Annotated in this window: 48 protein-coding genes and 1 tRNA gene (2 of these 49 running past the window's edge); 19 read left to right on the top strand and 30 right to left on the bottom strand. The window is 59.7% G+C overall.

Annotation, left to right across the window (positions count from 1 at the left end; genetic code table 11):
• From csrA to ACMG4N_RS07945, 8 genes are all read right to left on the bottom strand, one after another.
• Positions 1 to 27: the 5' portion of a carbon storage regulator CsrA gene (csrA, locus tag ACMG4N_RS07980; RefSeq protein ID WP_011589077.1), read on the bottom strand. The gene continues 162 nt to the left of window position 1, outside the view; only the first 27 of its 189 coding nucleotides appear in the window; its start codon is at positions 25 to 27; its stop codon lies beyond the left edge, outside the window.
• Positions 28 to 238: 211 nt separating this feature from the next.
• Positions 239 to 1,465: an aspartate kinase gene (locus ACMG4N_RS07975; RefSeq protein ID WP_297766272.1), complete on the bottom strand. Its 1,227-nt coding sequence runs from the start codon at positions 1,463 to 1,465 to the stop codon at positions 239 to 241.
• 93 nt (positions 1,466 to 1,558) lie between these two features.
• Positions 1,559 to 4,159 carry an alanine--tRNA ligase gene (gene alaS / locus ACMG4N_RS07970; RefSeq protein ID WP_414433259.1) on the bottom strand — a complete coding sequence of 867 codons (2,601 nt, stop codon included), beginning with the start codon at positions 4,157 to 4,159 and terminating at the stop codon, positions 1,559 to 1,561.
• 175 nt (positions 4,160 to 4,334) lie between these two features.
• On the bottom strand, positions 4,335 to 5,102 hold the full coding sequence (locus ACMG4N_RS07965; protein WP_035246462.1) for a sulfite exporter TauE/SafE family protein: 768 nt from the start codon (positions 5,100 to 5,102) through the stop codon (positions 4,335 to 4,337).
• Positions 5,103 to 5,330: 228 nt separating this feature from the next.
• Positions 5,331 to 5,798: a regulatory protein RecX gene (locus tag ACMG4N_RS07960; protein ID WP_414433258.1), complete on the bottom strand. Its 468-nt coding sequence runs from the start codon at positions 5,796 to 5,798 to the stop codon at positions 5,331 to 5,333.
• Positions 5,791 to 6,828: a recombinase RecA gene (gene recA / locus ACMG4N_RS07955; protein WP_297766259.1), complete on the bottom strand. Its 1,038-nt coding sequence runs from the start codon at positions 6,826 to 6,828 to the stop codon at positions 5,791 to 5,793. The genes ACMG4N_RS07960 and recA overlap by 8 nt, the downstream gene beginning before the upstream one ends.
• 271 nt (positions 6,829 to 7,099) lie before the next feature.
• Positions 7,100 to 7,618, bottom strand: a complete 519-nt coding sequence (locus ACMG4N_RS07950; RefSeq protein ID WP_297766256.1) for a CinA family protein — start codon at positions 7,616 to 7,618, stop codon at positions 7,100 to 7,102.
• A gap of 72 nt (positions 7,619 to 7,690) precedes the next feature.
• Entirely contained in the window at positions 7,691 to 9,043 is a 1,353-nt protein-coding gene (locus ACMG4N_RS07945) for a WS/DGAT/MGAT family O-acyltransferase (protein ID WP_297766253.1), read from the bottom strand.
• A gap of 393 nt (positions 9,044 to 9,436) precedes the next feature.
• Between ACMG4N_RS07945 and rnk the strand changes: the two genes are divergently transcribed.
• Together rnk and ACMG4N_RS07935 are read left to right on the top strand one after the other, a co-directional pair.
• Entirely contained in the window at positions 9,437 to 9,817 is a 381-nt protein-coding gene (gene rnk, locus ACMG4N_RS07940) for a nucleoside diphosphate kinase regulator (protein WP_297766250.1), read from the top strand.
• A 72-nt stretch (positions 9,818 to 9,889) separates the two neighbouring features.
• Positions 9,890 to 11,164, top strand: a complete 1,275-nt coding sequence (locus tag ACMG4N_RS07935; RefSeq protein WP_297766248.1) for a bifunctional O-acetylhomoserine aminocarboxypropyltransferase/cysteine synthase — start codon at positions 9,890 to 9,892, stop codon at positions 11,162 to 11,164.
• An 81-nt stretch (positions 11,165 to 11,245) separates the two neighbouring features.
• On the opposite strand, the gene ACMG4N_RS07930 is transcribed toward ACMG4N_RS07935, so the two are convergent.
• Both ACMG4N_RS07930 and ACMG4N_RS07925 read right to left on the bottom strand, forming a co-directional pair.
• Positions 11,246 to 11,719 carry an NYN domain-containing protein gene (locus ACMG4N_RS07930; RefSeq protein ID WP_297766245.1) on the bottom strand — a complete coding sequence of 158 codons (474 nt, stop codon included), beginning with the start codon at positions 11,717 to 11,719 and terminating at the stop codon, positions 11,246 to 11,248.
• Positions 11,720 to 11,854: 135 nt separating this feature from the next.
• Positions 11,855 to 12,760: a LysR family transcriptional regulator gene (locus ACMG4N_RS07925; RefSeq protein ID WP_297766242.1), complete on the bottom strand. Its 906-nt coding sequence runs from the start codon at positions 12,758 to 12,760 to the stop codon at positions 11,855 to 11,857.
• Positions 12,761 to 12,873: 113 nt separating this feature from the next.
• Here ACMG4N_RS07925 and ACMG4N_RS07920 point away from each other — a divergent pair, with 113 nt between their 5' ends.
• The 4 genes from ACMG4N_RS07920 to ACMG4N_RS07905 all read left to right on the top strand — a co-directional run bounded on the left by ACMG4N_RS07920 (position 12,874) and on the right by ACMG4N_RS07905 (position 16,272).
• On the top strand, positions 12,874 to 13,740 hold the full coding sequence (locus ACMG4N_RS07920; RefSeq protein WP_414433257.1) for a pirin family protein: 867 nt from the start codon (positions 12,874 to 12,876) through the stop codon (positions 13,738 to 13,740).
• Positions 13,741 to 13,815: 75 nt separating this feature from the next.
• The gene (gene ycaC / locus ACMG4N_RS07915; RefSeq protein WP_297766237.1) at positions 13,816 to 14,442 is read left to right on the top strand and encodes an isochorismate family cysteine hydrolase YcaC; all 627 of its coding nucleotides are present in this window, start codon (positions 13,816 to 13,818) and stop codon (positions 14,440 to 14,442) included.
• A gap of 68 nt (positions 14,443 to 14,510) precedes the next feature.
• Entirely contained in the window at positions 14,511 to 15,713 is a 1,203-nt protein-coding gene (locus tag ACMG4N_RS07910) for a low temperature requirement protein A (protein WP_297766234.1), read from the top strand.
• Between the two features lie 103 nt (positions 15,714 to 15,816).
• Positions 15,817 to 16,272 carry an AtaL-like protein gene (locus ACMG4N_RS07905; protein ID WP_297766231.1) on the top strand — a complete coding sequence of 152 codons (456 nt, stop codon included), beginning with the start codon at positions 15,817 to 15,819 and terminating at the stop codon, positions 16,270 to 16,272.
• 16 nt (positions 16,273 to 16,288) lie between these two features.
• Here the strand turns inward: ACMG4N_RS07905 and ACMG4N_RS07900 are convergent, their stop codons facing one another.
• Together ACMG4N_RS07900 and ACMG4N_RS07895 are read right to left on the bottom strand one after the other, a co-directional pair.
• Positions 16,289 to 17,104 (bottom strand): SDR family NAD(P)-dependent oxidoreductase, encoded by an 816-nt coding sequence (locus ACMG4N_RS07900; RefSeq protein WP_297766228.1) that lies wholly within the window; start codon positions 17,102 to 17,104, stop codon positions 16,289 to 16,291.
• A 13-nt stretch (positions 17,105 to 17,117) separates the two neighbouring features.
• Entirely contained in the window at positions 17,118 to 17,789 is a 672-nt protein-coding gene (locus ACMG4N_RS07895; protein ID WP_297766226.1) for a hypothetical protein, read from the bottom strand.
• A gap of 151 nt (positions 17,790 to 17,940) precedes the next feature.
• On the opposite strand from ACMG4N_RS07895, the gene ACMG4N_RS07890 reads away from it, so the two are divergent.
• The 3 genes from ACMG4N_RS07890 to fdxA all read left to right on the top strand — a co-directional run bounded on the left by ACMG4N_RS07890 (position 17,941) and on the right by fdxA (position 22,087).
• Positions 17,941 to 18,645, top strand: a complete 705-nt coding sequence (locus tag ACMG4N_RS07890) for a TetR/AcrR family transcriptional regulator (protein ID WP_297766224.1) — start codon at positions 17,941 to 17,943, stop codon at positions 18,643 to 18,645.
• A 220-nt stretch (positions 18,646 to 18,865) separates the two neighbouring features.
• Entirely contained in the window at positions 18,866 to 21,409 is a 2,544-nt protein-coding gene (gene mutS / locus ACMG4N_RS07885) for a DNA mismatch repair protein MutS (protein WP_414433309.1), read from the top strand.
• Between the two features lie 342 nt (positions 21,410 to 21,751).
• Positions 21,752 to 22,087: a ferredoxin FdxA gene (fdxA, locus tag ACMG4N_RS07880; RefSeq protein WP_272961721.1), complete on the top strand. Its 336-nt coding sequence runs from the start codon at positions 21,752 to 21,754 to the stop codon at positions 22,085 to 22,087.
• Between the two features lie 646 nt (positions 22,088 to 22,733).
• Here fdxA and ACMG4N_RS07875 read toward each other — a convergent pair.
• The 4 genes from ACMG4N_RS07875 to arsS form a co-directional block, all read right to left on the bottom strand.
• The gene (locus ACMG4N_RS07875) at positions 22,734 to 23,072 is read right to left on the bottom strand and encodes an Hpt domain-containing protein (RefSeq protein ID WP_297770872.1); all 339 of its coding nucleotides are present in this window, start codon (positions 23,070 to 23,072) and stop codon (positions 22,734 to 22,736) included.
• A 149-nt stretch (positions 23,073 to 23,221) separates the two neighbouring features.
• Entirely contained in the window at positions 23,222 to 23,866 is a 645-nt protein-coding gene (locus tag ACMG4N_RS07870) for a TIGR04282 family arsenosugar biosynthesis glycosyltransferase (protein WP_297770870.1), read from the bottom strand.
• On the bottom strand, positions 23,853 to 24,542 hold the full coding sequence (locus ACMG4N_RS07865) for a TIGR04283 family arsenosugar biosynthesis glycosyltransferase (protein WP_297770867.1): 690 nt from the start codon (positions 24,540 to 24,542) through the stop codon (positions 23,853 to 23,855). The genes ACMG4N_RS07870 and ACMG4N_RS07865 overlap by 14 nt, the downstream gene beginning before the upstream one ends.
• The gene (gene arsS / locus ACMG4N_RS07860; protein ID WP_297770865.1) at positions 24,539 to 25,498 is read right to left on the bottom strand and encodes an arsenosugar biosynthesis radical SAM (seleno)protein ArsS; all 960 of its coding nucleotides are present in this window, start codon (positions 25,496 to 25,498) and stop codon (positions 24,539 to 24,541) included. The genes ACMG4N_RS07865 and arsS overlap by 4 nt, the downstream gene beginning before the upstream one ends.
• A 540-nt stretch (positions 25,499 to 26,038) precedes the next feature.
• Between arsS and ACMG4N_RS07855 the strand changes: the two genes are divergently transcribed.
• The 3 genes from ACMG4N_RS07855 to ACMG4N_RS07845 all read left to right on the top strand — a co-directional run bounded on the left by ACMG4N_RS07855 (position 26,039) and on the right by ACMG4N_RS07845 (position 27,734).
• Positions 26,039 to 26,115, top strand: a tRNA-Arg gene (locus ACMG4N_RS07855).
• Positions 26,116 to 26,226: 111 nt separating this feature from the next.
• Positions 26,227 to 27,435 carry an MFS transporter gene (locus ACMG4N_RS07850; RefSeq protein ID WP_297770806.1) on the top strand — a complete coding sequence of 403 codons (1,209 nt, stop codon included), beginning with the start codon at positions 26,227 to 26,229 and terminating at the stop codon, positions 27,433 to 27,435.
• A 122-nt stretch (positions 27,436 to 27,557) separates the two neighbouring features.
• The gene (locus ACMG4N_RS07845) at positions 27,558 to 27,734 is read left to right on the top strand and encodes a PLDc N-terminal domain-containing protein (RefSeq protein WP_084573421.1); all 177 of its coding nucleotides are present in this window, start codon (positions 27,558 to 27,560) and stop codon (positions 27,732 to 27,734) included.
• Here the strand turns inward: ACMG4N_RS07845 and ACMG4N_RS07840 are convergent.
• Together ACMG4N_RS07840 and ACMG4N_RS07835 are read right to left on the bottom strand one after the other, a co-directional pair.
• Complete coding sequence (locus ACMG4N_RS07840) at positions 27,691 to 28,431, bottom strand: START domain-containing protein (protein ID WP_297770804.1); 741 nt, start codon at positions 28,429 to 28,431, stop codon at positions 27,691 to 27,693. The two genes, ACMG4N_RS07845 and ACMG4N_RS07840, sit on opposite strands and share 44 nt — an antisense overlap.
• A gap of 204 nt (positions 28,432 to 28,635) precedes the next feature.
• Positions 28,636 to 30,081, bottom strand: coding sequence for a phospholipase D-like domain-containing protein (locus tag ACMG4N_RS07835; RefSeq protein ID WP_297770801.1), 1,446 nt, complete (start codon positions 30,079 to 30,081; stop codon positions 28,636 to 28,638).
• A gap of 395 nt (positions 30,082 to 30,476) precedes the next feature.
• On the opposite strand from ACMG4N_RS07835, the gene ACMG4N_RS07830 reads away from it, so the two are divergent.
• Together ACMG4N_RS07830 and ACMG4N_RS07825 are read left to right on the top strand one after the other, a co-directional pair.
• On the top strand, positions 30,477 to 31,835 hold the full coding sequence (locus tag ACMG4N_RS07830) for a KamA family radical SAM protein (RefSeq protein ID WP_414433256.1): 1,359 nt from the start codon (positions 30,477 to 30,479) through the stop codon (positions 31,833 to 31,835).
• Between the two features lie 225 nt (positions 31,836 to 32,060).
• Positions 32,061 to 32,492 carry a DUF3332 family protein gene (locus ACMG4N_RS07825; RefSeq protein WP_414433255.1) on the top strand — a complete coding sequence of 144 codons (432 nt, stop codon included), beginning with the start codon at positions 32,061 to 32,063 and terminating at the stop codon, positions 32,490 to 32,492.
• 52 nt (positions 32,493 to 32,544) lie between these two features.
• Here ACMG4N_RS07825 and ACMG4N_RS07820 read toward each other — a convergent pair whose 3' ends face one another.
• On the bottom strand, positions 32,545 to 33,945 hold the full coding sequence (locus ACMG4N_RS07820) for a PLP-dependent aminotransferase family protein (protein ID WP_414433254.1): 1,401 nt from the start codon (positions 33,943 to 33,945) through the stop codon (positions 32,545 to 32,547).
• 147 nt (positions 33,946 to 34,092) lie between these two features.
• On the opposite strand from ACMG4N_RS07820, the gene ACMG4N_RS07815 reads away from it, so the two are divergent.
• The 4 genes from ACMG4N_RS07815 (at position 34,093) to recD (ending at position 43,700) form a co-directional block, all read left to right on the top strand.
• Positions 34,093 to 34,254 carry a hypothetical protein gene (locus ACMG4N_RS07815; RefSeq protein WP_414433253.1) on the top strand — a complete coding sequence of 54 codons (162 nt, stop codon included), beginning with the start codon at positions 34,093 to 34,095 and terminating at the stop codon, positions 34,252 to 34,254.
• 107 nt (positions 34,255 to 34,361) lie between these two features.
• Complete coding sequence (gene recC / locus ACMG4N_RS07810; protein ID WP_414433252.1) at positions 34,362 to 37,754, top strand: exodeoxyribonuclease V subunit gamma; 3,393 nt, start codon at positions 34,362 to 34,364, stop codon at positions 37,752 to 37,754.
• Positions 37,755 to 37,970: 216 nt separating this feature from the next.
• Positions 37,971 to 41,564: an exodeoxyribonuclease V subunit beta gene (gene recB, locus ACMG4N_RS07805; RefSeq protein WP_414433251.1), complete on the top strand. Its 3,594-nt coding sequence runs from the start codon at positions 37,971 to 37,973 to the stop codon at positions 41,562 to 41,564.
• 198 nt (positions 41,565 to 41,762) lie between these two features.
• A complete protein-coding gene (recD, locus tag ACMG4N_RS07800; RefSeq protein WP_414433250.1) occupies positions 41,763 to 43,700 on the top strand; it encodes an exodeoxyribonuclease V subunit alpha in 1,938 nt (645 codons plus the stop codon).
• A 225-nt stretch (positions 43,701 to 43,925) separates the two neighbouring features.
• On the opposite strand, the gene ACMG4N_RS07795 is transcribed toward recD, so the two are convergent.
• From ACMG4N_RS07795 to ACMG4N_RS07745, 11 genes are all read right to left on the bottom strand, one after another.
• Positions 43,926 to 45,032 carry an OmpA family protein gene (locus tag ACMG4N_RS07795; RefSeq protein WP_414433249.1) on the bottom strand — a complete coding sequence of 369 codons (1,107 nt, stop codon included), beginning with the start codon at positions 45,030 to 45,032 and terminating at the stop codon, positions 43,926 to 43,928.
• Between the two features lie 355 nt (positions 45,033 to 45,387).
• Complete coding sequence (locus ACMG4N_RS07790; RefSeq protein ID WP_273009085.1) at positions 45,388 to 45,711, bottom strand: YdbL family protein; 324 nt, start codon at positions 45,709 to 45,711, stop codon at positions 45,388 to 45,390.
• Between the two features lie 11 nt (positions 45,712 to 45,722).
• Positions 45,723 to 45,911, bottom strand: coding sequence for a YnbE family lipoprotein (locus ACMG4N_RS07785; protein WP_062817528.1), 189 nt, complete (start codon positions 45,909 to 45,911; stop codon positions 45,723 to 45,725).
• Complete coding sequence (locus ACMG4N_RS07780; RefSeq protein WP_414433248.1) at positions 45,908 to 48,517, bottom strand: YdbH domain-containing protein; 2,610 nt, start codon at positions 48,515 to 48,517, stop codon at positions 45,908 to 45,910. The genes ACMG4N_RS07785 and ACMG4N_RS07780 overlap by 4 nt, the downstream gene beginning before the upstream one ends.
• A 182-nt stretch (positions 48,518 to 48,699) precedes the next feature.
• Positions 48,700 to 49,239 (bottom strand): FMN-binding protein, encoded by a 540-nt coding sequence (locus tag ACMG4N_RS07775; RefSeq protein ID WP_414433247.1) that lies wholly within the window; start codon positions 49,237 to 49,239, stop codon positions 48,700 to 48,702.
• Positions 49,239 to 50,882 (bottom strand): lipoprotein insertase outer membrane protein LolB, encoded by a 1,644-nt coding sequence (locus ACMG4N_RS07770; RefSeq protein WP_414433246.1) that lies wholly within the window; start codon positions 50,880 to 50,882, stop codon positions 49,239 to 49,241. Before ACMG4N_RS07770 ends, ACMG4N_RS07775 begins: the two co-directional genes overlap by 1 nt.
• A 145-nt stretch (positions 50,883 to 51,027) precedes the next feature.
• Positions 51,028 to 52,695 (bottom strand): class I adenylate-forming enzyme family protein, encoded by a 1,668-nt coding sequence (locus tag ACMG4N_RS07765; protein WP_414433245.1) that lies wholly within the window; start codon positions 52,693 to 52,695, stop codon positions 51,028 to 51,030.
• On the bottom strand, positions 52,682 to 53,599 hold the full coding sequence (locus ACMG4N_RS07760) for an oxygenase MpaB family protein (RefSeq protein ID WP_414433244.1): 918 nt from the start codon (positions 53,597 to 53,599) through the stop codon (positions 52,682 to 52,684). Before ACMG4N_RS07760 ends, ACMG4N_RS07765 begins: the two co-directional genes overlap by 14 nt.
• Before the next feature lie 132 nt (positions 53,600 to 53,731).
• Positions 53,732 to 54,358, bottom strand: a complete 627-nt coding sequence (locus ACMG4N_RS07755) for a TetR/AcrR family transcriptional regulator (protein WP_035246402.1) — start codon at positions 54,356 to 54,358, stop codon at positions 53,732 to 53,734.
• Positions 54,359 to 54,461: 103 nt separating this feature from the next.
• Complete coding sequence (locus tag ACMG4N_RS07750) at positions 54,462 to 55,586, bottom strand: acyl-CoA dehydrogenase family protein (protein WP_414433243.1); 1,125 nt, start codon at positions 55,584 to 55,586, stop codon at positions 54,462 to 54,464.
• Positions 55,587 to 55,732: 146 nt separating this feature from the next.
• The gene (locus ACMG4N_RS07745) at positions 55,733 to 56,935 is read right to left on the bottom strand and encodes an acyl-CoA dehydrogenase family protein (protein ID WP_414430153.1); all 1,203 of its coding nucleotides are present in this window, start codon (positions 56,933 to 56,935) and stop codon (positions 55,733 to 55,735) included.
• A 180-nt stretch (positions 56,936 to 57,115) separates the two neighbouring features.
• Here ACMG4N_RS07745 and ylqF point away from each other — a divergent pair, with 180 nt between their 5' ends.
• On the top strand, positions 57,116 to 57,671 hold the 5' portion of the coding sequence (gene ylqF / locus ACMG4N_RS07740) for a ribosome biogenesis GTPase YlqF (protein ID WP_414433242.1). Its footprint extends 389 nt past the window's final position; 556 of the gene's 945 nt are visible here — the first part of the coding sequence; its start codon is at positions 57,116 to 57,118; its stop codon lies off the right edge, out of view.

Genomic DNA, 57,671 nt, shown 5'->3' with positions numbered 1-57,671 from the left:
ACCAACTCGACGCGTAAGAATTAACATAATGATCCCTCCTGGGGTCCTTCAATTTCCGTGAGCGCATGCCGTACCTGAGGCTCGCGGGTTGCCGTCCTTGACGACTCCTTGGTGCGGGACCATTTACCCACCCCTGGCACGGGGGCGGTAGTATGCCTGAAGCGTATTCGTAAGTCTCGCCGTGAACAGGGGCGAGACTAACCGGTCGTCGCCCCGTACCTACCTGGCAGTATGTGGATCAGCTTGAAGGCTGATCCAGCTCGAAGGCGGAGTGCAGGGCACGTACCGCCAGCTCCAGGTATTTCTCGGCAATCACTACAGACACCTTGATTTCGGAGGTGGAGATCATCTCGATGTTGACCCCTTCGTTGGCCAGGGTTTCAAACATCTTGGAGGCGACACCAGCATGGGAACGCATACCCACACCCACCAGGGAGACCTTGGCAATCTTGTCATCGCCAATGATTTCCGGGTTACCCAGCTCTTCGGAGGCCTTGCGCAGGGCTTCCTGGGCACGAGCGAAATCGTTGCGGTGCACGGTGAAGGTAAAGTCGGCAGCGCCGTCCTTGCCCACGTTCTGCACGATCATGTCCACTTCGATGTTCTCTGCACTCACCGGGCCGAGGATCTTGTAGGCAATGCCCGGGGTATCCGGGGCGCCACGCACGATGATTTTGGCTTCATCACGGGTAAAGGCAATTCCGGAGATTACCGGCTTTTCCATATCAACCTCGTCGTCGACGGTAATGAGTGTTCCAGGACCATCCTGGAAGCTGGACAAGACACGCAGCGGCACATTGTATTTGCCGGCGAATTCCACTGAGCGGATCTGCAGGACCTTGGAGCCCTGGCTGGCCATTTCCAGCATTTCCTCGAAGGTAATGCTGTCCAGGCGACGGGCGTTATCCACCACACGGGGGTCGGTGGTGTAAACGCCGTCCACGTCGGTATAGATCTGGCACTCGTCGGCCTGCAATGCGGCGGCCAGAGCCACGGCGGTGGTATCGGAGCCGCCACGGCCGAGAGTAGTAATGTTGCCGTCGGCATCCACACCCTGGAACCCGGCCACGACCACAACGCTGCCGCCATTGAGATCGGCGCGCACTTTCTTGTCGTCGATCTCTTCGATACGGGCCTTGGAATGGACACTGTCCGTGCGCAGGGGAATCTGGCTGCCTGTGTAGGAGCGGGCATTGATGCCCTGCTTCTGCAACGCCATGGACAACAGGGCAATGGTGACCTGCTCGCCGGTGGAGACCAGCACATCCATCTCGCGCGGTGAAGGGTTATCGCTGACACCTTTGGCCAGCTCGATCAGGCGATTGGTTTCGCCGCTCATGGCGGACACCACCACGACCACCTGGTCGCCCCGTTTATGGAAGCCTGCCACCTTCTCGGCGACGGCTTGAATGCGGTCGACTGTACCCACTGAGGTACCGCCGTATTTCTGCACTATAAGGGCCATAAAGTCGCTTTATCTGCAAAAAAGAGCGCGTAACCTTAGCAGAAACGCGCCGGGATTTCATGTTGAGGGCGGAACCGCAGTCTTGACCGCAGCTTACGCCCCCTGCTCGGACACCCAGTTTTTCACGCTTTCCAGGGCCGCCGGCAGGGCTGCAGGGTTGTTGCCCCCGCCCTGGGCCATGTCCGGGCGGCCACCGCCGCGACCGTCCACCTGCTCGGCCACATGCTTGAGCAGATCACCGGCCTTGAAGCGGTCGGTGAGATCCTTGGTGACACCCGCCACCAGGGACACTTTGTCACCCTCCACAGCAGACAGCAGGATGATGGCGGAGCCCAGCTTGTCTTTCAGCTTGTCCATGGTCACCCGCAGGGTCTTGCCATCGGCACCGTCCAGCTGGGTCGCCAATACCTTCACGCCGGCGATCTCCTGCACCTCATCGGTGAGGTCGCTGCCGGCACCGCTGGCCAGCTTCTGCTTGAGGCGTTCGATTTCCTTTTCCAGCTCGCGGACTTTCTGTGCCTGGCTGCGCACCCGCTCGGCGGCGTTGTCCGGGGTACTTTTCACCGTGGCGGCGATTTCGCTAAGCGCCCGCTCCTGCTGGCGCATCACGCCCAGGGCATGCTCACCGGTGACCGCTTCGATGCGGCGCACCCCGGCAGCGGCGGACGCTTCCAGGGTAATACGGAACAGACCGATATCACCGGTACGGCTCACGTGGGTGCCGCCACACAGCTCCTTGGAGAAACCCTCGCTGCCCATGCTCAGCACGCGCACCTGATCATCGTATTTCTCGCCAAACAGGGCCATGGCGCCGGCTTCCCGGGCCGCTTCGATATCCATCAATTCCGTGGTCACCGGGGTGTTGGCCAGAATCTGGCGGTTAACCAGAATCTCGATCTGTTCGCGCTGGGCTTCGCTCACCGCTTCGCCATGGGAGAAGTCGAAGCGCAGGTAGTCAGACGCCACCAGAGACCCTTTCTGTTGCACATGGTCACCGAGCACGTTGCGCAGGGCGGCATGCATCAGGTGGGTAGCAGAGTGATTGCGCATGATGGCGCGACGACGCTCCACATCCACATAGGCAGACACTTTCTCGCCCACCTTCAGGCTGCCGCTTTCCACCTTGCCCAGGTGCACATGGGCCGCTTGGCGCTTCTTGGTATCGGCCACCGCGAAACGGTTGTCGCCCTGCACCAGGAAGCCACTGTCGCCCACCTGACCGCCGGACTCCGCATAAAACGGCGTGCTGGCCAGCACAACCATGCCCTCTTCGCCAGCCTGCAGGGCGTCCACCGCTTCACCGTCCTTGAACAGGCCGACGATCTCGTCGTCATCCGCCAGTTTTTCGTAGCCGGAGAACGCGGTCACCGCCTCGATGTTGAGACGGTCGCTGTAATCATTGGCAAAGCTGCCAGCACCACGAGCCCGCTCACGCTGGGCTTGCATGGCTTCTTCAAAACCGGCCATGTCCACCGTCAACTCCCGTTCACGGGCCACATCGGCGGTGAGATCCGGCGGAAAACCATGGGTGTCATAAAGATTGAACAGCACCTCACCGGGCAGTTCCTTGTCATCCAGCTCGGCAATGGCCGCTTCCAGCACCTTCATGCCGGCGGCCAGGGTGCGGCCGAACTGCTCTTCTTCCGCCAGCAACGCCTTCTCGATACGGGCCTGTTCGCGGACCAGCTCCGGATAGGCCTCGCCCATCTGTTCGACCAATGCGCCCACCAGGGTGGAGAAGAACGGCTTGTCCTGACCCAGCTTGTGGCCATGACGCAGGGCACGCCGGATGATGCGACGCAGCACATAGCCACGGCCTTCGTTGGACGGGATCACCCCGTCACAGATCAGGAAGCTGGCGGAACGGATATGGTCAGCGATCACCCGCAGGGATTTCTCTTCCATATCCTGGCAGCCGGTGGCTTTTGCCGCCGCCTGCAGCAGCGCCTGGAACAGGTCGATCTCGTAGTTGGAATGCACGCCCTGCAGCACCGCCGCGATGCGCTCCAGGCCCATGCCGGTATCCACGCTGGGCTTGGGCAGTGGCTTCAGCTCGCCGTCCTGCTGACGGTCGTACTGCATGAACACCAAATTCCAGATCTCGATGTAGCGATCCAGATCCTCGCCCTCGAACCCTGGTGGGCCGCCGGGCACATCTGCCCCGTGATCGTAGAAAATTTCCGAGCTGGGACCACAGGGGCCGGTGTCACCCATCTGCCAGAAGTTGTCTTCGTCCAGGCGGGAGAATCGCTCGGCGCTGACGCCCATTTCCTTCAGCCAGATATCCGCTGCTTCGTCATCGGACACATGCACGGTGACCCACAGCCGCTCTTCCGGCAGCCCCAGGGTGCCGGTGAGAAATTCCCAGGCAAACTTGATGGCTTCACGCTTGAAGTAGTCCCCGAAGCTGAAGTTGCCCAGCATCTCGAAGAAGGTGTGATGTCGCGCCGTGTAACCCACGTTTTCCAGGTCGTTGTGCTTGCCCCCGGCACGCACACAGCGCTGGGAGCTGGTGGCACGGGTGTAATCCCGGGACTCACGGCCCAGAAACACATCCTTGAACTGGTTCATCCCTGCGTTGGTAAACAGCAGGGTGGGGTCGTTATGGGGCACCAGCGAGGAGGATGGCACCTTGGCGTGCCCCTGGCTGGCAAAGTAGTCCAGGAAGGCCTGGCGTAGTTCAGCACTCTTCATAGGAGAAACATTATCGGCTGGCTATCAGAGAGCGCCGAGTATACCGCCCCCAAGGCCCGGTTGCGATGGTTCAGTAAGCTGCGAGCTACTAGCTTCTAGCTTCGAGAACAACCCGAAACAAAAGGCCCTCCTTCTTTAATCTAACAGCCAGAAGCTAGCAGCTCGTAGCTCGTTTCTAGCCCTTGATCGCCGCCGCCAGGCACACCGCCAGCACCATCACCAGCAGAATTCGCTTGAGCACTGTCGGGGAGACCCGGTGAGCGAAGCCCACCCCCAGACGAACACCGAGCAGGGTGCCGGCGGCCACCAGCAGGCCCGGTAGCCAGGCCACCTGGTCGCGGGCCACAAAAATGCCCAGGGCCAGCACAGTAAAGCTGCCGGTAATGGCAAGCTTCAGGGCATTGCCTCGCAGCATGTCATAGCGAAGCTGCCCCACCAGCACGGCGATCAGAACAAAACCCACCCCCGCCTGTACAAAGCCACCGTAGGCACCGCAGAAAAACAGCCCCAGCCAGCCAGCAACAGAATCATTGGGTTGAAGTGGCAGCTCGTCCGCTGCCGGCGACAGTTGATTGGGTTTGAACACCATGATCAGGGCCACCACCACCAGGGTAGTGAGCAGTACCGGCTTGAGAATGGACTCCGGCAGATAGGACGCCGCCAGGGTGCCTACCAGGGTCCCCAGCAGGCAGGGCACCAGAATCGCCGGCAGCGGCTTGAACGGCATGGTGCCGCGCTTGTTGAACTGGCGCACCGCCTCCACGCTTTGTATCAGCACCCCCACGCGCATGGTGCCGTTGGCCAACGCCGCGCTCATACCGCTGAGCATCAGCAGCGGCAGGATCAGCAGCCCCCCGCCACCGGCCAGGGTGTTGATAAAACCCGCCAATACACCGGCACCCAGCATGGCTGCCGCCAACCAGGGATCAGACAGGTATTCCATGAGAAGTCTCACACAAGCCGCAAAAGCGCAGGATACGCTGTGAACCGGATTCGAACCAAGCAGGAAATTTCTGTGGGACTTGCGGCGTACCGAAGAAGCTCTCTCTATGAAGGAAGATCGCTGGAGCCTTGCTGGCAAGACGAATCATCGGGGTAATGCCCCCCTCCGCTTCGCGAACTGAGCGGCAACGGCGAATTAGAGGATACGGATTGTGGGTTGAGGAGCGGACTACAGATCGTCGTCCGGAGGACAGTCCAGTGCAGCAAAACTTTGTTCGGCATCGAAGCCACGCTGTTGCAGGAAACGTAGCTGACGCGCTTTTTCTTTCTGGTCCTTGCCCGGGTACTGGCGAAAGCGCCGGGCACGCACGTCCCGAGCCAGCGCGAACCAGTCCACTTCGGCCTCTGCCAGGGCCTGGGCGATCAGCTCGTTATCCACGCCCTTCAGTTGTAGTTCCTGGCGGATTCGCAGGGCGCCCTGCCCCCGGTCGATGCGCGAACGCACAAAAAAACCGGCAAAGCGCCGGTCATCGATAAAGCCATGCTCCTCACACCAGGCCATCACCGCAGGCAGTGCTGCCTGCTCACCGAGCTTGCGGTACAGCTTGGTTTCCAGCTCCCGGCGGGCATGATCCCGACTCGCCAGCAGGCTGACAGCCCGCTGGCGCAGTTCGGATTCAGTGAGCGGTTCACTCATTGCCGGCTTCGGCTTCCTCTTCCTTGGCAGCGGGTGCCTCAGTGGGATCAGGCAGCAAGCGGGCACGGATTTCCTGCTCGATTTCCTCGGCGATGGCCGGGTTCTCACGCAGGAATTCGCAGGCGTTCTGCTTGCCCTGGCCAATCTTGTCGCCCTTGTAGGCATACCAGGCACCGGATTTGTCCACCAGACCCTGCTGCACACCCAGGTCCAGCACTTCACCCAGCTGATTGATGCCCTGGCCGTACAGAATCTGGAATTCGGCCTGACGGAACGGCGGCGATACCTTGTTCTTCACCACCTTCACGCGGGTTTCGTTACCGGTGACTTCGTCACCCTGCTTCACCGCACCGATACGACGGATATCCAGGCGCACGGAGGAGTAGAACTTGAGGGCGTTACCCCCGGTGGTGGTTTCCGGGTTACCGAACATCACACCGATCTTCATGCGGATCTGGTTGATGAACACCACCAGGGTATTGGCATTTTTCACATTGCCGGTGATCTTGCGCAGCGCCTGGCTCATCAGACGAGCCTGCAGGCCCACATGGGTGTCGCCCATTTCGCCTTCAATTTCCGCCTTGGGCACCAGCGCCGCCACGGAATCGACGATCACCACGTCCACAGCGCCGGAGCGCACCAGCATGTCGGTAATTTCCAGGGCCTGCTCACCGGTATCCGGCTGAGACACGATCAAGTCATCCACGTTGACGCCCAGCTTCTCGGCGTAGTCAGGATCCAGGGCGTGTTCCGCATCCACAAAGGCGCAGGTGGCGCCTTTTTTCTGCGCCTGGGCAATCACGCTGAGGGTGAGGGTGGTTTTACCGGAGGATTCCGGGCCATAGATTTCCACGATACGGCCTTTCGGGAGCCCGCCGATGCCCAGAGCAATATCCAGCCCCAGAGAGCCGGTGGAAATGGACGGCATGCGCTCGCGCTTGCGATCGCCCATGCGCATGACAGAACCCTTGCCGAATTGACGCTCAATCTGTGACAGCGCCGCGGACAGCGCCTTACCTTTATCGCTCATGTGACCCCTCTCCGTTAACTGGTGCGTCATTCATTGACGGCGACCGTATTGTGCCTTGCCAGATCTGACCTTTTAGTCAGCACTGACAATATGGACAGTATTATGAGCAGCTATGGCGGCTCATTGCAACCCCGGCAGCCCGGGGCTAATTGCAGGCTGATACGCGGTTAACGTCATCAGTGCGGTAAGCGGTTGATTTTTAATGCTTCCTCCCTTGCTAACAGCATCAACAACGCATGGCAAGGGAGGCGTGAAAGGCATAAACCGGCTTTCAATAGCCGGTGGATGGGAACGATTGTGGCGACTTCAGGCGCGCATTCAAGCCCCGAATGGCTTCCAGGATGGTCTGCTGACGGACGGCATCCCGATCACCCTGAAACTGGAAACAGTGCGCGTCGGCATGACCACTCGAGTGACCCCAGGCTATCCAGACCGTGCCCACGGGCTTGTCCGGGGTACCGCCTTGCGGGCCAGCGATGCCGGTCACGGCCATACTCACCTGCCCGCGGGAATGGCGAACGGCACCGAGCGCCATCTCCAGCGCCGTCTCTTCACTGACCGCACCGGTGCGTTCCAGAGTCGCTGCCTGCACCCCCAGCATGTCCTGCTTGGCGTCATTGGAATAGCTCACAAAGCCCCGCTCGAACCAGCGGGAGGAGCCGGCAAGGGCCGTCAGCATCTGGGCAATGCCGCCGCCGGTACAGGATTCAGCGGTAACCACCATCAGCGATTGCTGGATCAGCTGTTCGGCCAATTGCTGCACGGCCTGGGCGATGTCGTCGTGATGCACTGTGTCTCCGGGAATATCCTCTCAGGGAGCCTGCAAGATACCACTGCCACACAGCACCGCCCAACAAACCGGTTATTCCAGCTCGGCCAGCGAGGCCTCGAAATAGTCCAGGAAACGTTGAATATGCGGCAAGGTAACGCGGCAACCAATAACGCCGAATTCCAGGCTGTCCTTGTAACTCACCACAGTGATATTCAGCGCATAGCCATGCAGTACCAGCGACACCGGGTAGGACGCCAGCAACTCCGCGCCGTTGAAATACAAGGTCTCTTTGGGCCCTGGCACATTGGAGATAACCAGATTGAACATGGGGCTGACCCGCCCGGACAAGCCGGTCACCTGCCCCAACGAAAGCGGCATATTGGTCATCACCGTATAGGCGTCGATATCCGACTTCGGCATCTCGCCAAGACGGGTTTTCACCGCCTGCATGGATTCCTGAATGGCGACCAGCCGTCCCAACGGGCTGGCAATGTGGGTGGCCAGGCTCACCTGTACCGTGGTGATGGCATTGCCACCGCCTTCCGCCTGATCCGCACTGCGCAGGGACACGGGCACCTGGGCCACCAGCGGTTCCGCAGGGAGCGCATCCAGTGATTCCAGATAACGGCGCAAGGCGCCGCCGCACATGGCCAGAAAAATATCGTTGACGGTGCCGTTGTGTTGTTTCGCTGCTGCCTTGATCCGCGACAGGGACCAGGACTGGGCGGCAAACCGGCGAGCACCGGTGACGCGGCAGTTGAGCTGGGTCTTGGGAGCACGATAGATCGTTTTTACGTTACTTTCTTTGGGCAGGCGCAGCAGATCCACCAATTGCCCGGCGCCACGACGCACACTGCCAACGCCATCCAGCACGCCAGCCTTGGCGGCCACGGCCACGTTTTTCTTGCGCGGCTTCTTACGATTATCCCACTCCCCGGACCAGGGTGCGGGTAAACGCTCATCGGCACTGCTGGCCATCCGCGACTGCATCAGATGCATGCCCGCCATGCCATCCACCATGGAATGATGCAACTTGGTGTAAAGGGCGAAGCGGTTGCCCTCCAGCCCTTCGATCAGATAGCTCTCCCATAGAGGACGACTCGGGTCCAACCGCTGAGCATGCAGACGGGAGACCAACGCCAGCAATTCACGCACCCGCCCCGGGCGCGGCAACGCTGAATGGCGTACGTGGTAATCGATATCAAAATTCTTGTCATCCACCCAGGCTGCATCCAGCCGACCTGGCAAGCGGGACTGGATCTTCTGGCTGAAGGGCCGGCACACACCGTCCACTTCCACCATGTAGCGGTAAACGCTTTCCATATAATCGCTGGGGGCATCCTCCGGCACCGCAAACAGGGCCAGCCCGCCCACGTGCATGGGAGTTTCCCGGGTTTCCATCATCAACCAGCCGGAATCCATAATGGATAATTTTCGCGCCATCCCGATCTCCTTGTTGTTATACGCCACAGGCAAGGTTCATCCTGCGGGAGAAATCTGCCAATAGCCAAATCATCCATATTCAAGACAAAACAGCATTATGAGATTCGTTGCTTTTGGTTATTGGCCAGGGCACAGCCGTTTTCTTATTCGACGCCAACCATCCCGGCACTTTGAGATCACTGGACAAAATATCCGGCTCTGCTAATCTCGCATCATGAACCCGGTTCGCACAGTAATTAATGTCTCCGACGGCCCAGCCCCGTCCCGCACAGCCAGCGCTTTCGCCCAGGTTGCGAGCATCCCTGCCTTTCTCTCCTGACGCCGAACACCCGACGGAAACCGGGGGTTCGGCGCCCCCGGCAAACACACCCTTAACACCGTCAGGAGAACACCATGAATACGCTACCCCCAATCACCGTCAGCACCACTGACCGTGATCGCCTTTTTGCCGTGCTGGATAACTTCAAAGGGGAGTCGGACCAGATCGATTATCTTTACGATGAGTTGGCCCGTGCCCATATTGTTGAGGCTGATGCCATGACGGACGATGTAGTGACGCTGGGTAGCCGCCTGCGTTTTCGTAACGAGGCCACCGGCAAGGAACACGAACGGGTACTGACTCTGCCCCACGAAGCACAGTCAGTCAGCGACGCCATATCCATTCTCACCCCTGCCGGAGCGGCGCTGCTGGGCCTGAAGGTGGGTGACAACATTCAGTGGCCGCTTCAGGGGCATTTTCTGCGCTTGCGTTTGCTGACTGTGAGCCGCAGATAAACCCGGATAAGCCTTCAACAGTTTGATACTCTCTGAAACTGATTCACCTATACAACAACACAAGGACCGCTCATGAAGATGGAAACCCTTGCCGTGCGTGCCGGCTTTCACGTGGACCCCACCACCAAGGCGGTGGTAACACCGATCTACCAGACCACGTCCTATGCCTTCGACAATACCCAGCATGGTGCGGATCTGTTTGACCTGAAGGTGCCCGGGAATATTTATACCCGCATCATGAACCCCACCAATGCAGTGCTCGAAGAGCGGGTCGCAGCCATGGAAGGGGGCGTGGGTGCCCTGGCCGTCGCCTCCGGCATGGCCGCCATCGAATACGCGCTGGAAACCATTACCGAAGTGGGCGACAACATCGTCACTACCAGCAAACTCTACGGTGGCACCTACAACTTCTTTGCCCACAGTCTGCCGCGCCGTGGCATTGAAGCCCGCTTTGTCAGCCATGATGATTTTACTGCCCTTGCCGCCGCCATTGACGACAACACCAAGGCCGTCTTCTGTGAGTCCGTTGGCAACCCCGCCGGCAACATCGTCGACATTGCCCGCCTGGCCGAGGTGGCGCACCAGGCCGGCGTGCCACTGATCGTCGACAATACCGTCGCCACGCCCTACCTGTGGCGGCCTATCGAGCATGGCGCGGATATCGTGGTCCACTCGCTGACCAAATACATGGGCGGACACGGCAACTCCGTGGCCGGGGTGATTGTGGATTCCGGGAAATTCCCCTGGACCAAACACAAGGAGCGCTTCCGGGTGCTGAATGAACCGGATCCGTCCTACCACGGTGTGGTCTATACCGAAGCCCTGGGCGAAGCCGCCTTCATCGGCCGTGCCCGGGTGGCGCCATTACGCAACACCGGCGCGGCCCTGAGCCCGTTCAACACCTTCCTGGTCCTGCAAGGGATTGAAACCCTGCCGCTGCGCATGGACCGCCACTGTGAAAACGCCCAGAAAGTCGCCGAGTTCCTGCGCGACCATCCCCAGGTCAACTGGGTGAACTACGCAGGCCTGCCGGAAAGCCCGGATCACGAACTGGCGAAGCGATATATGAACGGCCGCGCGTCCGGCATTCTCAGTTTCGGTATTGAGGGCGGTCAGGAAGCCGGTGCCCGTTTCATTGATGCCCTGGAACTGATCCTGCGGTTGGTGAATATTGGCGATGCCCGCTCCCTGGCCTGCCACCCCGCCTCCACCACCCACCGTCAGCTGGATGACAAGGAACTGGCCAACGCCGGCGTCAGCCGCGAGATGGTGCGCCTGTCCATCGGCATCGAGCACATTGACGATATCCTGGCAGACATCAGCCAGGCCCTGGACGCGGCACGCTGAGACGTTTGCGCGAGAGCAGGACAATGCCCTGCTCTCGCCCCTCAACCTGTTTTCTTGCCCCGCTTGCTGAACAATCCGTCCCTACAACAACTGGGCGTTCCCAATCGGGTGGTACACCGAGGCGCTATCAATCAGGGACCGGGCGGTCAGTGATTCGACCCCATAGACCTCCGTTCGCACGCCAGGGTCTACGTTGATGCGCTCCAGCAGCACATCAAAATCACCATCACCGGATAGCAACACCACGGTGTCCACCTGCGGCGCCAGGGTCATCACATCCACGGCGATACCCACATCCCAGTCGCCCTTGCTGGAACCATCGCTGCGCTGAATATAGGGCTTCAACTTTACCGTGAAACCGATGTACTTGAGGGCATCCTGGAATTTTGTCTGCCCGTCATCGCCGCGGTGGGTGGCATAGGCGATGGCATGAACAATATCGCCCTGCTCAGACAGCTGTTTCCACAGACCGCGATAATTGAACTGTCGGCCAAATGCCTGGCGGGTGGTGTAGTAAATATTTTGAACGTCGGCGAAAACCGCGATGCGGGGCATAAGATTGTTCCGGGTTGCTGTTTTTGGATACAAGCAGGTTTTTCAGAGCGCACCAGACTGATCAATCCGCACCGTATAACCCGTTAATTGAATCACGCTCCATTCATGCATAGCTGGTTTTTTCAGACAAGGTCACTACTCCTCGTCGAAAGAGGCATAATATTTCTCCAGCTCTTCAATCAAGGTTCGCACTGCCGGCAACAAGCCCCGGCGACAGGGATAAACCACATGGATGATATCCCGATGGGGCTGCCACTCAGGAAGCAGCCTGACCAGTTCACCCCGGTCAAGCTGATCCTGAACCGCCAGGATCGGTAACTGGACCGCGCCAACCCCTGCCAGTGCCACACGCCGCAGGGCGATCATATCGTCGGTTACCAGTTTGGGCTGATGATTGATGGTTGCCTTGCTGTTTTCCGGACCATTGAGAACCCAGCGGTGTTCGGACTGCGCGCTGCTAAGACTGATGCTGGGCCAGTCATGAAGATCTGCCGGTGACGCGGGTATGCCATATTTGTCTATCAGCGCAGGGCTGGCAACCAATGCCAGGCCACGATCCGAAAGCACCTTCAACTCCAGATCCTTGGCCTGCAACGGCGGCGGACGCACGCGAATGGCAACATCGATCCCTTCATTCAGCACGTCGACCCGGCGATTGGTTGCCTCAAGGTAAACAGTGATCTTCGGGTAGCGCGCCATCAGATCCGAGAGAAAGTCACCGATATGCACATGTAGCAGTGTTATCGGGCAGGTCATTCGAATCACCCCGCGAGGCTCGGACTGGACGCTGTCGATTGCCTCCTGGGCGGCTTCCGCTTCCACCAGCATGGCCTTGCAGTGGTCGTAGTAGGTTTCACCAATCTCCGTGATGGAAAACCGCCGGGTCGAACGGTTTATCAGCCGCACCCCGAGACGCTCTTCCAGGGCCGCCACGCGACGACTGAGCTTGGACTTCGGCACACCTGTCGCCCGACTGGCCGGGGCAAACCCACCGTGTGCGACAGACTGGGCGAAGTAGTAAAGATCGTTAAGATTTTGCATAAGCGGCTATCACCGTCTCATTTATGGAACGCTATAAGGCTTTTTTGCCTACTACACAAAGCAATGTTCCATAAATACTATCCAATAAACACTCCTCAGATAAGCGGATAGCAATGAAACACGTCCTTGGCATTTACTCCGCCCCCAACCCCCACTGGGTGGGTGACGGCTTTCCGGTGCGCTCCCTGTTTTCCTACGACAGTCACGGCAAGCAGCTAAGTCCGTTTCTGTTGCTGGACTATGCCGGCCCGGCGCACTTCCCGCCTGCCAGCAAGCCAAGAGGGGTCGGCCAGCACCCCCATCGCGGTTTCGAGACAGTCACCATTGTCTACAAGGGCGAGGTTGCCCATCAGGATTCCAGCGGCGGCGGCGGTCTTATCGGGCCCGGTGATGTTCAGTGGATGACTGCCGGCGCAGGCATCGTCCACGAAGAGTTTCATTCCGCAGGCTTCACCCAATCCGGCGGCGAGCTGGAAATGGTTCAGCTCTGGGTGAATCTTCCCGCCCGCGACAAGATGACTCCCCCGCGCTATCAGGCCATCACCGACCAGGATATTCCCGCCATACCACTGGCTAACCAGGCCGGCACACTCCGGGTCATTGCCGGGGACTTTGAAAATCACCGCGGACCGGCACAGACATTCACCCCCATGCATGTCTGGGACATCGCCCTGGCAGTTAACGGCATTTGTGAATTGGAAGTGCCGGAAGACTGGCATACCGCCGTGGTCGTCCTCAATGGAACCGTACAGCTCAATAGCAACACGGTGATGCGTGATGCACAGATGGCCGTGCTGGGCCCCAAAGGCCAGCACCTCTGCCTGGAAGCCAACGGTGAAGCCCGGGTGCTGCTGCTAAGCGGCGAGCCAATTGACGAGCCCATCGTCGGCTATGGCCCCTTCGTCATGAACAGTCAGCAAGAAATCAGAGAGGCCATCAGCGACTTTCAACGCGGCACCTTTGGAAGAATTGATAACTGAGAGTTTCTCGCCACAGCTATGGCGAAATAACCGGGGGCGCTACTACGCACCCTTCATTTACCAAGGAGACAAATCATGGGTAAGCAATACAACCGCCTTCGCAAAGATGACGCTGCCGTTCTGCTGGTCGACCACCAGGCCGGCCTGCTGTCACTGGTGCGCGATATTGATCCGGACAAGTTCAAGAACAACGTGCTGGCACTAGCGGACCTGGCCAAGTACTTCAACCTGCCAACCATTCTCACCACCAGCTTTGAAGATGGCCCCAACGGCCCACTGGTACCGGAGCTGAAGGAAATTTTCCCCGATGCCCCCTACATCGCCCGCCCGGGTCAGATCAACGCCTGGGACAACGAAGACTTCGTCAACGCCGTTAAAGCAACCGGCAAGAAACAGCTGATCATTGCTGGTGTTGTGACCGAGGTTTGTGTGGCCTTCCCGGCACTGTCAGCCCTGGAAGAAGACTTTGAAGTCTTTATCGTGACCGATGCGTCCGGCACCTTTAACCCGATGACCCGCGATGCGGCCTGGACCCGCATGACCGACGCCGGCGCACAGCTGATGACCTGGTTCGGTACTGCCTGCGAGCTGCACCGTGACTGGCGCAATGATATCGAAGGGCTCGGCAGCCTGTTCTCAAACCACATTCCCGATTACCGCAACCTGATGACCAGCTACTTTACTCTCACTGAAGGCAAGTAATAGCCTTATGGGGCTTCACCCTGTGAAGCCCCATTTTCCTTTTGTTTGACTGATCTGATGAGAAAGACATGCCTCAATCCGCACTGACCAACTTGTTCAGAGTCAAAGGGGGACACAACGAACACAAGGTGTCTTTCTCGGAACTCTTCTTCGACCTTGTTTTCGTTTACGCCATCACGCAAACCGCTCATCTTCTCATTAACCACTTCACACCCTATGGTGCATTCCAGTCACTTCTCATCCTGATGGCGGTGTGGTGGGCATGGGTATTTACCACCTGGGTCACCAACTGGCTGGATCCGGAAACGGTACCTGTCAGGCTAATGCTTTTTGCGTTAATGCTACTGGCAATGGTGGCCTCCATTGCCATTCCGAAAGCATTTGGCGAGCACGGGCTATTATTTGCCTGCGCCTACATCACTCTGCAATTGGGCCGCACTATCTTTATGTGCCTGAGCAGCCGAAAAGCCGCCCCGCAGTTACATAATGATTTCCTGCGAATGACCCTGTGGTTTGCCCTTGCCGCCATTTTCTGGATCATCGGCGCCGTTCAGGAGGGAGAGACACGCACACTCTGGTGGGCGTTGGCACTGACGGTTGAGTATCTGTCGGCATCACTCTCCTTTTATGTGCCCGGTATGGGCCGATCCGACAGCCGCAAATGGAATATTTCCGGAGCCCACATGGCTGAACGATGTGGCCTGCTGATCATTATCGCCCTGGGTGAGTCGTTGCTTGTGACAGGGAATACCTTTTCTCATACCGACTGGAGTGTTGCCACAACCACCGCCTTTATTTCTGCCTTTATCGCCACCGTTGCCATGTGGTGGATCTACTTCAGTCTTAGCGCGGAAAGAGCCAGCCACCGTATCACCAACAGCGAAACATCCGGACACATGGGAAGGCTGGTCTATACCTATGTGCATTTTCTGATTATCGCCAGCATTGTCATCGTCGCTGCCGCCGATGAATTCATCCTTGCCCATGCAACAGGCCATATTGGCACTGCCACACTGGTTGCTGCCATTGGCGGCCCTGCCCTCTATCTGGTGGCCAACATTCTGTTCAAAACACTGATATTCAATAGCCACCCTTTATCCCACTATGTTGGCCTTAGCCTTCTCGCCGCCCTGATCCCACTTTCCTCCTTCATCTCCCCCGTCATACTGGCCATACTGACCACATCAGTCCTGGTACTGGTCGCCACGTGGGAGACGGTCGTCGTGATACGTAATGAGTCGAATAGCGATGATGCCGAGCGTGCGAATTAGAGCCACTGCATGGTTCTACACTTTCTACCAGGAGCTCTCATCATCAGCCCCTGCATTTTGCAGTGATTTCATGGCGACCTCATGCATATAAAGAGGAACAACAATGCAGTTTGAACACATAATCCAGGTCAATGACCCTGCAGAAAATGACCTGCCGATCTTGTCCAGAGCACAGCTTTGGCAGGGGCTGGTACTAAGAGCCAAAGAACCAAACCTTTTCCTGGTCGGCCTCGACACCTATCGCATTGTGGAAGACAACGATAACTACATGAGGCGCTGTCTTGAGCTACCAGGATTGACCGTTAACGACGAAGTATGGCTGACGCCAGAAGAACGGATTGAGTACAAAATCACACCGACACAAAGCACTCCCGGCGGCACCCTGGAAATGCTGATTGAGGAACCGGAGCCCCACGCTCTGTTTGTCCGCTTCAAATACTGCTCCCTGTATCTCAACGATATGGATGACGCACTGCCCTACGACCTTTTTGCCCAACAGGCCTATGTGGCAACGGATATCGAGACGATCGCCATCATCCGCAATCTGTCTCTCAATTAGTCTGGTTTTCTGCCGATCAGGAGCGAGACACCCGTTCCTGATATTTTCGGGTCTGCGCATTATCCGGAGCGATGCGCTCCTGTGCCCCTACCATTCGCTTGATCCAGTTACCCAGCCGTTCCGGCAGGGCCTGCTCGATGGTGCCAATGGGAAACAGCCATTTCGGCATTGTCACTTCCGGCTCACCATGAAGGCACGACGCAATGACTTCTTCGGCGATCTCGGACGGCATGGCCTTGGGAATACCACGGATATTCATGCCAGCGGTCAAATCCGTATCGACTGCGGACGGCATCAGGGTAGTGATCGACACGCCGGAACCGGCAATCTCTGCACGCACCGCCCGTGACAGGCTGGCCACCGCGAACTTGCTCGCCGTGTAAACGGCAGCTCCTGAGCAGGTCATCTTCCCCGCCATGGACGCCACATTGACAATGTGCCCATAACCCCGCTGCTGCATTTCCGGCAGCACAAGACGCATGCCGTTGATCACACCGCCCGTATTGATGGCCATTTCCCGGTGCAGTGATGCCAGGTCCAGATCGACAAACGCACCGGTACGCATGATTCCGGCGTTGTTCACCAGCAAATCCACCGGCCCCATTTCACGCGCCACATTCAGAAAATTTTCAAACGAATCGGCATCGGCTACATCCAGTTTTACCGCCCTGACACCGGTCAGAGACAACGCCACGGCTTGTGCCGCCTTCAGGTCAATGTCGCCGATAACCACGCGGGCCCCTTGATCGACCAGCGCCCTGACGGTGGCTTCACCTATCCCCCTGCCGCCGCCGGTGACACAGGCAACAGCACCCTTCAATGTGATAGACATAGATCGATGCTCCCTAGCCCACGAAAGGGTAACGAAGGGCGAAGTACCCCACGATGTCCCAACCATGCTTTGCTCTGAACACCACCCGGCCCAGAAAAACATCCGGCACGATTTCCACAATCTCGTCACGGACTTTCGGCAGAATCAGCGGGTTTTTAAAGGACGGTTCATCATACGTAATTGCACGGACCTGCAGATGGGGAGGCACCGGCGAGGTGTCTATGCAGTGGTGAAAATCGAACCCGAGTAACTCCTTGCCCTGCTTTTGCAACTTGTAGTGTGGCATGGCAATGCGGGCGGGAATGGCGGTCGAAGCGCTAACCCGGTTGTAACCGGTGCCGGTTGTCGGGTTGAAGGTTTTTCCTGTCCAGCCGATACGCCCCAGAAGCTGTCCCAGCCTGACCGCTCGGTCCAGCGTGCGCATCATGAACGAGCCGTGCAGATTCATCACCATACCCTCGGTATCACCATCCGGTGCTGGCGCCTCTCCTTTGCCCTGGGCAAACAGCAGGGGCAAGCGATAAAACTGTGACTCGTCCTGCAACTCCCTGAGCAACCCCCAGGCGGCCTTTTTCGCTGCATCGGGATGACTTCTGGCCTGGGCTCTCAACTGTGTAAGACGTTGCTCGTCTGACAGCGGCGCCGGCACCGTGGATGCCTGTTTGAGCGTAGCGTGAGCTTGCATGTTGACTCCTCGAATCGGGTTGGTGGCTACAAATCATTCTTGGTACAACACTGTACCAAGAATAGAATCAGTGCAGCCAACAGGTCAAGACTGGCTTGCCCGATTTTCTTGCTGTTACCATAACCCCCTGATCAAACAGGAAATTTAGCCAATGACCCACCCCACGCGACCTTTTCAGGGCCAATCAGCGGAATCCCGCGTCCAGACTCGGCGCCAACAACTGCTGAGTCAGGCCTATGAAATCATCGCCACTGAGGGCGGGAGAAAACTCTCCATCCACAAGCTCTGCGCTCAGGCCGGGTTGAACAAACGCTACTTTTACGAAAGCTTCGACAGCCTTGATGCCATGGCCGCCGCGTTGATAGACGACCTGGCAGAGGAACTGATCGCAACCGGTCAGCACGCGGCGCTGACAGGCTGGCAGGAGGGCATGGACACCGCCACACTGGCCCGCCATGTGCTGGATCGCTGTATCGGCTGGATGGTGGACGAGCCTGCCCGAACCCGGTTGCTGTTTTCCTCGGCATCAGAGAATCCCCAGGCTCTTGAGCAACGCAAGATAGTGATCCGGAAAATGGCACAGGTGCTGTCCGCCTTCAGTATCCAGTACCACCAGGCGGGACAACCCCTGCCGATTGCTCATGTGGGCTCTGCCCTGCTGATTGGTGGCACCATCGAAGCAGTGATGACATGGCTCGACGACGATGTCGCCGTGAGCCGAGAGGAATTTGTCGAGGATATTGCCTGTTTCTGGGTTGCCGTTGGGGACAGCGCCGTTTCCCTTGCACGCAGCCGAGGGATTACGCCGACCTCAACGACAACTAACCCCGGCAGGGAGTCTAGCGACAGCGACTGACTCACTGATCACTTTGCTCATGGCGTACACGCCTTCACGGCCGCTACGCCTGCATGCTTGCCAAAATATTCTCGCAGCCGCCCTCAGCCAACAGACCAGGCAGCAGCGCACCCATGCCCCGATGATTCCTGCTGCCAATCCCTATATCATGCCTGCTTTCATCTGAGTCACTGATACCCCCGGAGGAAGCGTGAGCGCGGACTTGAGCCAACATACGCCGATGATGCAGCAATACCTGGCGATTAAGGCCGAACACCCGGACCAGCTGGTGTTCTACCGCATGGGGGATTTCTACGAGTTGTTCTTCGGCGATGCCCAGAAGGCCGCCCGCCTGCTGGATATCACCCTGACCCAGCGCGGTCAGAGCGCCGGCAAGCCGATTCCCATGGCGGGGATCCCCTACCATGCGGCGGAGAACTACCTGGCCAGGCTGGTGAAGCTGGGCGAATCCGTGGCGATTGCCGAGCAGATTGGTGACCCGGCGCTGGCCAAGGGGCCGGTGGAACGCAAGGTGGTTCGCATCGTCACCCCCGGCACGGTCAGTGACGAGGCATTGCTGGAAGAGCGACGCGACAATCTGCTGTGTGCCGTTTTCGACAACAACAACCAGTACGGTTGCGCCAGCCTGGATCTGGCCGCCGGACGCTTTGTGGTCACCCAGGTGGAAGGCGCCGAGCAATTGCAGGCGCTGCTGGAGCGCTGGTCACCGGCAGAGTTGTTGCTGAGCGAAGAGCATGGTTTGCCAGGCCGTTGGGCCGAGCGGCCAGGTACTCGCAAGCGCCCTGGTTGGGAGTTTGATGAGGACGCCGCTCGCCGTCAGCTGTGCCAGCAGTTTCAGGTGCAGGATCTGGCCGGTTTTGGCGAGCCGTCGTCGGTGGCAGTCGCCGCTGCCGGCGCCCTGCTGGGGTATGCCAAGGAAACCCAGCGCGGCGAGCTGCCCCATATTACCTCGCTGGCGGTGGAAAGCTTTGACGATGCGGTGGCCATGGATGCAGCCACCCGCCGTAACCTGGAGCTGACCGAAACCCTGGATGGCCAGGAACAGAACACCCTGGCCTGGGTGCTGGACAGCACCGAAACCGCCATGGGCGCGCGCCTGCTCAAACGCTGGGTGCACCAGCCCTTGCGTAACCGCACCACCCTCACCCAGCGCCAGGACCAGATCGACGCCCTGCGCCAGGGCTGGTGCTTCGAGTCCGCCCGCGATGTGCTCAATGACATCGGCGACATGGAACGAATTCTCGGCCGGGTGGCCTTGCGCTCCGCTCGCCCCCGCGACCTGACCCGCCTGCACGCCAGTCTCAAGGCCCTGCCGCCTTTGATCGGCACCCTGCCCGGCGCCGACTGTTTTTACGAACTGATCGAGCGTATCGGCCAATTCCCGAATCAGGTGGAATTACTGGGCACTGCAGTGATCGACAACCCGCCCATGCTGATCCGCGACGGCGGCGTGATTGCGCCGGGCTATAGCGAAGAGCTGGACGAGCTGCGCTCCATCAGCGAAAACGCCGGCGCCATTCTGGTGGACATCGAAACCCGGGAACGCGAACGCACTCAGCTTTCCACGTTGCGGGTGAAGTACAACCGGGTACATGGCTATTACATCGAGCTGTCACGGCGGGAATCCGACCAAGCGCCGGCGGATTATCAGCGCCGCCAGACCCTGAAAAATGCTGAACGGTTTATTACCCCGGAACTGAAGGAATTCGAGGACAAGGCCCTGTCCGCCTCCAGCAAGGCACTGGCGCTGGAGAAGCGTCTCTACGAAGCATTGCTGGAAAAAGTGGCCGCCGACTTGCACGCCCTTCAACGTAGTGCCGCCGCCGTGGCCGAGCTGGATGTGCTGGCCGCCCTGGCCGAGCGCGCCGAAGCGCTCAACTGGGTGCGCCCGCAGCTGGTGGACGACGACGCCATTATCGAAATCGTCGATGGCCGCCACCCGGTGGTAGAGCAGGTGCTGGACGATGCCTTTGTGCCCAACAGCCTGCACCTGGATGATGCCCGCCGCATGGTGATCATCACCGGCCCGAACATGGGGGGTAAGTCCACCTACATGCGCCAGACCGCCCTGATCGCCCTGCTCGCCCACCTGGGCAGCTGCGTGCCGGCGGCCAGCGCCCGCATCGGCAGCCTGGACCGGATCTTTACCCGCATCGGCTCCTCCGATGATCTGGCCGGTGGCCGCTCTACCTTTATGGTGGAAATGTCGGAAACCGCCAATATTCTCAATAACGCCACCGCCCACAGCCTGGTGCTGATGGACGAGATCGGCCGCGGCACCAGCACCTTCGATGGCCTGAGCCTGGCCTGGGCGGCAGCGGAACACCTGGCCCGTAACCTCAAGGCCTTCACCCTGTTCGCCACCCACTATTTCGAGCTGACCCAGCTGCCTGAACAGTTGCCCGGTATCTACAACGCCCACCTGACCGCCAGCGAGCACGATAACCGCATCGTGTTTCTGCACCGGGTACAGGAAGGCCCAGCCAGCCGCAGCTATGGCCTGCAGGTGGCACAACTGGCCGGGGTGCCACAGAGCGTGATCCATCAGGCCGGGGAAAAGCTCCGCGAACTGGAAGCCGGCAAACCGCTGGCACCCGCAGACCGCTCAACCCCAGCCGCCGCCACACCGTCAGCGGCCCCTGCCCAGGCCAGCCTGTTCGCAGAGCCCAGCGCCGTGGAGCATGCCCTCAAGGAACTGGACCCGGACGACCTGACCCCGAAGCAGGCGCTGGAGGCGCTGTACACGCTGAAAAAATTGCTCTGATCTCTCGCGGCCCCGTAGGAGCGCCGCTTGAGGCGCGAAGCACTCAGGTTCGAGTCAGGAGAAACGAAAAAGCTCCTTCCCACGGGGTTTTGCAACTCGCTTTCGTGGCTCGTATCTCCGTACAAAGCCCGGTTCGCGCCTCAAGCGGCGCTCCTACGAAGCCTGGCCACTGCGAACTGTCCTCTCCGGCCCTCTCGAGTTATTACCTTATATCAAGGCTTTGTTTGCCTGCCCTTGGTCATGTCGCTAGACTAGCGCCACCCCAAGCGAGACAGGCCCTACACTGTTATAATTAGCAGGCTGGCGCTGTACAAAGATCAAGACACCTGGCGAGGACAGGCTATGACGTTCGTAGTAGGTGAGAACTGCATTAACTGCAAGCACACCGATTGTGTAGAAGTATGCCCGGTAGACTGTTTCTACGAAGGCCCCAACTTCCTGGTTATCCACCCGGACGAGTGTATCGACTGTGCACTGTGTGAGCCGGAGTGCCCGGTTAACGCCATTTTCTCCGAGGATGAGCTGCCCGAAGGCGAGCAGGAATTCCTGGAGATCAATGCGGACCTGGCCGAGAAGTGGCCGAACATTACCGAAATGAAAGATGCACCGGACGATGCGGAAGAGTGGGACGGTGTGCCCAACAAGCGCGACAAGCTGGTTCGTGAGTGGGAAGGCTAAGGCCTTCCCCGCGGACCCGGTAGGCCATCTACCCCGGCTTTATCATTTCGCAGACAAAGAAAAAGGGCGGCATCCTGCCGCCCTTTTTTGCGTCGAGTCATCCTGACCCTTTTGCGCTCACCGCAACATCCTTGTGTGCTGTCCTTGCTTATCCCTGTGCCCATATCCCTGAACACGAATCCACTATATCAACGGCTCCTGGCCGTTTGGGTAAAATAAATATTAAAACTCTGCCTGAAAACTATCGGCCCAAAAGACAACTCTTTTAAATCAATCAGTTAGCTTTAGCCACCAGCTTTAAAGTAGTCGAAATCCACAGAAAAAGACTGCTTTTTCCTACAGCTTTGTAAGAGATCTCTTACAAGCCAGCTCCTCACTGACGCCGATTCAGGAAAAACAGCCAATCAAGCGCAACATGTGGATGCCAAAACGCGCCCATGTTTTTACATTTTCTCACCCGTTTTTACAGCACCAACAGGCGCTTACGGTTAGCATTGTTTCCATGAAGTGACGGGCAATCAGGCCCGAAAAACTTCAATCAGTATCCCCCCAAGGCGCTAGCAATAGCGCTCACAACCCCCCTCTTCCACCCCCCAAATTCGGAAGAGGGTTTTTTTTGTCTGAAAATCGTGAAACCAGGGACGGTTCAGATCTGGCGCAGTGCTTCACAGGCATGGTCGAAGGCGTCGCGCAATCGTGCCAGCAAGTCTGCAATCTGCCCCAGCTCTCCTTCTCTGGCCAGGCTTTCCAGCTGCATGCACAAATCGAACACGCGCACGGCCCCCAAGTTGCCGCTGCTGCCCTTGAAGCTGTGGGCCTGACGGCGCAGGGTTTCCTGGTCACCGGATGCGTACGCGGACTGCAGAGCCGCAAGACGTTGCGCTCCGTCACGATGAAAGGAATCGACCAGCATCTGGAAATCCTGGCCCATCACATCCTGTAGTTCTGAAACGACCTCGTCGTCGAGAATCGCTGAATCTTGCATACCGGCTCCGTCTTCCTTTACGGGGGTAACCCTAACCATTAATCATGAAATCTTATGTGGAATATCTCGAAAATCCAGAAAAAATTAGTAGCACGGTTTCAAATGGGGCATTGCGCCCCCGGGAAAGCCGGAAACCTCTGGGGATAGGCTTACTCAACCCCCTGTAGCATGGGCAACAAACCACAGGACTGCGCACGTTCCACGTCATCACGGGTATCCACATCCCATAGAACCGGTAAACGAACCACCCGTTCCGCCGGAAAACAGGCAACACTGTCGGCCAAGGCCTGCTCGCCGCCAAAACGGACACCCCGGAAACGCTGGGGGTGCCACAGAGCCTGGCTGGAACTACCGATCAACACATAGCCACCATCCTCGCTGGGACCAAATACCACCGGCGCCTTGTCCAGCGCCTGCAGGGCCTGCTCAAAGTAATCCTGGTCCAGTACCGCACAGTCACTGCCTACCAGTAACACCTGATCGGCCTGCGCCAGACCGCGACTCAAGGCCTGGGCCATTTTTTCCCCCAGGTCTTCACCCTGTTGCAGGTGGCAGGACCAACCGTTGCGTTCCGCCAGGGCCTGCAGCTCCGCATCGGCTTGATCCAGCCAAAGCTGCACCTGACCCGGAAAATCGCAGGCCGCGGCAATGGTGCGAGTCAACAGCAATCGATACAGCGTCAGGGCGCCCTCTTCACCGAAATCGGGGATCAATCGGGTTTTCACCCGACCGGCCTGCAACGCCCGGGCAAAGACAATCAGCAACGGCTGCGAAGCGCGCTCAGTGCTCGCCATAATAGTCCCGGTACAGTTGCTCGGGCTGGGCACCACGCCAGTAGCGATAGCGCAGGGACCACATCAGCCAGATGGTCGGCCAGGCCCCACGGGCTTCCCAGCGACGGCTGCTGGTGGTCAGTGCCGGACGCAGACAACGGGGGCGGCCCTGCTCTTTCTTCAACCGGCGGCTCAGGGCAATGTCCTCCATCAGGGGCTGATCTGGATAGCCTTCCAGTGCAGTAAAGATATCGCGGCGCACGAAGATACCCTGGTCTCCGGTGGCAATGCCGGAAAACCGGGAACGCGCATTGATCATGGCGCCGATGACGCGAAACAGAAAACGCCGGCCACTCAGGCGCACATCAAAACGGCCCCACCGGGCATTGACCGGCAAGCGCCCAAGTTGCTGACGGTGGCTACCATCAAGCTGCGTATCTGCATGGACAAACCACAGCCAGTCTCCACTGGCCTGACGGGCGCCAGCATTCATTTGCCGAGCACGCCCGGCGGCACTGAGAATCACCCTATCCGCCAGCTCGCGGGCAATCTCCACACTGCCATCCGTACTGCCACCATCAACCACCACCAGTTCATCACCGGCCTGCAGGGCATGACGGAGCATGGTCAGGGTAGCGGCCAGATGACCGGCTTCGTTACGCACCGGCACGATGACACTGACGGTAGTGTCGCTCACTCCAGGGCACCACTGCAGCTACTCCCCGCACCCGCAGTGCAGCCGAAACAATGGTCCGCCACATAGATAGGCTCGCCTTCCAGATCGTGATCCAGCAACCCGGACAGGTGCGGGTGGCCCTCATGGTGTCCCAGGGGCATATCCAGCATCTGGTTGAAGTCACAATCGTACAGGTAGCCCTGATAATCCACGCTCACCGTGGCCCGGCACATTACCGCCGGCAGGGTGTCGCGGTTGAAGCTGTCGCGCAGCAACTGCATGTAATCGTTGAACTGGTTATGGGCCAACAGCACAGCGCCGAAACGGCTGATGGGCATATTGGTGATGGTCAGCAGACTGTTGAAACGCAGCCCGAACCGTTCATCCAGCTCACGCTTGTAGTCTGCTTCCAGCACCTCTTGGGGTGGCGGCAGATTCGGGCCGGTGGGGTTGTAGACCAGATCCAGCAACAGTCCGTCACTGCCATAGCCCTGGGCATTAAGCCGGCGAATGGCCTCGATGCTGCCCTGGTACACCCCTTTGCCGCGCTGCGCATTCACATTCTCTTCCAGGTAACAGGGTAGTGATGCCACCACATGCACCCGGTTATCTGCCAGAAACTGCGGCAAATCCTCGTAACCCGGCTCCAGCAGAATGGTGAGATTGCAACGGTCGATGACTTCCACGTCCATGGCCCTGGCCTGCTCCACCAGATAACGGAAATGGGGGTTCATCTCCGGTGCGCCACCGGTGAGATCCAGCACCTGGATATCGCGCAAACGGATTACTTCTAGCACCATGTCCACGGTTGCCCGATCCATCAGCTCAGTTCGCGTGGGGCCTGCGTTCACATGGCAGTGAACGCAACTGAGATTGCACAGATACCCCAGGTTCACCTGCAAGATGGACGTAGCGTGCCGCCGCAACGGGGGGAAGTCAGTGCTGCTGCGCACCAATAAATCGTGGGTATCCTGCATATGTCACCTGTCTCCGTTTCCTCAATGCTAGCAATTGGATGCAGGCTTGTCGCAAAGGTTACGTGAACGATGCAAGCCCCAGGCAAGATGGTGGCAGTCCCAGAGTGTCATGTGGGTATTGGGGCTATTTTTGCGGCAACGCTGTAACAAGGAAATATGAGAAGTAGGAGCCACCACTGTTTTGCTGTAGGAGCGTCGCTCGCGGCGCGATTGATAACGTTGACATCGCGCCGCGAGCGACGCTCCTACAGCACAACGGAAGTATGGCGAAATGCATTCAATTACCGGATTAATAGTAGCCAATCGCTATTCACGGACTGGCACCACGACGAAAAGTCCTTACAATCGTCACTGCTTCAGCCCCGGTAGCTCAGTTGGGTGAGGTCGGGGGTTTCCAAAGCATGCTTTGGCCGAACGAACGCGAAGCGGATACCGCCGCTTTGCCGGCGCCCGCAGGGCGAGTAAGCGCCGACAAAATAGCCGCTTGCGGCCCAGAAACTGGCACCGCCACTAAAAGTCCTTACAATCGTCACTTCTTCAGCCCCGGTAGCTCAGTTGGATAGAGCAAGCGCCTCCTAAGCGCTAGGTCACAGGTTCGACTCCTGTTCGGGGCGCCACTTCTTTTCAGTACCCGCATCACATCGCCACACCCTGCCCTGCCAGCAGGCTGCGCCTTGAAAATTGAACCAGATTCAATAACACTTGCCGCCCCATGCTCAGGAGGCGTCATGAACACTCAGGCCCCGCCCACCGCACTCAGCCGTTCGCTGGTCTTTCTGATGGCCGCCACCACCGGCCTGGTGGTGGCCAGCAACTATTACGCCCAGCCCCTGCTTCATACCATCGCCGACCGGCTCGACCTGTCCTACGCCCGGGCCGGGATTATCGTGACGACCGCCCAGGCCAGTTACGCGGTGGGCCTGATTCTGCTGGTGCCGCTCGGCGATCTGCTTGAGCGCCGCCGGCTGATTGTCACCATGATGCTGTTTGCCACCGGCGGCCTGCTGGTCAGTGCCACGGCCACCTCTCTGCCCATGCTGCTGGCCGGTACCGCGATTACCGGGGCCTTTTCCGTGGTGGCCCAGGTGCTGGTGCCCTTTGCCGCCACCCTGTCGCCGGTGGCCAACCGGGGCAAGGTAGTGGGCACGGTGATGAGCGGGCTGCTGTTGGGTATTCTGCTGGCGCGCACCGTGGCCGGTGCGCTATCCACCCTGGGCGACTGGCATACGGTGTACTGGGTCGCGGCGGCCATGATGCTGGTCAATACCCTGGCGCTGTGGCGCCTGTTACCCCGTTACCGGCAGGACACCCGGCTGCACTATGGGCAGCTGATCGGCTCCATCGCCGGGCTGTTTGTGCGTTACCCGCTGTTCCGCCGCCGCGCCTTGCTCGGTTTGCTGATCTTCGCCATGTTCAGCGTGCTGTGGACATCGCTGGCCTTTCTGCTGTCTGAACCACCCTGGGGATTCAACGATGCCACCATTGGCCTGTTTGGTCTGGCCGGCGCCGCCGGTGCCCTGGCGGCTCGACCCGCAGGCGGTATGACCGACCGGGGATATGGTGGCAGGCTGGCACTGATCGGCGTCTTCGCATTACTGGCGTCGTGGGGGCTGCTGGGATTAGGAGGTTTCTCCCTGATCGCGCTGGCGGCGGGTATTGTGCTGCTGGATCTGGCGTTGCAGGCGGTCCACATCACAAATATGAATCTGATCTTTGCGCTGGATGACAGCGCCCGTAATCGACTCAACTCCGGCTACATGTTTCTGTATTTTCTGGGTGGCGCCTTCGGTTCGCTGGCATCGGCGGCGGCCTACGATCACTACGGCTGGAACGGGGTTGTCACACTGGGGGCAAGCCTCGGCCTGATTGCCCTGCTCTATGGCTGGCGCATTCAGGCAACGGAATCCATCAGCGCCACCGCGGTGCAACGCGGGTAGCGCAAGGCAAGCCGGAACGACCCGGGGCAGTATCAAACCTTCTTTTACATATCAGTGATTTACCCGGTGGGGCGGCTGCTCTAGATTGAAGATTCCATTCGGGTACGAGAAGGATCTTGCTGATGAAAATCCTGGGACTGCTACAACTTGCCCTGGCGATCTATGCCATTGTGATGATCATCCAGTCCGGCGCTGAAACCCTGCACAAGGTGCTGTGGGTGCTGCTGGTACTGGTATTACCGCTTGTCGGGCTGATTATCTGGGGGCTGATGGGGCCGGGCTCGCCGCTGAAGCGTTAGCAACCTCCTGCGGCTGCTTTTCCTGCGGCTGCTGCCAGCTCTTCGGAGTCTGGTAGTAGCCGTGGGAGATTCCCTGGAAACGCGGCAGGTTCACCACCCGGCGCAGTCGACGCAGTGAGAAATAGGGAATATCCCGCAAAATGATATTGGCCAGCCAGGCAGGTACAGCGCCACCCGGGTCCAGTATCACCTCAATGGTTACCTTCACCTCCCCCGGCGACAAGGGCTCGAACCGGTAATAGCCTTCCATCTGCGGCATGCGCACATAGTCAGGCTGCTCGGGAAATACCGGCGGATTGAGGGAAAACGGCATTACCAGATCGTAGCTGTCCGGCTCCTGGTAGAACGTCACACGCAAAGGCGCATCCCGATCCTTCACCGGCCATGGCAAACGCGTGGTGACATAGACGTCACGCTGATAGGGGGAAGCCCGGTGCAGGTCGCGAATTTCAGAAACCATGTGCATGAAAGACGCCACCGCAGCGTAGTCGTCCATCAGGGCACCAATGGCATTAAAATCCGCCACCGGCACCACGCCCACACCACGAAAGGTTTTCAGCCGTGAGCTGTCGTCATCCTGGCGATAAACCTGAATATCATCCCGGTCCGTGACCAGCACCCATTTTGACGAGTCGGCCATGGACATGGCCGAGCCACCCAGCAGGATCAGGCCGAGTAAAAATCGTTTTATTATCATTCTGTTTTCCTGACGCATCCCCATCGCCGCACCTGAGACAGTCCGGCGAGTGATCACTTTATAACCTGCCTGACAGCGCCAGACCTGCCTGACGAAGAAAAATGTGACATAGACAACCCGAAAATGCGACTTGTCGCACAGCCGGTGCGCCCGAAAGCCCGCTGACTGGTACGTCATGGCGGCAACCGACGTCACGGCTTCAGATCAAAGATAGGGTTCCATCAGATGCGAGAGGGCGTTGCGCAAACGGCGCCAGGGTGCCATGTCACGGAAATGCTCCGACTCCATGCGGGTAGACAGCAGGATATGGCGATCCAGCACCTTATCCACCCGGGTGGTAAGAGTGGCGCTGTAACACTCCAGATCAAATTCGAAATTCAGGCGCAGGCTGCGGGCATCCCAGTTGCCGGAACCGAGCATCAGCCAGTGCTGATCCACCGTCATCACCTTGCTGTGATCAAACGGCGGCGGCGACAGATAAAGCTCGGCGCCCTCGCCCACCAGCCAGCGCAGGGCATGCAAACTCGCCCAGTTCACCATGCGCAGGTTGCTCTTGCGGGGAATCACGATCTGCACCTGCACCCCCTTGAGGATGGCCATCTGCAAGGTGGCCATCAGGGTCAGATCCGGCACGAAATAGGGAGTGACAATGCGGATACGGTGCTCGGCACTGCCAATGGCCGCCAACAGGGTAAGACGGCGTTTATCAAAATCCGCATCCGGGCCGGCGCTGATACCCCGCGCCTGAACATCCCCCACCTGGGCAGGGCCACGGTAGCTGGTCTCCAGCACTTCCCCGCAGGTAAAGACCCAATCGGCAGCGAAACTTCGCAACAGCTGGCCGACCACCGGCCCTTCAAGTCGGGCATGCAGATCCGTGGTGCGAGCCGGCTTGTGTAGATAACCTGCACGGATATTCATGCCCCCGGTAAAGCCCAGAGAACGATCCACGATCATAATCTTGCGGTGGTTTCGCAGGTTGATATAGGGCATGCGCCAGGGCGCCAGGGAGTAAAGAAAGCGCTGTACCGGCACCCCGCGCCGGCGCAAGCGCCAGACTACGGACGGCAAGGAATAGTGGGCGCCCATACCATCAATCAACACCCGCACCTTGACGCCCCGTTTGACCGCCGCCGCCAGAGCCTCCACCAGCGGCTTGCCGGCAGCATCATTGCCGAAAATATAGGTCACCAGATAGATGCTCTCGCTGGCGCCATTAATCGCGTCCAGCATGGCCTGATAGGTCTGCGGCGCATCCAGCAATGCCAGCTCGTTGCCGTCGGTGAGCGGCAAATGGGTCAGACGCCCCACCAACCTGCTGAGCACCTGCAGGTGCGGCACCGTGGGCACCGCTTCTGCGGCCACCCGCCAGCCATCATCACTGTCAATCAGCCCGCCGGTGAGCTGTCGGGCGCGACGCTGGATACGGTTCACCCCCAACATGAAATACAGCACCGCACCGAGCACCGGCACCAGCCACACCAGCCCGGTCCAGGCCGCTGCCGCCCGGGCGTCGCGCTTGTTCTGGGCCACATGGGCAGTCACATAGATCGCCAGGGAAAGGCTGATTGCTGCGGCAATATAAGGCCAGAACGGCTCCAGCACCGCCAGCCCCTGATCGTAACGGCTTTTCCAGAATGTCAGATCCAACGCGTTCCCGCTCCTTGCCTTCCCACAGCCCGGGTGCGAACGTCCTCAGGCTGGCAATATTGCGTCAACATAGCATATCCCCCAGCGCCCCGTTTCCGGCAAAAAACCAGTCAGATCAGCGGCTTTGCTCTTTGCCGTCCAAGTCACTAAAATACGCCCTCTTTTTTTGGGACAACCACAGCCGCCACGCGCTGTACGTCCTCCCCGACAAGGCTGGGAGACGTGGGTCCCGGGTCCTCAGCGTCGACCATGATCGGCGCACGTTAGTTATCAACTCAGCGTCAGCTGCCGCTGGCCATCTGTAGTACCGAATACAAATCCTGCTGGTGTAGGCAACCAGTGTACCGGTATTGGCGATTCCGTCGTCATGCCGGCGCATGATGAGGAGCGATACCATGCCCGAAACCAATGCCGTCATTCCGCTGCATCAGAGCACGGAACCGCAGTTTGATGAACCGCGCCGTTTCAAGGTCTTTACCGCGCGCCAGCTCGACAAGATCGAGCCACTCAAACGGCTGGACGACGAGACCCGCTTTGCCATGGAAGTCGTTGCCAACGTGCTGCCATTCCGGGTCAACGAATACGTCATCGACGAACTGATCGACTGGGACAAGGTGCCCAATGATCCCATCTACCAGCTCACCTTCCCGCAGAAAGGCATGCTGGCCCCGGAACACTTCGACAAAGTGGCCGAGGCCATGCGTGGCGGTGACAAGGCGGAAATCAAGGCCGCCATCGCAGAGGTCCGTGAGGCTCTGAACCCGCACCCCGCCGGGCAGATGGAACACAACATGCCGGAAGTGGACGGCGAGAAGATCGATGGCGTCCAGCACAAGTACAACGAAACCGTACTGTTCTTCCCCAGCCAGGGGCAGGTATGCCACAGCTACTGCACCTTCTGCTTCCGCTGGGCCCAGTTCATTGGTGACAACGATCTGAAAATCGCCACCAAGGAAGCCGGTCAGCTGAAGAAGTACATCCAGGCGCACCCGGAAATCACCGATGTGCTGATCACCGGCGGCGACCCGCTGGTAATGAAGACCAAGAACCTGCGCGCCCATATCGAACCGCTGCTGGAACTGGAACAGATCCGCACCATCCGCATCGGCTCCAAGGCGCTGACCTTCTGGCCACAACGTGTAGTGTCCGACGACGATGCCCAGGACCTGCTCGACCTGTTCCAGGAAGTGCAAGCCAACGGCAAACACCTGGCACTGATGGCGCACTACAACCACTGGCAGGAACTGGAAACGGACATCGCCCGGGAAGCCGTGCGCCGGGTACGCGCCACCGGCGCCGTGATCCGCGCCCAGGGCCCGCTGCTCGCGCACATCAACGACAACGCCGACGACTGGGCCCGCCTGTGGCAGACCCAGGTAGAGCTGGGCATCATCCCCTACTACATGTTCGTGGAGCGGGACACCGGTGCACGTCGTTACTTTGAAGTGCCGCTGGCCAAGGCCTGGGAAATCTACCGCGATGCCATGAAACAGGTATCCGGTATCGCCCGTACCGCCCGTGGCCCGAGCATGTCCAGCCACCCGGGCAAGGTGGAAATCCAGGGCGTTACCGAAATCAATGGCGAGAAAGTGTTCGCCCTGCGCTTCATCCAGGGTCGTAACCACGACTGGGTACAGCGCCCCTTCTTCGCCAAGTACAACGAGGAAGCCACCTGGCTCAATCATCTGGAACCGGCCTTCGGCGAAGAGAAATTCTTCTTCGAAGATGAACTGGCAGAGATGGAGAGCGAGTAACGATCAGTGAATAGTTAACAATGAACAGTTAACAGCGGCGCGGTTGAAGTGTCGTGCTGTTGTAAACGTAAGAGGCCGCGCCCGGACATCGAGCGCGGCCTCTTGCGTTGCAAAACAGGAAAGTCAGTGTCGCGAACTGTTAACTGTTCATTGTTAACTATTCACTGCTTCCCCTTACCGCTGAATGACAGCAATAATGAATTCACTCAACTCAAGGAGAGTCCGATGAAAAAAATTCTCGCTAGTGCTTCTGCTGCCGCTCTGCTGACCGGCTGTCTTGGTCAGAACGCCCTGTTCGATACCGTCCAGGACTGGAATGCCACCGCCACCAACAATAAATTCGTCAACCAGGGCATCTCCTTTGTGTTCTGGTGGGTACCGGTTTACGGGCTGTCCTTGCTGGGCGACATCATCATTTTCAACTCCATCGAGTTCTGGACCGGCACTAACCCGATCAGCAAGGAGGGCGCCAAAGTCGCCGGCACCAACGAGACCGTAACCGACGGGCTGGGCAATGAAGCCGAACTGACCTACAACGCAGACGGTTCCATCACCGTGGTGGCCGCCCAGGAAAGCTACACCCTGATCAAGCAAGGCGATCAGGTCATCAAAGTGCAGGACGACAAGCGCGAAGTGCTGGGCTCTGTGATGATGTAACCCCCCACAGGAGCCATGCCCCGCATGGCTCCTGAACGTCTTTAACAAGCGATTAAAGCAGCCGCGACAAAGTCACCAGCGCCTGCTCCACCCGGTTGTCCCACTTCACGGCGCAGTTCAGCCGCAGACAGTTGGCGAATTTTCCGGATGCGGAAAACAGCGAGCCCGGGGCAAAACTTACCCCGGCCTCCAGCGCTTTTTCCATCAGCTCGGTGGTATCCACTTCCCCCGGCAACTCCACCCACAACACAAACCCGCCCGCAGGCCGACTCACCCGGGTCTGTTGCGGAAACAACTGCGTCACCCGCTCGGTCATTCTTGCCACACCCCGGGCGTGCTCACCGCACAGCTGGCGCAGGAACCTGTCGTAATGGCCACGCTCCAGATAGCGTGCCAGCACCAGCTGTGATGGCGTGGCCACCGATACCGTATTGATGAATTGCAGATACTGGGCCTTTTCACGATGGTGCGCCGGCGTCACCAACCACCCGATCCGCAAGCCCGCAGACAGGGTTTTCGACGAGGACGAGCAGTAATACACCAAACCGTCACGGTCCCAGCTTTTCACTGGCCGCGGCCGTGGCCCGCTCAGTGGCAGATCCCCGTAGATGTCATCTTCCACCAGCGGCACCTTGTGCTTCGACAACAATGCCAATAACGCCTGTTTACGCGTATCGGAAAGCTGCACCCCGAGCGGATTGGAAAAATTCGACACCACCACACAGGCCGATACGTTCCAGCGATCCAGCGCCAGGGTCAGGGCCTCCAGGGAAATTCCCTCCTCGGGATCGGTGGGAATTTCCAATGCCTTCAGGCCCAGCGAATCGATCACCTGCAACAGGCCATAATACGTGGGCGACTCAATCGCCACGGTATCGCCGGGCTTGGTGGTCAGCTTGAGCGCAATGGCCACGGATTCCTGGCAGCTATTGGTAATCAGCACATCTTCCGGGCTGACCTCGCACTGCAACCCCGCCAGCCGCCGGGCAATCTGGGTACACAGTTCCGGAGCGCCAGGCGGAAAGGCATAGCCCACGCAGCGCCGACGCTCCTCACGCAGCACGCTGTGAAACATCCTTTCCATGGTTGCTACCGGCATATATTCCGGCGCTGGCACCGCCGCCCCCAGGTTTACCACCGAGGGGTTATTCACATTCTGCAGCACCTGCAGCACCCGCTCCTGACCGGTAATCCGGCGGGGGCGGCGGCTTGCCGTGGTCACCCGGGGAGCCTCACGCACCACCGGCGGCTGGCGAACGTAATAACCGGATCGGGGACGGGCTTCCAGCACGCCGCGCTGCTCCAGTTCCCGACAGGCATTCACCACCGTGGACACGCTCACCTGCTGCTGAGCCGCCAGCACCCGCACGCCGGGAAGACGGCTACCCACCGGGTAGACCTGATCACGAATCAGGATCTGCAGGCGATCCGCCAGGCTTTGATACAAGGTCATGGGAAGGAATCCAGTACAGTTTTTAGCATAGCAAGCAGTACAGATTACAATCCTTACAATCTGTACCGCTTCAATATTGTTTTTTTATATCTGTAATGTCTTTCGCTGTCTACCTAGTCTGTCTGTCTCATCACAGGGAGAGATCGGATGTCCAGAAAATGGTTGCTTGCCTTGCTGTTGTTACCCCTGCTTGTCCAGGTGCTATTCAGTGATAACGGCGCCGATGAAAACGGCGCCCGCACCGTGCATCAGAACCCGGCGCCAGAGAAAGTATCGCAGCGCCCGCAATGGTGGTTGAGTGTTCTTTGAAAAGAGGCGTCTGACGTTCGACGCTGCACGTCAGACGCCTTAACCCTTCCTCCTTCTGCCCGACTCCCTTAGGCTTAACCCTTGGCAATTATCCCCAAGGAATGTCCATGCAAAACGGGCTGATGGTGCTGCACGGCAACCGTCTGGAAACCCTCACCGAGCTGGTGGCCGACTGGCTGCAGCGTGAGCCGCTGTCACCACTGGAAACGGAAACCTTTCTGGTGCAGTCCAACGGCATGGCCCAGTGGCTGAAACTGCAACTGGCGGATGCCCTGGGGATCAGCGCCGGCTTCCAGTTCCAGATGCCGGCCCGTTTTTTATGGAGCGCCTATCGCACCGTGCTCGGCGAAACCCAGGTGCCGCGCACCTCGCCCTTCGATAAATCACGACTGTTGTGGCGCCTGTACCGGTTATTGCCCACGCTTCTCCATAACGAGCACTTCGGCCCATTGCGGCATTTTCTCGCCGACGATGTGGATGGCCGCAAACGCCATCAGCTCGCCGAGCGCCTGGCGGATCTGTTCGATGCCTACCAGGTCTATCGGGCCGACTGGCTGGCGGACTGGGAAAGCGGCAATGACCGTCTGCGCAAGGCCCAGGACCGCGACGCCTTTGATGATTTCCCCACCAGCCAGCTATGGCAGGCGCATCTGTGGCGCGCCCTGCTGGCGGACATGGATGACAGCAAACAAGGTCTCAGCCGCAGCGCTATCCACCGGGATTTCATGGCCGCACTCACTCAACAACAGGGCGCTCCACCGCCGGGCCTGCCACGCCGGTTGATCATCTTCGGCATCAGCGCCCTGCCCCAGCAGGCTTTGGAAGCGTTGGCCGCGCTCAGCCAGCACTGCCAGATCCTGATGCTGGTACAGAACCCCTGCCAGCATTACTGGGCAGATATCGTCGAAGACAAACAACTGCTGCGCCGCCAGCTGGACAACCGCAAACGCCACCTGACCGCCCTGCCGGAAAACCGCGTTAACCCGCTGCTGGCCGCCTGGGGCAAACAGGGCCGGGACTTTATCGGGCTGCTCTACGATCACGACGACCCGGACAGTTATCGCAGCGCCTTCCAGAACCAGATTGATCTGTTTGAAAACCGCGAACCGCACACCTTGTTGCAACAATTACAGCAGGACATTCTCGATCTGGAACCCCTGCCGGTGCCGGACCAGCGTCCGCCCCTGGAAGTGGACAGCTCCCTGCATTTCCGCATCGGCCACAGCGCTCAGCGGGAAGTGGAAATTCTGCAGGATGAACTGCTGGACCGTTTCAGCAACGACCCAAGCCTGCAGCCCCGTGACGTGATCGTGATGGTGCCGGACATCGAAGCCTATGCACCGCACATCGACGCCGTGTTCGGCCAGCTGGAACGGGACGATCCGCGCTATCTGCCCTATACCCTCAGCGACCGCAGTGCCGGTGCTGCGTCCCCCCTGGCCCAGGCGGTGGAATCCCTGCTGCACCTGCCCCAGTGGCGCTTCACCGCCACCGACATTCTCGATCTGCTGGATGTGCCCGCCGTGCGTGAGCGCTTCGGCATCGACGAGGGCGATCTGCCGCAACTGGCCCGCTGGATCGACCAGGCGCGCATTCGCTGGGGGCTGAACAGCCAGCAACGCAAGACCCTGGACGTGCCCGGTTTCGAACAGAACAGCTGGGCCTTCGGCCTGAAACGGATGCTGGCCGGCTACCTGCTCGGCGACGGCCCAGCCTGGATGGGCATCGAACCCCTGGACGAAGTGGCCGGCCTGGGGGCGGAACTGGCCGGCCGACTGTCGCGCCTGCTCGATACCCTGGAACACCACTGGCAACAATCCCGTCAGGACGCCAGCGCCAGGGAGTGGCAACAACGCTTCACCCGGTTACTGGATGACCTGTTCGCCCCCGTGGACGAAACCGACCAGACCCTGGATGCGGGCCTGCGCGACGCCCTCAACGACTGGCTGGCCGCCTGCGCCGAAGCGGACTTCGACAGCCCCCTGCCGCTCACCGTGGCCCGCCGCCCCCTGCTCGATGCCCTGAACGCGGGAAGCCTGTCGCAACGGTTCATGGCCGGGCGCATCAACTTCTGCACCCTGATGCCCATGCGCGCCATTCCCTTCCGTCATGTCTGTCTGCTGGGCATGAAGGACGGCGATTACCCGCGTCAGCAACAGCCCATGGATTTCGACCTGATGCGCCAATGGGGCAACTATCGTCCCGGCGACCGATCCCGCCGGGACGACGATCGTTATCTGTTTCTGGAAGCCCTGCTCAGCGCCCGCGACAGCCTCTATATCAGCTGGACCGGCCGCAACGTGCGCGACAACAGCGAACGCCCACCCTCGGTACTGGTGGCGCAACTGCGCGACCATATCAACCAGCGCTGGCACACCGACCAGGGGGAACCGGTGGATGCCCTCACCGTGGCGCATCCGCTACAACCATTCAGCGCCCGCTACTTCTTCCACAGTGATCAGGATGCGGCCAACGATTCACTACACACTTATGCCAACGAATGGCGCGCGCTCCACGATGGTCAGGCACCGGCTGTCAGCAATGATCAGCCCTTGCCGCCACTGGACAGCGGCGAGCCGATTACCTGCGCCGCTTTGGGCCGCTTTCTCAAACAACCCGTGGCGCACTTTTTCGAGCAACGGCTGAAAGCGCGCCTGAAACAGCAACGCCAGGTATTGGACGACAGCGAACCCTTCGCCTTCGATGGCCTGCAACGTTTCCAGCTACAGGACCAATTGCTCAATGAAGCCCTGCGTGCCGGCCCGGAGCATGCCGGCGACGCCATGGCGCACACCCTGGATCGTCTGGCCGGCAGCGGCGACCTGCCCCTGGCGCCCTTTGACGAAGGCAGCCGCGACAGCCTGTTGATGCCCCTGTCGCAGCCACTGGAACACTACTTTGCCCTGCTGGCCGAGAGCGGCGCACCGCAACCGCAACAGGAAATCCGCCTCAACGCCGGCCCTTTGCAGATCGAAGACTGGCTCACCGACCTGCGAGGCTCCGCATCGAATAGCCAGCGTCTGGTCCTGCACACCGGCAAGCTGAAAGAGCGCTTCGACAAACTCACCCGGGACTGGACCCTGCACCTGGCCGCCTGCGCCGCCGGGCATCCGCTGACCACCCATATCCAGGGCCAGGATGGCCGCGTCACCCTGCCCCATCTGAACCGCAGCGACGCCCAGCAATGTCTGAATCAACTGGGCCACGCCTGGCAACAGGCCCTATGCGAACCGCTGCCCATCGCCTGCGCCACCGCCTTCGCCTGGCTGAAAGGGGAAGAAAAAGACAACGGCGACAACGAAGCGCGCAAGGTGTTCGAATCCGGCTTCATGCACACCGGCGAACAGGACAAGGAACCGGCCATTGCCCGCGCTTGGGCCGACTTCGATACCCTGCTCGCTGTTCGCCACGGCGACGAAAGCGCCTTCGCCTACTGGACCGAGCAACTCTATGCCCCGCTCTACCAGCACGCCCAATGGAGTGAACATGGCGATCATTAAACGCACCCCTTCTCCTGTTTTCGTAGGGTGCACTGAGCCTAAGGCGAACTGCACCGTTGAACAGCGACAAGCGACAAGCTGCAAGCTGCAACACGGGAAAGTGCGATACCTGGCTGACAGTTCCTTAGCCGCGATTCGGTTACTCTGCCGACGGTGGAATGGTGCAGTTCGCCTTAGGCTCAGTGCACCCTACGCAGTTGCAACCGGGGGTAGCGCATGAACGTTGAACGTCCGCTCCCGATTACCTTTCCGCTGCACGGTACCCGGCTGATCGAAGCCAGTGCCGGCACCGGCAAGACCTTTACCCTGGCCGCCCTTTATCTGCGTCTGGTGCTGGGTCATGGCGAAGAGAATGCCTTCTCGCGCCCGCTGCTGCCGCCGGAGATTCTGGTGGTAACCTTCACCGAAGCGGCCACCGAGGAACTGCGCGAACGGATCCGCGATCGCCTGGCCGATGCCGCGCGCATCTTTGCCGATGCCAATGCAGACGCCGACGACCCGGTACTGGCCGAATTGCTCAACGACTACAGCGACCCGCAAGACCGGGCCCGCTGTGCCCAGCGCCTGGACGCCGCCGCCCAGTGGATGGACGAAGCCGCCATCTACACCATCCACGGCTTCTGCAACCGCATGCTCAAACAGCACGCCTTCGATTCCGGCAGCCTGTTCAGCCTGGAATTGCAGGAAGACGCCAGTGACGAGCAACAAATGGCAGCGCGGGATTACTGGCGCTCGGTGATTGCCGATTTCCCGGTGAGCGCCGCCAATGCCCTGCAAAGCGACAACCTGGGCAACCCGGACGCCCTGCTGGACGCCTGCCGCCCCCTGCTCGGTTTGAAAGAAGCCGACCCGGAGGAGCTACCGCAAAGCGTCACTCACTGGCTCGCACAAACCAGCCCCCAGGCGGACAAGGATCAACAAGCCCGCCAGCAACTGGCCGCCGAACTGCCGGACTTTCTCGAATGGGTGCGCGCCGCCCGCGACAACAAGTGGCTCAACGGCAACAGCTACCGCACCACCAGCCTGCCGGGCATGCTGCAAACCCTGCAACGCTACGCCAACGGCGAACGACTCAACGACAAGGCCTACAACACCCTGGCGAAGTTTTCCCATGAAGGCATGAAGCTCACCAAGGCCGGCCAGGATCACCGCCCGGACTTTGCCTTCTGCCAGCAGCTGGATGCGGTCATGGAAGGGCGGGCAAATACACAGTTGCCCCGCACTGACCTGCTCGCCCATGCCGCCGCCTGGATTGACCGGCGCGTGGACCAGGTCCGTCGCCAGACCGCCACCATGGGTTTCGACGACATGCTCAGCCGCCTGCACGATGCCTTGAAAGGCGGTAACGGCGAACGGCTTGCCCAGGTCATCCGCGACCAGTTCCCGGTGGCACTGATCGACGAATTCCAGGATACCGACCCGACCCAGTACGGCATTTTTTCCGCACTCTATGAAGGGCAGGAAGGCACCGGCTGGTTCATGATCGGCGATCCCAAGCAGGCCATCTACGCCTTCCGTGGCGCCGACGTTTTTACCTACCTGAAAGCCCGCCGGGCCACCGCAGGCAACCACTACACCCTGGATAAAAACTTCCGCAGCGCCGACGCCATGGTCAAGGCGGTGAACCATCTGTTCACCTACAGCCAGAACACCTTTGGCGATGTGTTCATGATGGACAACGCCATTCCCTTTGAAGCGGTAAAGGCCAACGGACGCAAGGACGTTCTGTTAGTCGACAACAACCAAAAATCCGGCATTACCCTGTGGGTGGACGAGCAAGAAAAACCGGTGAGCGCCGGCCAGTACCGGGATGAGCAGGCGGCACGCTGCGCCAGCGAAATCGCCCATCTGCTTAACGGTGCCGTGAAAGGCGTTACCGGCTTCCAGAAAGGCGACAGCTTCCGGCCCCTGCATCCCAACGATATTGCCATCCTGGTACGCGATCGCACCGAAGCCAAAGCCATCCGCGATGCGCTGATGGAACGCCAGGTTCGCAGCGTTTATCTGTCCGATCAGGATTCCGTGTTTGCCCAGCCCGAAGCCCATGACTTGCTGCTGATCCTGCACGCCTGCGCCACCCCGGAATCCGATACCCGGGTACGCAGCGCCCTGGCCTGCGCAGTACTGGACCTGGCCTACGCGGAACTGGATGCCCTCAATCAGGATGAAGTGCGCTGGGAAGAAACCGTGGAGCAGTTTCACGGCTATCGTCATCAATGGCAGAGCCAGGGTGTGCTGCCCATGCTGCGCAGCCTGCTGATGGATTTTCATGTACCCGCCCGGCTCAGCCAGAGCCTGGACGGCGAACGCGCCCTGACCAACCTGCTGCATCTGGCCGAACTGTTGCAGCAGGCCGCCACCCAACTGGATGGCGAACAGTCATTGATCCGTTATCTGGAAGACACGGTTGAAGAAGGCCGCGGCAGCAGCAAGGAAAGTATCCTGCGCCTGGAAAGTGACGACGACCGGGTCAAAGTCATCACCATCCACAAATCCAAGGGCCTGGAATACCCGCTGGTGTACCTGCCCTTTATCTGCAGCTTCCGCCCGGCGGACAAGAACAAGCCGCCGCTGCGCTACCACGAAAACGATCATCTCAATGTGTCGCTGGAACCGGACGAGACGGTGGAAAACAAGGCGGACCACGAGCGCCTCGCCGAAGACATGCGCCTGCTCTACGTGGCCCTGACCCGCGCCTGCCACACCTGCACCCTGGGAATCTCGCCTTACATCAAGGGCCGCGGCAAACAGAACCAGCTGGAGAAAAGCGCCATCGGCCGCTTGCTGTTCGGCAACGGCGTGGCCAACAACGGCCTGCGTTCAGCGCTAGCGCCGGTGGCCGATGATACGGTCGCCATCATCAACGCGCCCGACAGCAACCTGGAATGCTATCAACCCAAAGCGCAAGCGCGGACTCTGCGCACGCCGCTGATTCCTGTGGCGCGACAACGGCAACCCTGGTGGATTGCCAGCTACAGTGCGCTCAAACAGGTACAGGAAACCCTGGCCCCGGCGGACCCGCGCGGCGATCAACTGGCCGAGCAGCAGGACGACACCGTTATCGATGACGCCGAACCACTGCCCGATACCATCCACGCCTTCCCCCGTGGCGCCGCACCGGGCACCCTGCTCCACGATGTACTGGAGCAGGCCGCCAACCAGCGCTTCACACAGACCCTGGCCGACCCCGCCGAGTTTGAAACCAGCGTGGAAGAAAAACTGCAGGCCCGGGGCTGGCAGGATTATATCGAGGTGATCCGCCACTGGTGGAAGCAGGCGGTCACCACGCCCTTGCCGCTGGCGAAAAGCGAGATCGCTCTCAACACCCTGCACACCTATGTGCCGGAACTGGAATTCGTGTTCCCCGCCCACCAGGTGAAAGTGGCTGAGATGGACACCCTGATCCGCCAGCATATCCACCCCACGCACCCGCGCCCGCGACTAGAAGCCGACACCCTCAACGGCATGCTCAAGGGCTTTATCGATCTGGTGTTCGAGCACGACGGCAAGTACTACGTGCTCGACTACAAATCCAACTGGCTGGGCGTGGATGACAGCGCCTACACCCTGGACGCCATGACCGATGCGGTGCTGGAAAAACGCTACGAAGTGCAATACGTGCTCTACCTCCTGGCCCTGCACCGCCTGCTGAAAAGCCGCCTGCCGGATTATGATCCCGACCAGCACCTGGGCGGCGCCGTCTATGTCTTCCTGCGCGGCCTGCAAGGCCCGGCGGCGGGGACAGTGTTTGATAGACCGGAGACCGAGTTGATTGAAGCGTTGGATGAGATGTTTGGAGGGAACGAATGAGCGCGATGACAAACCATCTCAACGCATGGAGCGTCTCACCCTCTCCCCCAACCCCTCTCCCCTCAAGGGAGAGGGGAGCTAACCACTCCCCCCTCTGGAGGGTCCCCTCTCCCTTGAGGGGAGAGGGACAGGGAGAGGGTGACGCTACGAAGCGCATTGCTATCCGGCCTCTCAATAGGCCAATCGCCAGGAGAGCCCATGCAAACTGATCTGTTCTCCGCCCTCACCTGGGAAGACGCGCTGATCTTGCTGCGTGACAACAACCTGCTGCGCGATCTGGACGTGGCCATTGCCCACTTCCTTAACCAGCAATGCCCCCAGGCAAGCTACGAAGTGTTGCTACTCGCCGCCTTCACCAGCAATCAACAAGCCAGCGGCCACCTCTGTCTGGACCTGAAAAACCGGGAACTGGCCACCCAGCTGTGGGGCACCAGCCCACCGCCGGAGCTGGTCACCCTACTGCCCGGCAAACCGGATGACTGGCTACATGATCTGCAACACAGTCCGCTGGTCAGTCAGGACGGCAGCACACCCCTGGTGCTGGACGGCAGCCGCCTTTACCTGCGCCGTAACTGGGCCCGGGAAGCGTCCGTCGCCGAGGCCATCGGCCAGCGACTGGCCACGGTCAGCCCGTTGCCTGCCGAGCGTCTGCGCGACGCCCTGGCCCGATTATTCCCGAACGCCGGCGACCAGACCGATTGGCAACAGGTGGCCTGTGCGCTGGCCAGCCGCAGCGGTATCGGCATCATCACCGGCGGCCCCGGCACCGGCAAAACCACCACCGTGGTTCGCCTGCTGGGGCTGCTGCAAAGCCTGGCCATGGCGGACAACCAGCGCCTGCGTATCCGCCTCGCTGCCCCCACCGGCAAGGCGGCGGCGCGGCTCACCGAATCCATCGGCGAACAGGTGCAACAACTGGACGTGGAAACCCCGGTACGCGACGCCATTCCCACGGAAGTCACCACCCTGCACCGGCTGCTCGGCACCCGCCCGGACAGCCGCCACTTCCGTCACCACGCTGACAATCCCCTGCACGCGGATCTGGTGGTGGTGGACGAAGCCAGCATGATCGACATGGACATGATGGCCAGCCTGCTGGAAGCCCTGAGTCCCCACACCCGGCTGATCCTGCTGGGCGACAAGGATCAACTGGCCAGCGTGGAAGCCGGCGCGGTGATGGGTGACTTGTGTCGCCATGCCCACCAGGGGCGTTATCAACAAAGCACTATCGAATTTGTCAGGGACACCTGCGGGGCCGACATCAGCGACTATCAGGAAACCGAACAGGCCCCGGGCAACGCCCTGGCCCAGCAGACCGCCATGCTGCGCACCAACTGGCGCTCCAAGGACAGCCCCGGCATCGGCGAACTGGCGCGGGCGGTGAACGAAGAAAACCTGCCGCAGGTACGCAAGGCGTTTCAACAATACGGCGACAGTCTGCATCGTCACCCCCTGCGCAGCGATGGCCAGCAACTGGAAACCCTGCTGCTGAACGGCAGTGGCGATCACCCGGGTTTGCGTGCCCTGTTTCAGGCGGTGGCGACACCACCGGCGCAACGGCAAGAGTTCGATGATTGGGCGACCGCATTGCTCAAGCAACTCACCCACCAACAACTGCTCAGCGGTTTGCGCAGCGGGCCGTTTGGGGTGGAGCAACTGAATCAGCGCATCACCCGCCACCTGCAACAACAGGACCTGACCCCGGAGCGGGAATGGTATCCGGGCCGGCCGGTGATGATGACCCGCAACGATTATCAGCTGGGATTAATGAACGGCGATGTAGGGCTGACCCTGCCGCTGCTGGAAGAGAGGAATGGCAAAGCGGAGTTACTGCTGCGAGTCGCGTTTCAGTTACCGGACGGCCGCATCAAATGGGTACTGCCCAGCCGCCTGGACGGCGTGGAAACCGTTTATGCCATGACGGTGCATAAATCCCAGGGCTCGGAATTCCGGCATACCCTGCTGGTGTTACCGGACGCCCCCCATCCGCTGCTCACCCGGGAACTGATCTACACAGCCGTCACCCGCGCCCGTGACCGCTTCACCTTGCTGGAATTCGGCAAACCGGCGGTGCTGGACAGCGCCGTCAAGAAACGTACCTGGCGGGCGTCCGGGTTGGCAGAGCGGTTGAGTTGAAAGTTTAAAGTTCAAAGTTGAAAGGCGCGCAGAAACTCTGGAGCCATACGACACACCCCTGAGCCGCGCCGCCCTCGGATTGAAAACCCATACAGGAGAATCGCGGCAATCAACGTTAGCCGTTTAGCAGACCTCTATCCCGCGCTTTTTAACTTTCAACTTTAAACTTTCCACTAAAAAAAACGGGATGCCGAAGCATCCCGTTTTTTCTCCCGAATCGCGCGCTTACTTGAACTGCGCTTTCTTCTCTTCGGTTTCCACGATGATATCCGCACGGCGGTTCTTGGCGCGGCCTTCGCGGGTGCTGTTGTCCGCTACCGGCTTGCGCTCACCAAAGCCTTCCGTGCTGATCCGCTCACCGCTGACTTTGAAATCTTTCATCAAACGATCCTTCACGGACTGGGCACGACGCTCGGACAAGCTCTGGTTGTACTCTGCCGGGCCGGTGCTGTCCGCATGACCTTCCACACGGATGCGGCCTTGTTCACCACCGTTAAGGCGCTCCGCCACACCGCGGATTTCATCGCTGAACTGACCCTGGATGCTATCGCGATCAAAGCCGAAATAGATCACCGAGGTTTCGCGCTGCTCCAGGCTCTCATAGACCTGACAGCCATCCGCATCCACCACCGCACCGGAGGCGGTATTCGGGCAACGGTCACGGTCATCGTTGACCCCATCACCATCGCTATCTCCGGTTACCACTTCAGCCGGGGTAGCCGCCACCACCTCATCCTCAGCGCTGTCGTCGCTGTCGTTACTGATACCAAACGCCAGGTTAAGGCCCGCATAGACCTGGCCTTCCCAGTACTCGCGATCAGTGCTGTAGGCGTGACGGGTACCCAGATCCAGAATCACATGCTTGAAGAACGCACGCTGCATACCCAGCTCGACACCGGTCATCAGCTCGTCGTTTTCATCACTATTGGGGTTGTTCAGGCTTTCGATCAGCTGCTCGCCCACATTGATACCCGCATAGGGTTCAAAACCGAGAATGCCGGTATCGTTGAAGTGGTAACGACCGCTGACGAAATAGTTGGTCATGTCCAGACGACGGCCGGAATCGTATTTGCTTTCCGCATCGCCTTCCACCTCGTCATACCAACCCTGTACCGACCAGTTGGGATGAAAACGCCAGCCAAGCTGACCACCATAAAAAGGCACATCATCCAGGCCATCGGTGCCGTTACCGATCACATCGTTGTCGTAAAAGGTGTAGTAACTGGCATGGCCACCAATATAGCCATAGCGATCCGGAACATTTTCTCCGGCCATGGTAAGGGGGGAAATAAACAGCGGAAGAGCCGCAGTAACGCGCAAAATCTTTTTCATGGCAGAGTTCCTTTCCTGTTGCCCAGTAATTTCGCGGATTTAACCACCAGGACGAAGAACAAGCAGCCATGAAGCAGTGCTGAGAGGCGTAAATTTACGGAAATTTAACGACTATAATATCAATGATTTACACAAGATTAATGAATAACTATCAGTTGGAACGAGAGCTCCAATGCTCTATCTATAGCAATTTATTTTTATAAAAGAGATATTAAAATCTCTCTTCAAGATATTTTTTTGCCCCCGTAGGGTGGATTAGCCATAGGCGTAATCCACCATCCCGGTTCCCCCCAGACGCCAAGGCTCTTTTGGTGGATTACGCCTGCGGCTAATCCACCCTACGCAAGCATTACCTCTACTTGGTGACCCACTGACCGTCCGGGGTTCGCACATAGTCACCGCCATCGGTCTTGTCGATGGCCTTCTGGCCGGCCAGGCGTGCCACCTGATCCAGGGTAATGCCGTTCTGTTTGGCGATACGCTCATAGGCATCACGGCGTTTCTGGTTGATATCCGCCACCAGCTCCACGGCAGCCGGAGTCGCCTTGACCACGCCCAGATAACCGTCCGGTTGTTCACCCACCATCCCCTGGCTTTTTGCCGCATCCAGATCCAGTGCAAACGCCGCCATGCTCAACAGCAGGGTCAGGGTGGCAATCATGGTTTTTACAATTTTCATCGTCCCTACTCCTAAAACAGGTCGCTGTCTTCACTGAACAACTGATCGATATCCTTTTCCACCTTGAGGCGGATTTCATGGTCGATCTTCACGTTCAGATTGATGGTGATGGGTTCCTCCGGGGCTTTCAAAGCCACCGTCGGTGTGCAGGCGGGCAACAGGGTTACCGCCAGCAATAAACCCGGCGCGAGTGTTTTCATTGGGCTCTCTCCGTGCGCAGTTTCTCGGTGATGTCATCGCCAATACGCAGGCTGCGCATCAGCACCAGCATGTTTTCCCGATGGGTGTAGTTAAACACCACCGGCAGATTATTTCTCTGCGGATTCACACCCTTGATCGTCACTGCGGCTTCCAGCCAGCCATCCCTGTCCATATTCATGCGGGCCTGAAAATCCGGAATGGTCAGCACGCTGAGGCTTTCCAGGGCCAGTTTCACGGCCTGGTTGGAGCTGGCCATGGATTGCACACTGGAAGACGGCGGGATTCGCAGGGACAGGGTTTCCTCATTGGCCAGCCGGGCTCCTTCCACCACCATAAAATTCGTACCCAGTTGCAGCGGCACATAGCCGCCAACACGCCCATCCAGAAATACCGCCGGCGGGTTCTGCAAGGCGGCCACCTGCTCCAGATCAATGCGGGTAATCACCACCGGCTGGGGACGGGGTGACGGCCAGTCCAGTGCCGGTGCCCGCAGAGAGCCTCCCAGCAGATCCGCGCTGATATCAGTGAACTGCCATTGGCTGAGATCGCTCTCCATCTGCAGGGACAGGCCGGTAATCGGGGTACCGATATCCAGGGTGTTCGCCGTCACCGGCCCCTCACTCTTTAGAGACACCGCGCCATCACGATAGTGCCCTTGCAGAGTTCCCTGAATCCCTCGGGCCGTGACGCTGCCCCAGTCCACTCCCGTATCCGCCAGGCGGATTGTCCCTTGAGCAGACAGAATGTCACGCCATTGCCAGCTACCCTTGCCTGTGAGCGTACCTTCCTGCGGCGTCATTGCCAGGCCCTGGCCCATGGCCGGGATCAACTTGCTATCGATCTGAAAACTGCCTTGAGGGACGTCCCCTGCCAGAGAGGCTTGCGCCGTCAGCTCACTTTGCCAATCGGCAATGGTCAGCCGTGCCGTGGCTTTTTTACCGACCAGCCGGGCACTGCCTGCCACCACCGGCAACCGCCAGCGGGCCGCCAGCAGGCCACCACTGCGCAGTTGCACCTGACCATGGGCCCCGGCAGTGCTCACCGTTACCGGGCCACTGGCCGCTACGGTGAACGGGCGTAGCAACACCTGCCCCACCAGCCCTTCGCTGACGGACAGTTGGCTGCCATTGGCCAGCACCACCGCACTGTCTTCCAGGTGCCATGGCACCTGCAGGGAGACGTCACCGCCCCGATCATAGTCGGGAATGGACGAGGTGGCCGACAACGTGCCCTGCCAGCCGCTCGCCGCCTGGCGGAAGGACAGGCTGCCATCGAGCGGGTAGCCGGCATACTGACCTGCCACGGTGGCCTTGCCCCCGTAAGGTGCCCGGTGCAGGGATTCCAGCGGCAACCGAAAGGCCAGATGATCGTCTCCATTACGGGCGCTGAGGGTAATTGGCTTTCCCTGCAAGCCATCGCTGGCGGCCTGACCTTGCCAGTGGCCATCCAGCCGGTACCCTTGCCAGCGGCCCTGCAACGCCAGCGCGCCCTGCCACTGCCAGTGTTTGCCCTGCCATTGGAGCCGGCTGGGGCTGGCCTTGAGGCGCAGGTCTTCATAGCCAATCAGCAACGGCAGATCCGTGACGCCGTCCAGCGCCATGGGCACTTGCAGGGGCTCTTTCCATTGCGCGGAGAGTTGTTCCGGCAACGCCAGGGTTGCCGGCGACAGGGTCAGCATTCGATCCTGCCACTGAAAATCCAGTTGCCCATCCAGCTCCGGCCCCGTCAACATGACCCGCCCGGCACCCTGTTCTATGGTCCCGTCATCACTGTTGGCAGAAACATGCACCTGTCCTGGTGGCCCTTGCAATTGTAACTGTCCCCGGGCTTGCAACAGGGCAATGCCCTGCCCTTGCAACGATAACGGTGCCGGGATTGCCAGCTGCCAGTGCTCATTGAGCGATAACGGTTCGCTGAGGCTCATCTCAGCCTGCCACTGCACACCAGTAAAACTGGCCTTCATTGCCAAATCGGCTTTTTGCGGCTGAGATTGCAGACCGGCATCCTGCAGGGTTGCGCTCAGGGTGCCAGCGGGTTGCCCATGCCATACACCCTCGCCTTCAAGCTGCCATATACCCTGCCAGTCCGTCAGCCATTCCTTAAGCGAGCCGTTGCCGTGCAGCGACCACTGCCCGTCATCGCGGGCATACTCCGCCTTCAGGTCGCTTTGTGGACTCTCCACCTGAAGGGACCAGTTCTGTTGTTGCTGTCGGGCTTTTACCTGCAACGGTGGCGGGACCACCTCACCGATTTCAGGCAACTGCAACGTCTCAATGGAAAGCGCAAAAGGGGGAGTCCAGGGCAGGGATGCCGGCATCACAAAACCGTCATCGTCCGCGCCGCTGTCACAGGCCGTGACGGTGACCATCCGCGTGTGGACAGTGAGAGGAAACAGATCGCGCAGAACCAGATCTTTCCCCGCCAGCGGCGCGCAACCGTCAGGCTGCCAACGCCAATGGGCCAGAGTCAGACCGTCGTCCCAGCCCGGTTTGCCCACGCGCAGGCCCTGGCTATAAAGCCAGCCCGCGGCCACCAGTGCCACAATCAGCAGCAGTAGCAGCGCATAACCAAGGCCTCGAAAAACAGGCGGGAAAAATCGAACCATAACGGTTAGAGCCAGCGCAGCGACAATGGTTCGATAGTGGTGGCTTGGCGGGGTTCTGGCAACTGTCCATCGCCCCATGGGAAAACCCTGTTTTACCACAGAGGGCACAGAGTTCACTGAGGAAAAGATTTTTCTCGGTGCCCTCTGTGCCTTCTGTGGTGAAAATTGATTTCGGGCAGGCCTTAATTCAAGACGTTGCCATTGTTTTCCATCACTGCCTGGTGCAACACCAGCGCCATGGCCGCTACCCGGCTGGTGGCATCCACGGACAGGGTGGCGCCGGTGATGCCATCCACCTGGCCGGACAGGGTATCGTCATGATTGAGCGTCATGCCTCGATACTGACGACGAAAAAACGCTTGGTGCACTTCACCACCACGGGGTTCCCGGTAGACCAGGATCTCCAGACCCACGATCCCCTCTGGCCCCACGGCTACACCCACGGTCATGGGCATGTCCTTGCTTTTTTCGTCGATGATCCAGGCGCTGGTTGTATCGGTATGCCAGTAGCGCAGACGCAGGCCCCGATAGGGGTGGCCCAACACCGTTGTCACCCGCTCGCGCAGTTCGCCACGCAAGGGCAGCAAGCCCGCTTGCGGCTCCTGGTCAGCAAACACCTGCTGCAGAAAATCCGGCTGACTGAGATGACGGATCTGCACCTCATAGGCCGGCAGCGCTGCCGCCAGCCCGAGCATCAGCAGCAGTGCGATGACTCTTGGCATCAGTTAACCAACCGCTCCTTATCCAGCAGCGCCTCGATCAGGAACTGGTTATAGCCCCCCACCCGTTCGCCTTCGAGCCGTGCATTGGCTTCATGGTACAGCGGGTTACGCTCCAGGCTCTTGGGCAGCATCCACTGGGTGACCTTGGCGCCGCTCATGATCCAGGTGTTGTTGAACTTCTGCCACCAGCCGTATTTCATTTCAAATTCATCCCGAATGCGCGGCGGCAGATTGGCGGCGGTGACCTGCTCCTGCACCCACAACGGGAAGATCATCCAGATGGAGCGCGGGTCGAACAGGTCTTCCTTCAGGCGGATACCGTTTTCAGCCACGGTAAGCTGGGGGCTGGCCCACATGGCGCGGTTGTATGCCATAAAGGCATTCCAGTCTTTCGGCAGGGCCTGTTCCGGCACACCGAACAGCATGGCAAACAGCTTGGTTTCCTCGTAGAACTGATCCTTCTCTTTCTGAGTCAGCTCTCCTTCCATCTTCTCGTACATATAGGCCAGGGTTTCCCACAGGGTGGCATGCACCCAGATCATCGCGGCCACTTCGTTGGCCCGGTATTCACTGCCCCGTTTGAAGGCACCGGAATCCATCGGCACCTCGCCTTCGATTTCCTCGTGGATATCACGCACCTGATTGGCCGAGGTCATCACCTGGGGCATGCTGCCGAACACCATGGTGCCCACATGCTGGAAGGTACGACGGGCGCGGCCCAGTGGATCATCGCGCACTACCGAATGCTCATCGATGCTGGCAGTGACCCAGGGGTGGGCCAGCTGCAACAGCAGCGCCCGGCCCGCGCCGAAAGCCCCCGGCATGCACGCCCGCGACAATTTCCACATCATGGAATCCGGCCCGTACAAACCCACCCGGGAGTCCGGGATCTTGCCGTGGACCTTCACCAGTTGCCGGCAGAATGCCGCTTCGTCCACCCAGCGGGGAATCGGCGGACTACCGTCGCTGGGTACCAGTTGTCTCACTGCATCCTGTCCGGCGTTATTTTCCGGTGGCGACTCAAGCTCACTAGCCGACACATTCTGCCCACAGGGGCTGGTCAGATAAGCGGTTTCCGCGCGCACCATATCCAGGGTGAAGGAACCCGGCTCACTCTTGAACTTCACTTGCGACGGCAGCAGGTAATTCTGCACCGCCATGTATTCCTTGTAGTCGATATCCCAACCGGCTTCCTCGATGCGGTCTACCCGGTCCAGGTCTTCCTGGTACACCACCGCATCGGCGGTGGCCGGCAGACCCCGCAACCAGTAGGACAGATTGCCGGCACGGATATGCGCCTGCAGATGCTCCGCCACGTTCATGGCCTCAGCCCCGCCGATTACATCCACGGTTTCACTGTCCGGCTCATAGACGTTGCCGTGAATGATGACTTTGGGTTCGCCCACCGGCTCGTCCATAAGAATGGACAGGGCGTACTCCTCGCCGATCTGCCGGAAGGCAAAATGGCTTTTGCTGACGGTGCTGTCCGCCCGCAGCACAAAGCGCCCTTCCACTTCCCACTCGCGCATGTTTTCCGCCGATTCCGGCACGAAGTGGGATGCCTTGAACGCCGAGCATCCCTGCAGAACCAGCAGCATGCCCAGCAGGATCACCTTGCTATGTTGTAGCGTTATTTTTGTCATGGTCGTGACCCTTTATCGTTATTGGTATGGGTAAAAAATATCGCCAGCCTTTCCCGTAGGGTGCACTGAGCCTAAGGCGAACTGCACCACAAAGGCCGTGGATCGGTGCAGTTCGCCTTAGGCTCAGTGCACCCTACGTTTCAAGCTAAGCGGTTTGTCGTAATGCTTTCTTGTCGATCTTGCCCACGGAGGTGAGCGGAATGGCATCCAGGAAGAACACTTCCTTGGGCACTTTGTACGGCGACATGTTTTCCCGACAGAAACTGTCCAGCTCTGCCTTCAGGTCGGTCTCGCTCTTGTCGCAGTCCGCGCTGCGCTCCACATAAAGCTGCACGATTTCATTGCCGGGGCGGTTGCTGTCCGGGCGGCCGACCACGGCGCACATGCCCACCCAGGGCAGGCTCTGCACCTTGCCTTCCACTTCCACGGAAAACACCTTGTAGCCACCGACAATCAGCATGTCCTTGCTGCGATCGCAGACACGGACAAAACCGTCTTCATCCATGACGCCGATATCCCCGGTGTGCATCCAGCGCTTACCGCCGATCTCCTGCAGGGCTTTTTCCGTAGCCTCGGGCATGGCCAGATAGCCCTGCATCACCTGGGGGCCGGCGGCGATGATTTCGCCGGGTTCCCCCAACGGCACTGACTCGCCAGTGTCCACATCCACAATGCGCACCTCCGTGCCCGGCAGGGGAATACCCACATGGCCTTCCTTGAAGTGGGAGGCCGGGTTCAGGGTGATCACCGGGCTGGTTTCGGTCATGCCGTAGACTTCGCAGAACTTGTTCTTGCCGATCACACTTTCCAGCCGTTGCACTTCTTCCTTGGCAAAGGGCGCCGCGCCGGAAATGGCCATACGCAGGCCGCTGAAATCTAGTCCCTTGAAGGTCTCGTTAGCGCACAGCATCTGATACAACGCCGGTACTGCCGCCAGTACCGTGGGCGTTCGCGCTGTCATTTCGGCAACGAAGTGATCGATATCACGGGGATCAGGAATCAACAGAAAGGTTGAGGCGGTACGCAGGGCGTTGAACACCACCGCCGCGCCGCCGATATGAAACAGCGGAAACGCAGAGGCCACGGTTTCCTCGCCGGTGCGATAGTCGTAAAACACATTAGCCTGCAGGTTGTTCATGAACAGGTTGCGCGAGGTCAGCCTGGCGCCCTTGGGCAGACCGGTGGTGCCGCCGGTGTACTGCAGGTACAGCACTGCATCCATATCCACGTGCGTGTTCACCGGCTCGGCGGTGTCCGGCAAGTGATCGTGCAGGGACATCACCTGCACACCTTCGTGAGTCTCTTCCAGGGCCTCGCCCTGCCCGGTCATCAGGTCCATGGGGCCGGAGACGATCACTGTGCTCAGGGTGTCCACCTTGCCCAGCACCGGCGGCATCGAGGTCTGCCAGAACGGCATCAGCGTGAGCAGGATTTTCACCTGGGCATCATTGGCCTGGTGGGTAATTTCCGGCGCCGTCATCAGCGGGGAAATGCTGGTGCTCACCATGCCCAGCCGGGCCGCCGCGATAAAGGCCACCACGTACTGTGGCGTGTTGGGCATCTGCAGGCCCAGCACATCGCCGGCCCTTGCACCCTGGGCAGCAAACAGCGCGGCCATGCGGTCGGCCAGGTGGTCCAGTTGCCGGTAGGTGATCGCCTTGCCCAGAAACACCAGGGCTTCCCGGTCAGGAAACTGTTGCGCGTAGTCGCGTACGTAATCGGACAGATTTTTTTCGGGCAACGCCGGCAACGTATGCCAGTCGTAGCCCAGGGATTCATAGGTGGACAGCCAGGGGCGGTTATCCGATGTCATAGTGGGCACCTTCGGGGATATTGTTGATGTTATAGGCCTCGGGGTGACGCTCGGCATCGCGCCAGGCGTTACGGGCCAGCGGGATCAGCCGCTGCTTTTTCGGTGTCAGTGCATGCAGCACGCGGTAGACGCCACACCAGGCGCGGAACAGGCGCTGGTCATTCCTGCTCCAGGGGATTTGGAATTTTTCCCGGAACTGATGCGGCAAGGTGGCGCGCAGGTTGAAACGCATGAAGCGCCCCATAACAATCAGGATCAGGCGCCAGGCCGTATCGGGAATGCGGCTGCCCGGCGGCTTGGGAATTTCCAGATAATGTTCCGGGCGCATCAGGTCCTGAACCACCTCGCCCCACTCCAAGCGGTCGCGGATGATGCCGTGGAAATAGGCCCAGTAGTCACTTTCCGTGGCAGGCAGGTCTTGGTCGCGAATGCCCATCATCTTGCCCAGCTGCCGCCACTCCACAAACATGGCGCGGCGCTGTTCGGCAGTGGGCGACTTGCCCAGCATTTCATGCATACGGATGGTGGCGTCGTAACCGGTGATGTGGACCCAGCTATAGGCTTCCGGGTCCAGGGCGAAGTACTTGTTGCCGTGCTTGTCCACGCCCTTGATGCTGCGGTGCAGGTCACGCAGCTTGATGCCCATCTCGATGGCTTTCTGCGGGCGCGCATAGACGATGGGCCAGAGCAGTTCCGTGGACCGTTTGGCGCGTCCCCAGGGGTCGGTCTTGTAGACCGAGTGCTCGCCCACCCCGGCATCGATGATCGGGTGCGCCACCTGCAACACGAAGGCTTGGGGCAGCATCAGATGAAACCGCCAGGAGCCGAAGTCCTGCCAGGTGTAGGAATCCGGGCCCAAGGGCTGAGGGATATCGCGCGGTGTGTCAGTGGCCGTTTGTGTCATGGCAAATCCTGTCGATGCATACTCTATTGAGACAAATATTAAAATACGTCTCAATTGATCACACAGACAAGCGCATCACACAGTTTTCGCGTTTCTGTTTAGCGCGTTTTGGTCAAGGTAAGGAACATAATGTCAGGGGGTCAGCAGCGGGCGCAGATAGTCATTGGCCCACTGGCGCACACCGGCCTCGTTGGCCGGGTTCATCACGCCGTCCGGCGACAGCACCATGGACTGGGTCAGGCGCAGCATCAGCTCGGCCAGGGCCTCGGACGATTGCTTGCGAATGGCGCCCTTCTCCTGCTCCTGGTCCAGCATGCTGGCCATGTACATCCGGAAGAACCCCATCATCTGCCACAGGCGCTGGGTAAGAATCGGCAGGATGGTTTCTGGCTCGGAGGTAAGTAATCGCTGCAACAGGGGATGGTGATGGGCGCGGGTCACCGCCAGCACAAAGGATTCCAGCACCCGTTCCACACCGTTGTCGATCTGTGCCAGTTCCGCTTCGATCCTGGCCAGCTGTTGCTGACACTCACGCAAGATCACCACCTGGATCAACTGGTCCTTGTCGGCAAACCGGCGGTAGGCCGTGGCCCGGCCGATACCGGCCTTGCCGGCCACATCTTCCATGGTGGTGCGGCGCAGGCCGAATTCCACAAACAGGGCCAGACCCGCATCGAGGATTTTCTCGTAGGTCTTGTCGCCTTCCGGCACCTGCAGGTTTTTCAGCAGGGTTTTCGACGCGGCCGCGTTACGTGACATTCAGACTCCCAGTGTGTGCCCGATGGTTTCCATGGCTTATACCGCATGGTCACAGTGGTCGGCAAATCCGATCCCGGACTCGCCCACCCGCAACAGGACGACCTTACGCTGACCGGGCCATGGCCATCAGGTGCACATCCGCATTGCCGAACAGGCCATCCACACCGGTCACCCGCTTCACATAATGGCCCACGCCCAGCTCATCGGTCATGCCCATGCCACCGTGAATCTGGATCGCTTCCTGGGCAATCTTGCGCCCGGCCCGGCCCAGTTGTGCTTTCATGGCATGCACGGCCTTGGCCGCATCGTCGTGGCCTTCTACGGTTTTCAGGGTGGCGTCCAGCAATAGCGAGCGGGTCTGTTCCATGGCGATAAACATGTCCGCCATGCGGAACTGCAGCACCTGGAACTTGCCGATGGGCACGCCGAATTGCTGGCGGGTCTTGCTGTATTCCACGGTCTCGTTGAGCAACACGGACAAACTGCCCACGGACTCCGCCGACAGGGCCAGCAGGCCGTCATTGAGCACATCCCGGGCGATGGCATAACCGCCGTTCAGTTCACCAATGCGGGCAGCTTCAGGCAACGTGACCTGATGGAAACGGATCTCTGCACCCTGACGACCATCCACGGTACGGTGCGGCACCCGCTCCACGCCTTCGGCGTTGGCATCCACCAGAAACAGGCTCAGGCCATCCTGTTCACCGGGCTCATCCCCGGTGCGTGCCAGCACCACCAGCTGATCCGCCTGGTCACCGTTCATTACGCAGCACTTGGTACCATTCAGCACCACCTCACTGCCTTTCACTTCCGCGGCCATGGCGGTGTTTTCCAGGGTGAACACCCGCTCGTACTCTTCCGCGGCAAAGGCCACCTGCAGCTTGCCTTCCAGCAAGGCAGGAATGGTTTGCGCCTGCTGGGCCGCGCTGGCATGGCGCAGAAACCCGCCGCCCAACACCACCGTGGCAATATAGGGCGCCATGATCAGGCCCTCGCCCAGGGCTTCCAGCAGTACCATGGTTTCCAGCTGGCCCATGCCCAGGCCGCCATGCTCTTCCTCGAACGGCACCGCCAGCCAGCCCAGATCGGCAAACTGCTGCCAGGTGGCCGCATCCAGTGGCATCAGCTTTTTATTTTGGCGATGTTTTTCCACATCACTGTTGTCGCGCACAAACCGCTTGGCGCTGTCCGCCAGCATTTGCTGTTCTTCACTCAACTGAAAATTCATCGTTGTTCTCCATTCCCGGGCGACTACCGGCTTTCACCGCTCAAGCCTTCACCATGCACAGCATGGTTTCCCACAAAAACCTGACACCGCCGAGAGCCCCTGTGGGAAGTCATGCTTGCATGACGAATCCCGGCCCTCGGTAACCCTCAAAGCCCCAACACCGCCTTGGCAATAATCCCGCGCTGCACTTCATTGGAGCCGCCATAAATAGAACAGGCCCGCGAGTTCAGATAATGGGGCATGGCAGTGAGTGCATACTCCGGCCCGATCACCGGCTGTTCCTCGCCGGGCACCAGGGCCTGGGGCTGCCAGATCACGCTCTGGCTACCCAGGGTTTCGATACGCAGCTCGGTGACTTTCTGCAGCAATTCGGTGCCAAGGATCTTGGTCATGGACGACAGGGCCCCCGGGTCCTTGCCGGCGGACAGGGCGGACTTGATGCGCATCTCGGTGAATTCCAGCGCCAGCACATCCGCTTCCAGCGCCGCAAACTTGTACTGCCACACCGGGTCCTGGTTCAGCGGGCCAAAGGCGGTCTGCTGCTTCTCGGCCATCAGGCGGATCTTTTCCAGCATCACGTTCAGGCCCGGGGCATATTCCTGGCCGCCGCGCTCGAAGGTGAGCAGGTACTTGGCCACGGTCCAGCCATCGTTTTCTTCGCCCACCCGGTTCTTCTGCGGCACGCGCACATTGTCGAAGAACACCTGGCACTGCTCCGGCACTTCATCCAGGCCAACAATGGGCTCGATGGTGATGCCCGGCAGGTCCATGTCCAGCAGCAGGAAGGTAATGCCCTGCTGGGGTTTGCCATCGCGATTGGTGCGTACCAGCGCGAACATCTTGTTGGCGTAGTGGGCATAGGTGGTCCATATCTTGGTACCGTTGAGGATGTAGTCGTCGCCATCCTTCTCGGCAAAGGTCTTCAGGGAGGCCAGATCGGAGCCGGAGCCCGGCTCGGAATAGCCCTGGCACCAGAAGTGCTCACCGTTCAGAATCTTCGGCAGGTATTCCTGCTGCTGCTCCTCGGTGCCGCAGCCGATCAGGCAGGGGCCGCACATGTGCAGGCCCATGGGCACCAGCGGCGGCGTCTCGGCACGGACCAGCTCCTCCGCAAAGATGGCCCGCTGGGTCACGCTCCAGCCGGTGCCGCCGAATTCCTTCGGCCAGTGCGGCGCTGCCCAGCCCTTGTCGTTGAGAATGCGCTGCCAGGCCATGGCTTCCTTCACCGGCGCAAACACCGAGGTCACCATCCTGCCCGCTTCCCGAATTTCCGGGGTCAGGCTCTCCTCCAGAAAGGTGCGTACCTCATCCCGAAACGCCTTCTCCTGCTCCGGCACCCGCAGATCCATACCCTACTCCGCTGTTATCAGACTCAGTGGACCCAGTGTACGGGAGACAAAATGAGACACTAATGACGATTCGTATCACGCCCCTGGCGCAAAGCGTCAAAGCCCACTCCCCCTCAAGCTCCCACGAACCAACTCAGCTATACTGCCCCGATATTCCATGCAGACAGGCAACACCCGCTTATGAGCATCAACTGGTTCCCCGGCCACATGAACAAAGCCACCCGCGAGATCCGCGAGATCCTGCCCAAGGTGGATCTGATCATCGAAATCGTCGACGCCCGCCTGCCCTACAGCAGCTCCAACCCGGTGATCGAGAATTTCCGTGCCGACAAGCCCTGTCTGAAACTGCTCAGCAAAAGCGACCTGGCCGACCCGGCCATCACCCAGCAGTGGCTTGAGCACCTGCAAAAAGACCCTACCGTCCGCGCCCTGGCCATCACCACCCACCAGCCGGAACCGATGCGCAAACTGGCGGATATCTGCCAGCAGATGGTCCACAAAAAGCGGGACCGGGCCACCACCATCACCGCCCTGATCACCGGCATTCCCAACGTGGGCAAATCCACCTTCATCAACACCCTGGCCGGCCGCCAGGTGGCCCGGGCCGGCAACGAACCGGCAGTGACCCAGCGCCAGCAGCGCATCGAACTGGGCGGCGGCCTGATTCTCATCGACTCCCCCGGCATCCTCTGGCCGAAAATCGAAAACCGTAACAGCGGCTACCGCCTGGCCCTCT

The sequence above is a fragment of the Alcanivorax sp. IL2 genome (assembly GCF_047495475.1).
Classification (GTDB): domain Bacteria; phylum Pseudomonadota; class Gammaproteobacteria; order Pseudomonadales; family Alcanivoracaceae; genus Alcanivorax.
Note: the sequence above shows the minus strand (reverse complement) of the source record. Positions and strands in the feature narration are given on the sequence as shown.

Coding starts and splice junctions, on each gene's coding strand:
- ACMG4N_RS07920 (WP_414433257.1), top strand. CDS start 12,874: ATGAAACACGTCCTTGGCATTTACTCCGCCCCCAACCCCCACTGGGTG.
- ACMG4N_RS07760 (WP_414433244.1), bottom strand. CDS start 53,599: ATGACACAAACGGCCACTGACACACCGCGCGATATCCCTCAGCCCTTG.
- ACMG4N_RS07830 (WP_414433256.1), top strand. CDS start 30,477: ATGCCCGAAACCAATGCCGTCATTCCGCTGCATCAGAGCACGGAACCG.
- ACMG4N_RS07820 (WP_414433254.1), bottom strand. CDS start 33,945: ATGACCTTGTATCAAAGCCTGGCGGATCGCCTGCAGATCCTGATTCGT.
- ACMG4N_RS07825 (WP_414433255.1), top strand. CDS start 32,061: ATGAAAAAAATTCTCGCTAGTGCTTCTGCTGCCGCTCTGCTGACCGGC.
- ACMG4N_RS07870 (WP_297770870.1), bottom strand. CDS start 23,866: ATGGCGAGCACTGAGCGCGCTTCGCAGCCGTTGCTGATTGTCTTTGCC.
- ACMG4N_RS07815 (WP_414433253.1), top strand. CDS start 34,093: ATGTCCAGAAAATGGTTGCTTGCCTTGCTGTTGTTACCCCTGCTTGTC.
- ACMG4N_RS07965 (WP_035246462.1), bottom strand. CDS start 5,102: ATGGAATACCTGTCTGATCCCTGGTTGGCGGCAGCCATGCTGGGTGCC.
- ACMG4N_RS07910 (WP_297766234.1), top strand. CDS start 14,511: ATGCCTCAATCCGCACTGACCAACTTGTTCAGAGTCAAAGGGGGACAC.
- ACMG4N_RS07785 (WP_062817528.1), bottom strand. CDS start 45,911: ATGAAAACACTCGCGCCGGGTTTATTGCTGGCGGTAACCCTGTTGCCC.
- alaS (WP_414433259.1), bottom strand. CDS start 4,159: ATGAAGAGTGCTGAACTACGCCAGGCCTTCCTGGACTACTTTGCCAGC.
- ACMG4N_RS07790 (WP_273009085.1), bottom strand. CDS start 45,711: ATGAAAATTGTAAAAACCATGATTGCCACCCTGACCCTGCTGTTGAGC.
- ACMG4N_RS07905 (WP_297766231.1), top strand. CDS start 15,817: ATGCAGTTTGAACACATAATCCAGGTCAATGACCCTGCAGAAAATGAC.
- ACMG4N_RS07750 (WP_414433243.1), bottom strand. CDS start 55,586: ATGAATTTTCAGTTGAGTGAAGAACAGCAAATGCTGGCGGACAGCGCC.
- ACMG4N_RS07975 (WP_297766272.1), bottom strand. CDS start 1,465: ATGGCCCTTATAGTGCAGAAATACGGCGGTACCTCAGTGGGTACAGTC.
- recD (WP_414433250.1), top strand. CDS start 41,763: ATGCAAACTGATCTGTTCTCCGCCCTCACCTGGGAAGACGCGCTGATC.
- recC (WP_414433252.1), top strand. CDS start 34,362: ATGCAAAACGGGCTGATGGTGCTGCACGGCAACCGTCTGGAAACCCTC.
- ACMG4N_RS07960 (WP_414433258.1), bottom strand. CDS start 5,798: ATGAGTGAACCGCTCACTGAATCCGAACTGCGCCAGCGGGCTGTCAGC.
- ACMG4N_RS07935 (WP_297766248.1), top strand. CDS start 9,890: ATGAAGATGGAAACCCTTGCCGTGCGTGCCGGCTTTCACGTGGACCCC.
- ACMG4N_RS07770 (WP_414433246.1), bottom strand. CDS start 50,882: ATGACAAAAATAACGCTACAACATAGCAAGGTGATCCTGCTGGGCATG.
- recA (WP_297766259.1), bottom strand. CDS start 6,828: ATGAGCGATAAAGGTAAGGCGCTGTCCGCGGCGCTGTCACAGATTGAG.
- ACMG4N_RS07895 (WP_297766226.1), bottom strand. CDS start 17,789: ATGCAAGCTCACGCTACGCTCAAACAGGCATCCACGGTGCCGGCGCCG.
- ACMG4N_RS07795 (WP_414433249.1), bottom strand. CDS start 45,032: ATGAAAAAGATTTTGCGCGTTACTGCGGCTCTTCCGCTGTTTATTTCC.
- ACMG4N_RS07900 (WP_297766228.1), bottom strand. CDS start 17,104: ATGTCTATCACATTGAAGGGTGCTGTTGCCTGTGTCACCGGCGGCGGC.
- ACMG4N_RS07930 (WP_297766245.1), bottom strand. CDS start 11,719: ATGCCCCGCATCGCGGTTTTCGCCGACGTTCAAAATATTTACTACACC.
- ACMG4N_RS07890 (WP_297766224.1), top strand. CDS start 17,941: ATGACCCACCCCACGCGACCTTTTCAGGGCCAATCAGCGGAATCCCGC.
- ACMG4N_RS07775 (WP_414433247.1), bottom strand. CDS start 49,239: ATGCCAAGAGTCATCGCACTGCTGCTGATGCTCGGGCTGGCGGCAGCG.
- ACMG4N_RS07845 (WP_084573421.1), top strand. CDS start 27,558: ATGAAAATCCTGGGACTGCTACAACTTGCCCTGGCGATCTATGCCATT.
- ACMG4N_RS07755 (WP_035246402.1), bottom strand. CDS start 54,358: ATGTCACGTAACGCGGCCGCGTCGAAAACCCTGCTGAAAAACCTGCAG.
- ACMG4N_RS07780 (WP_414433248.1), bottom strand. CDS start 48,517: ATGGTTCGATTTTTCCCGCCTGTTTTTCGAGGCCTTGGTTATGCGCTG.
- ACMG4N_RS07925 (WP_297766242.1), bottom strand. CDS start 12,760: ATGCAAAATCTTAACGATCTTTACTACTTCGCCCAGTCTGTCGCACAC.
- fdxA (WP_272961721.1), top strand. CDS start 21,752: ATGACGTTCGTAGTAGGTGAGAACTGCATTAACTGCAAGCACACCGAT.
- recB (WP_414433251.1), top strand. CDS start 37,971: ATGAACGTTGAACGTCCGCTCCCGATTACCTTTCCGCTGCACGGTACC.
- ACMG4N_RS07945 (WP_297766253.1), bottom strand. CDS start 9,043: ATGGCGCGAAAATTATCCATTATGGATTCCGGCTGGTTGATGATGGAA.
- ACMG4N_RS07875 (WP_297770872.1), bottom strand. CDS start 23,072: ATGCAAGATTCAGCGATTCTCGACGACGAGGTCGTTTCAGAACTACAG.
- rnk (WP_297766250.1), top strand. CDS start 9,437: ATGAATACGCTACCCCCAATCACCGTCAGCACCACTGACCGTGATCGC.
- ACMG4N_RS07765 (WP_414433245.1), bottom strand. CDS start 52,695: ATGACATCGGATAACCGCCCCTGGCTGTCCACCTATGAATCCCTGGGC.
- ycaC (WP_297766237.1), top strand. CDS start 13,816: ATGGGTAAGCAATACAACCGCCTTCGCAAAGATGACGCTGCCGTTCTG.
- ACMG4N_RS07850 (WP_297770806.1), top strand. CDS start 26,227: ATGAACACTCAGGCCCCGCCCACCGCACTCAGCCGTTCGCTGGTCTTT.
- arsS (WP_297770865.1), bottom strand. CDS start 25,498: ATGCAGGATACCCACGATTTATTGGTGCGCAGCAGCACTGACTTCCCC.
- ACMG4N_RS07745 (WP_414430153.1), bottom strand. CDS start 56,935: ATGGATCTGCGGGTGCCGGAGCAGGAGAAGGCGTTTCGGGATGAGGTA.
- ACMG4N_RS07840 (WP_297770804.1), bottom strand. CDS start 28,431: ATGATAATAAAACGATTTTTACTCGGCCTGATCCTGCTGGGTGGCTCG.
- mutS (WP_414433309.1), top strand. CDS start 18,866: ATGATGCAGCAATACCTGGCGATTAAGGCCGAACACCCGGACCAGCTG.